Here is a 53,997-nt window from a genome sequence, read left to right on the forward strand (position 1 = left end):
AGGCGACGGCCGACGGTTCTGGCGGGGGAGGTGGGGTGCTGCTGCTTGGGCATGATGCCTCCTCGCATCCATGCGGCTGCCGCTCCACTCATGGTCGGCAGACAGAGGTCGGCGTGCTTCCCGGACCGGGCCGCAGAGGAGCGTGAAGGTCGTTTCGGAAGCGTTTCCGTTGCCGAAAGACTGAGGGGGCCGACCGCGGCTGTCAAGTAACGAAAACGCAACACGCATTTGACATGCCGAAACGATCAGATGGCCGTACAGGCTGACACTCGGGCCGAGCCGCCACCCTGGAAGTCCTTCCGAGAATCTTGGAAGCGTTTCCGAATGTGGGTTAGCCTTCCGGCATGGCGCAGAGCTCCCAGAAGATCAACATGGCGGACGTGGCCCAAGCGGCCGGCGTCTCGATGGCCACCGCCTCCCGCGCGCTCAACAACGAGAGCGGTGTCGCCGAGGCCACGCGGCGGCGGGTGCTCGCGGTCGCCGAGGAGCTCTCCTACGTCGTCTCCCCCGAGGCGTCCCGGCTGGCCGGCGGCGACACCGGCCGGGTCGCGGTGGTCGTACCGCACATCTCGCGCTGGTTCTTCGCGGCGCTGCTGGAGGGGCTGGAGTCGGTGCTGCGCGCCGCCGACCTGGACGTACTGCTCTACCACGTGGACGGCATCGAGGACCGCCACGACTTCTTCCACCGCCTGCCCGCCCGCCGCAAGGTCGACGCGGTCGTCGTCCTGGCCTTCCCGGTAGGCGAGGAAGAGCAGCGGCGCCTTGAGCTGATGGGCGTCACGATCATCGCCGCGGGCGGTCAGCACGCGCCGTATCCGAACGTCTCCATCGACGACGAGACGGCGGGCCGCCAGGCCATGGACCACCTGCTCTTCCTCGGCCACCGCCGGATCGCGATGATCGCTGCGGTCGACCCGGACCAGCCGGACGAGGTGCAGCCCTCGGGCCGCTCGAACGCGTACTACGGCGCTCTGCGCGACGCCGGCATCCCCCTCGACGAACGCCTCGTCGTCACCGTCGACTGGGGCGGCGACCAGGGCGCCGACGCCATGGCCAAACTCCTCAGCCAGCCCGAACCGCCGACCGCCGTCTACGCCCACTCCGACGAGGTCGCCCTCGGCGCCATCCGCACCCTGCGCCGAGCCGGCCTGCGCATCCCCGACGACCTGTCCGTCATCGGCATCGACGACCATCCCGTGGCCGAGCTGACCGATCTGACGACCGTGCGGCAGCCGGTGCGGGAACAGGGTGAACTGGCCGGGCGGATGCTCCTGAGCATCCTGGGCGGCGAGGAGACCGAACACGACGTCGTCGTACCGACGCAGCTTGTGATCCGTGGGAGCACGGCGCCGCCTCGTCAGTAACTGTGAGTGTGCAGTGTCTACGCCCGGACGCCGCCGACGACCTCAGGCCAGCCAGCGACGTACTGAACAGAAAATCACCGTCGGCATGAGACCAGCCTGCCGCGCCTCTACATCGACAGACGGCACGAACGCCTCGTTTTCCTCACGGACACCTCGCGTTTTGCAGGCGGGTCGGCGCGGCTGACGGGTGCTTCGAGCGCCCCCCATACGCGCTCTGCCTCCAGAGTTCGCGCCCACGCCACCATGGGCTTCCGCGTAGTGATCACGGCGACGTCCGCCGACAGGCAGGACCGGGACGCCGCCCGCGAACCGCTACGGCGACTCCCCCGCACACACTCGCAGCTCACCCGCGTCTGGGTCGACACCCCATGACCGCCCGGGTATGTGCGTCCAGCAGCTCAATCAAAGACACGGTGAGCGGCCATCCCCGACGACATCCCTCTCTGTGCTCCTTCCCGTGCCTCCTGGAAGCGCTTGCCCAATGCCCCACACCCGCCTCCCCGCCTCGTGTTCCGGCCCGCTCGCCGAGCTCCAGCTTGCCCCCGACGTCATCCACCCCCACAGCGACGTGATCGAGAACGACACCCACCGCTGGGCTACCGAACAAGCCCTCACAACCCACAACGCGGCCGCGTTCCATCACCCGCGCTTCCCTCGCCTCGCGGCCCGGATGTTTCCCGACGCCCCCGCCGACCGCGTCAGCGCCTACGCCCGCTGGCTGGTCATCCTGTTCGCCCTGGATGACCGCAGCGAACAAAGCCCCCCGGACCCTGGTGCCGTCCACGCCCTCTATCAGGAGATCACGGCCGCGCTCACCGGGCACAACAGAGAGCCGCACGACCCCCTCGCACGGATCGTCCACGATCAGTGGCAGCAGTTGTCAGGCCGTATGTCCCACGCCTGGAAAAGGCGGTTCGTCCGGCACCTGGCCCGCCACGGCCAGGCCCTGGCCTGGGAAGCCGGATTGAGAAACGAGCGCAGAACACCTTCCCTGGCCGCCTTCATGGACCTGCGCCCATGGTCCAACGGCATGTTCATGTGGGACCTGATCGAAACCGTCCACCCACATGAGGTGCCCACCCCCGTCACCCACACCCTCGCCTGGCGCCACCTGACCAACTGTTCCAATCAGATCACCGCCTGGCGCAACGACCTCGTCTCTCTCCCCAAAGAAGCGGCCATCGACAACCACGACAACTACGTCATCGTCCTGGCCCACGCCCTCGACTGCGAGCACGACAAAGCCGCAGCTGTTGTCGAGCAGCAGATCACGCACCGCGTCCAGGAACTCCTCGAGTCCGAACACGCTCTGCGAGAGCAAAGCCGGCATCTGCCTGCTTCCGGCATGCGGGCCCTCACCGAGACCACGAACACGCTCCGCACCTTGGCCGCCGCCCACGCCCGATGGGTCATCGAATCCGGCCGATACGCCGGTGAAGCCGACACGTCGATCATCAGACAGCCCGGCCGCCGGGCCTGAGGACGCGGATGGTCTCGGCGAAGACGGCGGCCACGGCAGCCTGGGATTTCTCGGCGCGTGCCAGGCCCGTTGGGCGAGCCAGCGGTGTGGCAGCCGGTTTCCGATTCAGATTTTCCACCACCATGCGGTGGTGGAATACGGGAGTGACCGTTGGAGAGCGTCGGTGTCTTCGGTGATCTGGATGGTTACCGACCCGCCGGGAAAGTTCTTCGCGTAGCGCGGTGCTTTCGGCGCCCAGGTGAGGTTGCCGCTGATTGATCCACGCAGTGATTCCAGGTACAGGGACATGGCGTGGCCTGCCTGGGCTTCCTCAGCGGCAGACAGTTCCAAAAAGCGCAGCATGACGGTGTCCCGTAGTGCAGTTGCTTCCGAGATTGCCGAGTCCAGGGGCAGGTCACGATGGTGCATGAGTACGTTGATGATGTTCTGGGCGTTTCCCATGGCCCGCTGCTCAAGCGGATAGGAGAGCAGGTCGTTGTCGATCGAGATGACGAGCCCGGTCATCTCGGTGATGGCCCGTACGCGTGGTGTGTCGATGAGTCCGGCAGGCAACGAGTGGCCGGTGACCATTTCCACGGCCGCCATCGCTACGGCAGCTGCACTTCCGGGAAGCCTGTGCAGAAGGTACTCGTTGACGTCCGGCATGCGGTTTTGTTCGGAGGACGCGACCTGGTGGACCACCCCGAACAGCCAGTTCCGCTGCTCTTCGCACCAGCGCCGCATCTGCGTGGGCGTGCCGTAGCTGCTGAATGCGACAGCGCCTGACTTACCGCCTCCAGCAGCGGATCCTGCTGGGGCTCCCTTACCGGGAGCCCCAGTACGTGGGCGATGTGGGATGCCAAGCAAGCGAACTTCGCCGTTTCTCGGCTCGCCTCCCCCTCGTCCGAATGAGCATCAACTGCCCAGAACCAATAGACCCAGTTCGCGAACCACTGCATTCTGTCGGTCAGGCCGCGAGGGATGATGTGGCAGCAGAAGTGCGCAGCCTTTGTATCGATGAGCTCTTGCCTCTGTCTTGCGGAGGGGGCAAGCCCCACAGCGTCGATCCATTCGATCGAAGCCTTTTCAATCGCATGCACTTGAGGGTGCTGGGAAGGATCAAATGGGCAGAAGAAGCCCGGCTGTCTGAAGTTCTCAAGGTTGGCGTTGAGGCTGGCGGGTTTCGATGTGCGGGGCATGCGCCGGCTCCTCTCAAGCCTTGATCAGGTTCAGCGGTGCCACGCACGGCAGATCCCGAGAGCGCCATGAAAGCAGGGGGGCAGGGTCCAGAGAGGAAGCGGAAGCGGACAATGGATGAGCCCTGCGACTCAATCATTGCGCTGGCATTATTCGCTTGACTCTGTGTAATTCCAGATTCGCGGAAGCGGGCCCACCGGGGAAGTAACCGCTGGTGATGAAAATGTGGAGATGTTGACGGATCAACAAGCACCTGCCGGCCCAGGCGGGGCCGCTCCAAGCACCTCCGCCCCGAGTTGTTCGGTCGCCCGCTGAGCCGTCCTTCATGTGCTCCTGCAACGCGCTCTTCCGGCCAACGCTCGCTTTGAGGGCGCGGCCGCTCGCCAGCCACCAAGAGGGGCTTTCCATGCCTTCGAGTCGACGGCGTGCCCATAAGACCGGTAAACCACGGTCAACAACGGTGCGATCCTGCACTCCCGAGCGTCACACCCGAGCACATATGCCCAGGTCAGAAGCTATCCGCCTCCCCAAGCGCCGTCGCCTCCCAAGCTGAGAGCGCGAGTTCGATTCTCGTCACCCGCTCCATAATGAAACCCCCAGGTCAGAGACTCGGGGGTTCTTTGTTGTCTTGTCCAATTTGAGGGTGGCGTGCCCTCGGCGTGCCCTAAGTCGAGGTCAAGTGGCCATTTCAGGGCCGCCCAGGTGTCACTTTGAGCCGCTCCGCCGCCGTGTGCCTCAAGTGGCGAGACGCATTTTGTGTGACCTGCACCAATGCTGCCCATCAGGATAGCGAAGTCGCTTACGCAAAGCGGCAGTTCACAAATGAAGGTATGCGTAGCCCTTCACCAGCGGCTCCCCCGCGCACCGCTTGGCTCCCAGGCCGCGTCGGGGGGACCCACAGCCGTAGCTAGCTGCCACGTACTGGGCCCACGCCGAGGTCGGTGAGCAGGCCCCGGATCCGGTCCTCGATCGCCGGACGATGTCAGCGGACCACAGACAGCTGCGGCCGGTTGTGCGCTCCGCCGCGCTGTTGCCCCTCTCCCTCCTGCGCGGTCACAACGAGCCCGAAGATCAGGTCGTTGAGGTCGGCAGGCCGGAGATGAAGCTCGCGGGCCACGTCCGCAGGCCGCGTCCCCTCACTGCGCAGAGCAGTGAACACCTTGCCCAGCACCTGGGAGGTCTCACGGGCGACGCCGCTCCCTGGTTCCGACTTGCGGTAGCCGAGACGGCCGAGTTCCACGCAGTGGGTTCGGTACTGCCATTCGGTGGTCAGGCCCAGTTCGTGCAGCCGGTGTGCAAGCGCCATGGCGGCGACCTTCCAGCGGCGTTTGGCCTGGAGGATCCAGCTCGTGCTCGCGCCATGCGGTGCGTGGGCCAGGACGTCTGCCCGCGGCATGAGGAATGCGGCTGCGAAGCGGTGCGCTTCCGCCTCGGCCTGTGGGCCGTGCGGCATCTGCTCCTCGCCGTGCAGGACGAGATGTCCGAGTTCGTGAGCGGCGTCGAAGCGCCCACGTTCCGCCGTCTTCTCGGTGCTCAGCAGGACGAACGGGATCCCCCGGTCCCAGAAGGAAAACGCGTCGACTTCAGGACAGTCCCTGGAGAGGGAGAAGACGCGAACGCCGTGCGCCTCCAACAAGTGCACCACGTTCGGGATCGGCGCGTTCCCGAGCCCCCAGCGGGCGCGCACCAGGGAGGCGGCTTCCTCCGCTGGGACGTCCGTGCCGGCCGCCTCCCCGGGATGGGGGATCTGATCCTCGTCGGAGCGCAGGCGGCTGAACGAGGTCAGAGACGGGATGTCGGGGGCAGGCAGGCGGAAGTGCGCGCCCATCCAGTCCTGCAGAGCGCGCGCCAACCGTCCGGAGCTGAGGGCGATGTCCCGTTGGGAGGCGGTCATCTTGCTCAGGGCACGGAAGCTGACCGAGTCGACGGTCAGCTCGGCGACCTCCTCGGCGCTGAAGAAGGAAGGAGGGAACTCCAGCACTGTCGCGATCGCCTCAAGCGACGGAGGGCTTGGAGTGGCCCGTCCGTTCTCGAAGTCGGACAGCCTGCGTGGCGTCAGGCCGGCCATTTGGGCGAGTCGGGTGACGGTCAGCCCTCGGCGCTTGCGCGCCAGGACTAGCCGGGATGCGGTGGTCATGGGAGGAGCCAAGTGGGGAGGTCTGGGCGGGACGGTCAGGGCAGGCGCTCAATCGGGATGTCGATGCCGCCCTGGTCATCGGCATCGTCGACGAACGGAGTGAAGCCCTCGAAGTCGATCCAGGGGAGGATGATCCGCTCGTACCAGCTGCTGATCTTGCCACGGCTTCCCGGGTCGTTCGGAAACGAAAGCTCGGCGTGCAGCCGCGTCCCCTGATCGGTCTTCAAGTGGTGGTAGAGCAGGAACCATGTCGGGATGCCGTTACCGGCTTCCTGCTGCTCGGGCTCCACCTCGGTCTCACCGAAGAGCAGCAGCTGCCGATTGGCCTCCACCCGCTTCATCACCGCATTCCCCTTCGGGTAGCGGGTGGATGGCGTGAGGGCTGCATATCCGGTCTCCGAGCTGCCGCTGGAGGCCGCGATGGCGAAGTCGCCGGAGGGCGCGACGAGCAGTGGAACGTTGCTGGGGCTGGCGCTGGTCCAACCCTCCGGGATGTACGTCTCCCGCAGGAATCGAATCGTCCGGCCCCAGAAGATGTTGCCGGGCAGTGAAACAGGATCCAGCGGCGTGCAGAAGTTGCGCTCCGATTCGGCCCGACGCAGGGCGCCGTCGATCCCCTGGACCGACAGACCCAGTTCGGCGAGCCGGTCACGGACCTGGCGGTCCTCCGCCCCCGTGACCGGGCGAAGGCCACGGGGGCCAGACCGGCATGGGACGCAGCCGGTCACAGCGGCGTCAGTTCCAGATGTTGTAGGTGCCGTAGTCGTTGACCCTGAGGTTGGCCTGCCAGCTGCCCCACTCGTAGTTGCCGTCCCACCAGTACCGCTCCGAGCCGTGTTCGCAGCCGGAGTGGTCGGTGCGGAAGGCGCCGACGAAGGTGCCCTTAGTCCAGCGGCGTTCCACCACCTGGACGGGCTGGGCGTACTGCCCCGGCTTCAGGTTCGTGGAGAAGGTGAACGTGGTGGAGGTGGAGCCGTTGCGGCCGTAGGAGGGAGTGATGCTGGCGAGCACCTGGTTGAGGTACGGGACCGGGTTGCTGACGCTGACGCCGACCGACCACTGCCAGCCCGTCGTCTTCTGGTAGCCCCAGTTGTAGGAGCAGCCGGGTGAGTTCACGGGGCAGCGGAAGGTGGGGCCGCGCCACACCCAGTCCTGGAAGGTGTTGGCGGCCTGGGTCTGGGCCTTGGCCCAGGTGGTGTCGCCCTTGCGGATGTCGTAGCCGTCCGGCTTCCAGCACCAGGTGTCCGCCGAGGCGGCGCCCGGCGAGGCCAGCAGGAGGAGCGGGGCAAGCCCCAGGCTCAGCACCGGCGCCAGCCAGCGGCGACGGTTCTTCTTCTTGTTGTTCACTGCGGGCTCTGCTTCGGGGGGCGTTTGAGCGTGGGGGCGCACTTGAGTGGCTCCTTGCGGGGGATGGGTCAACAGGGAGAGAGGGGTCCGGTGGTGCGAGCGGTGGTCGGCGGTCAGTGCCTGTTGACGACGATCAGGTGGTACTGGTCCGGGGTCGAGCTCCAGTCGCCCCACCAGTCGTCGTTCCTGCTCCATCCCTCGCAGCTCCCGCCGCGGAAGGCCGTCAGGGAGACCCGGTCGCTGTTGGAGAACCACACGCTCGGGTAGTAGCTCGTCTCGTGGGGATCGGCGCCCGTGAGGCACCGATCCCACCGGTGGCCGTTGGGCTCGGTGACACTGATCCGCCAGCTGTGCGCGTCCACGCTGTGGTTGGAGATCGCGACACAGGCGGTAAAGACGGGGGAGTTGCAAGCGGCGTGGGGGGTGGGACGAGGCGGAGGGAAGGTGGCAGCACCGGCCTCAGTGGCGGTCAGGGTCAGCGACCCACCCACCAAGGCGGCGACGGCCAGGGCGCCGGCGATTCTCTTACGGAGTGAACGGGACACGGCCCCGCTCCCTTCTGTCCGGTTGGGTTCAGGCACAACCGAAACTCCGGGACGCGGGGTTGATCAGGGAGTCGAAGCCACCGACTAATCAATCCCGAAAAGCCATCCGCGCACCTAATCAACGGGCTGGTCTGGTCGAACACGGCCTTGATTCGGGTGATCGCGTTGCGGTTGGCGCCTACAGGCAGAGCTTCGCGGCAGCTCGGGGGGTGTCGAGGTCAACGAGCGCCGGGAGCTGTTGCCGCAGCCCGGGGTGACGGCTCGACGCGCAGCGGACCACGTACATGGGGCACGGCGTCGACGTATGCAGTCGCGATGCGGCCGCTCAGTCCGCCTGCGAGCCAAGTCATGCCGAGCCCGAAAGGCGCCTGCTGACCCAGTCGGCTCATCCATCACGGCGCCGTGCCCACAGCGTGCCCTGAAGAGCGGACAACAGCGGTCAACAACGGTGCGAACCTCGCCTCACGAAGCCGCCACCAAGCTACATAAGCGCAGGTCAACAGCAAGGTCGCTGTCCAAGCGCCGTCGCTTCCCAAGCTGAGAGCGCGAGTTCGATTCTCGTCACCCGCTCCATGATTAAGGCCCAGGTCAGAGACCCGGGCTTTTTTGCTGTGTGGGGTGATCAGCGGTCGCGTTTCCAGTACATGCCGTACCCCTCGCACAGGATGCCCAGGGCGAGGGTGTCGGAGATGCCGGCGGTCACGGGTGGGGCCCAGGATGGTGGGCTTCTCGTTGGGCGGCCAGGTGGTCCGCAAGCGCATCGGACCCGATCTCGCTCAGGGCCCACAGGCTGCTGGATCGGCGAGCCCCCTGCCGGAGTGGGTCATCCACAGGGGTGTGGAAGGGCAACACGGGAATGCCCTGCCGCAAGGTCGGCGAGGCGCTCGGAGCGGCCTTGCCGGGTCGGGATCTCGCTGCCGTCCCGCACCCTCCCCGACCAGCCATCAGGCGTTCGCCGCCGCCGGCGTTGGCCGTGCCGTGCTCCGCGGCGAACGGGAAGCGGTCAAGGCGAAAAAAATCTGTGGATCTTCGCGGCAACCTTTGCGGCCTCTGTGACCACTCAGTGTCGTCCGGCCAAGTGGTCCGGTCAGATGCAACGGCTGAAAGAGAGCAAAGGCATGTCCCTGGAACGAGAGCACAGACATGTCCCCGGCCCACCCACGTCATCGATGGCGTCCCGCGTCGGCGGCCACCGTGCCGACGGCGACGCCCGCGGTGGTCGCCCGAAGCATCGTGGCCGTCGGTTGCTCGCGCGTCGGGGTCTCTGGGCGGGTCTCGCCATGGTGGTCGTGGCCGGCTCGGCTGTCGTGGTCAGCCAGGCTTCGGCGCAGCAAACCCTGGATCTGAAGAAGTGGTACGTGCTGGTCAACCGCAACAGCGGCAAGGTGCTGGACGACCGCGCCTCCGCCAAGAACGACGGCGCGGCGGTGGTGCAGTGGAGCCGTCATGGCGGCCCCAACCAGCAGTGGCGGTTCATCGACGCGGGTGACGGGTACTACCGGCTGCAGAACCGGAACTCCGGCAAGGTGCTGGACGACCTCGGCTGGTCGAAGACCGCCGGCTCCGCCATCGTGCAGTGGAAAGACCTGAACGGCACCAACCAGCAGTTCAAACTGGCCAAGTCGCCGAACGGCTACGTGCGTTTGGTCAATCGCTTCAGTGGCATGGCCGTCGATGTCCACAACGCCGCCAAAGCCAACGGGAGCGGTGTCGTCCAGAACCGCGACCGGGGCGGCGCCGATCAGCAGTGGCAACTCGTCCCGGCCGGGAGCGTCGGCAGCTCCGGTACGCCCACCGCGCCGAGCAGCAGCGTTCCCACCAGTCCGGCTCCGAGCAGCTCGCACCCGTCGTCGACGCCGTCGTCCACGCCGTCTCCCGTGGCCGGTGGCGGCAGCTCGACGACACGATTCATGGGCAGCAGCACGGTGCTCATCGGCGGCTCGATGTCCGACGCCTCGGCGGCCGCCGCGCCGTTCGACGTGCGGTACGCCTATGTGCACAGCCAGCCCGCGCCCTCGTCGGACTACTACTCGGCAGCGCGCTGCCACGACGATTGGTCGGGTTGGTGGGGCTGCTGGAACGGCAGCACCACGGCGCCCGGCACTTACGTGACCTGGCGGGACAGCGTGGCGGCCGAGGCGACGTACAAGGGCAGCGCGCGTCCGCAGAAGATGCTCTGGACCTGGTACTCGTTGCGCGACCTCGGGGATGCGGCAGGCGAGGGCGACGGTCCGGGCGAGGTCAAGGCCATCAACCGGCTTGACCTGCTCACCCGGTACCTGAACGACTACCGGTTCTTCCTCCAGAAGATCGGCACGTCGCACGACGCGATCGACCTTGAGCCCGACTTCTGGGGCTACGTCCGGTCGCTCGGCAATCCGCACCAGGTTCCCGCGCAGGTCTCGGGCGCAAATCCGACGGATTGCGGATCGCAGGAGAACAGCGCCGCCGGACTCGCCCGCTGCCTGATCTCGATGACGCACAAGTACGCACCGAACACCGCCGTGGGGCTGCACCTTTCCTGCTTCGACTGGCAGACCAACACACAGGCATGCGTCAAGGACTACGCGAACCTCGGGGCGCAGAACGCCGACTTCCTGGCCACCGATGTGTCGGACCGCGACGCAGGCTGGTACGCACAGCCGGCCCACGGCGGCAGTGACCACTTCTGGACCGACCAGAAGGCCGCCGCCGCGCTGCAGTTCTACAAGACGATGGCCGAGTCCGTGGGCAAGCCGGTGGCCCTGTGGCAGATCCCCGTGGGCAACATGGCGCAGAACAACACGCTCAACCATTACAAGGACGACAAGGTGGACTGGTTCTTCGGGCACATGGACCAGGTGGCGAACGCCCATGTCGCCGGCCTGTTCTTCGGTCCAGGGCAGCAGGAACAAACCTCGGTCGAGACCGACGGCGGAAACCTGATCAACAAGACGATCGCGTACCACAACTCGGGCGGTACAGCACTCAAGTAGACGAAGCTGACGAATGCGCCCCCATCTCTTCGGTGGGGGCGCATTTCGTCATCTTCGTCGGGCTGAGGCCTTCTCCGGTCAGCGCCGGCCATGCCGCCGTCGGTGCGGGCGCCGATCGAGGCAGCCTTGGCGAAGGGGATGATCGTGCTGACGCAGGACCAGGAGCCCACCCATCAGCCCGACAAGCCTCGCCGAGCCTCCGCCTGGTCCCCAAACGATGGGAACCCCAGCCGGCGCACGGCTGGGGTTCCTCGAGGCGGTGAGCAGCGGTCAGCGGGTGGAGGTGCCCACGCCGTAGACCGCTCGTCTACGCGCCGGTGCACCGCACCCGATCGCCATCACCGTGGATCAGGCGGGTCAGCGCTGCAGGGTGAGGACACCCGGCCGCCACGGCAGTCGGTCGTAGGGGCCGGTCGCGGTGGGGGACTTGCCCTGGTAGAGGAACTGCAGGTGGCAGGGGTCGATGGTCATGGTCTGGTCGGGGTTGTCGCGGACCAGGTCACCGTGGCTGATGTCGTTGGTCCAGGTGGCACCGCTGTTGGCCTTGCCCGCGAAGGGGTTGCTCTCGCCGGCGGCCTGCGGGGTCCAGGAACCACTCAGGCTGGAGGCGGTGAACGAGCGGAAGTAGCGCTGCTCGTTCGCACCCCGAGCCTCGACGATCATGAGGTACTGGTTCTGGCCCTGGACCTTGTAGACCTGCGGCGCCTCGAACAGGTTCTTCGTCGAATCGCTCATGACCGTCGTGTACGACGAGCCGAAGTTGCCCGGGAAGTTCCCGATCGGCATGCTCGCCCGGTAGATCTTGCCGTTGTCGCCGGCGAAGAACAGGTACATGTTCTGGCCGTCGGCGATCAGGGTCTGGTCGATCGGGCCGGTGGCGGATTCGGTGCGGGGGATGCTGCCGGTGAACAGCGGCTGCGGCGCGGACCAGCCGCCCGGGTTGGTGGGGTCGCTCGACGTGCGGTAGACGAAGGGCGACGCGCCCCACTGGGACGCCAGCACCCAGATGTTCTTGGGCGCGAAGTAGAACAGTGTGGGCGCCACCGCTTTCTGGCTCATGCCGGTCTGGCCGGCCGACACCATGTCCGCCCAGTTCGTGAAGGGCTTGAACATCATCGAGCCGTACGACGATCCCGACACGCTCGACGCGTAGACCAGGTGCTTGCCGTTGTACGTCACGGTGGTGAAGTCCTTCACCGCGTCCCACCCGTTCGCCGGCTGCGCCAGCGGATCGGTCGAGCTCCACCGGTACGTCGACGGAAGAGCACACGTGGCGCCCGTCCGCGTGGGCGTTGTCGAGGCCGACGTCGACGTCCTGAAGTTCCAGCGCTGGTTGGCGCCGCCGCCGTTGGAGTCCCAGATCTGGACGGGGGTGCCGTTGGCGGTCTTGCCGCCGGGGGTCTCCAGGGCTCGGCCGCTGGCGACGTTGGTCAGGGTGTAGGAGCCGTCGCTGTTCCGGGCGGCCTTCCAGTGCTGGTTGGCGCCGCCGTTGGAGTCCCAGACCTGCGTGTTCGTACCGTTGCCGGTCTGGTTGCCCGGCTCGTCCAGGACCCGGCCGCCGGCGATGTTGGTCAGCGTGAAGGAGCCGTCGCCGTTCTTGGTGGCCCGCCACTGCTGGTTGGCGGCACCGCTGGCGTCCCACACCTGGAGCGGGGTGCCGTTGCCGTTGTATCCCGCGGGCTCGTCGAGAACGCGTCCGGCGGCCGCGTTGGAGAGCGTGTAGACGGTGCCGGAGGTGATGTCCCCGGCCGTCGTACCGCCGCCCGCCGTGCCCCCGCCGCTGCTGCCGCCCAGGGTGGTGAGTACCGCGTCGTAGGCGGGCTTCTTGTTACCACTGTTGTCGAACAGCAGCGGGTTCTCACCGGTGCGCCAGGAGTCGCTGTCGCGGATGCCCCACACCGTGATGCCGGTGCAGCGAGCGACGTTGAGGCAGTCCTGCACGGTGTTGGCGTACGCGGTGGCGGACGCCTGGGCGATGTCGAGTTCGGTGATCTGTACGTCCACGCCGAGCGCGGCGAACTTGGACAGCGTGGTCTGGAAGCCGGCCGGCGGGCCGCCGGCGCCGAAGTGGCTCTGGAAGCCGACGCAGTCGATGGGCACACCGCGGGACTTGAAGTCCTTGACCATCGCGTAGACGCCCTGCGTCTTGGCGTCGGTCCAGTTCTCGATGTTGTAGTCGTTGTAGCAGAGCTTGGCGGAGGGGTCGGCGTTCCGGGCCGTGCGGAAGGCTTCCTCGATGAAGCCGTTGCCCAGCACGTCCTGGAAGACCGAGCTGCGGTGCTGACCGCTGCCGCCGTCGGCGAACGCCTCGTTGACCACGTCCCAGGCGTAGATCTTGCCCTTGTAGTGGGTCATCTCGGTGGTGATGTGGTTGTCCATCACACTGCGCAGGGTGTTGGCGTCGGTGATGGACTTGACCCAGCCGGGCAGTTGGGAGTGCCAGACCAGGGTGTGGCCGCGCATGCGCTGGCCGTGCGCGGCGGCGTGGCCCACGATCGCGTCGGCCGGGCTGAAGTTGAAGTTCCCGCGGGAGGGTTCGACGGTGTCCCACTTCATCTCGTTCTCCGGGGTGATCATGTTGAACTCCCGGTCGAGAATGGTGGAGTACGTCGAGTCGCCGAGCCTGCCCGAGGACACTGCCGTGCCGAAGTAGCGGCCGCTGCCGGTCGCCGCGGCGGCCAGGGTCGGTGTGCGGGCCTCCGGCGTGCGTGCGGCCAGCGCGACCAGCGGTACGGCGGCACCCGCGGCGGCGAGGACCACGGCGGCGGCGAGCACGCGGCGGGTAGCCGGACGGCGGCGATGAGAGCGGTTCTGATCTGACAACGGCATGTCCTTCTGGCACAGCGGGCCTTGATCCGGACCCGGTTACCTGCCAGTTGCCGCCACGCACACAAAGGTTGCCGCGATCGGGGGGAAGAGTTTTCACGGCCGCTGTCACCGTCCGCACCCAGTTCCACGGCGACCCGCCGGCCACCATGGAGGCCACCTACCCCGACGGGACCGACGTCGGCCCGGCCGACTGGACCCCGTACCAGCAGTGCGGGTACTTGTTCTCCCATCGAGCTGTGCGGCAAGGGGACTCGTCCCCTTGCCGCACAGCGGCGTTCACCGGGTCGGGACGAACCCTCCCCGGACCGACGCGGAGCCGCCCGAACCCTGCGCGTCGACGCGGTAGCCGTCGCCCGCGGCACTGCGCACGCCGGTGCCGTTGTTGAACTGGGCGGCAAACTCATAGCTCGCGGCCGGCACGGTCAGGCCCGGCTTGAGGACCCAGCGGTAGACCAGCATGCCGTCGGCCTCCCGGGTGGTGATGGTGAAGTCATCGCTCGGCAGGGTCTGCCAGGTGCCGGTGTTCTTCACCCCGCCGGTCTGCGCGATCCGGATCTCGACCGTGAGCGAGGTGAGGGGCCGGGTCGTCTTGAGGGCGAGGTTGCTCTGCGTCCAGTAGACGGTGCTGCCCGGGTCCAACGAGCCGGCCGACCACAGCGGCCCGTTCTGGCTCTCGCCGGCGGCCGGCGAGGGACTGGTGGCCGGCGGAGTCGGGCGCGCGCTGCCCGGGGTGGTGGCCGGGGCCGGCGCGACGGGGGTGGGGCGGCCCGATGTCGGGTGCGGGGAGCTGACGGTCGGGGACGGGGTGGCAGGCGTGGTCACGGTGGCCGGCGGCGACGAGTGCGCGACGATGGCGGCGACGGCGAGGCCGCCGGTCGCCAGCATGCCGGTGGCGGCGAGCCCGGCGAGCGCGACCCTGGTCCCGGACCTCGCGAACGGCCGCGCGCGGTGACGGACGGCGGGGCCGGCCATGCCGCGTTGCACCCGGGCCAGCATCCGCGCGCGGTCGGGCCGGTGCGCCTCGGCGGCCTCGCGCAGCTGACGGGCGATCTCGTCGTTCACCGGTTCCTCCTCCCTGCCACCAGGTCCCCGGCCGCTCGTGCGCCCAGTATCCTTTCCAGCTCGGCCATTCCCTTCGAGGTCTGGCTCTTCACCGTGCCGACCGATATGCCCAGCGCTGCCGCCGTGTCCTTCTCCGACAGGTCGAAGGCGTGCCGCAGCACCACGCAGGCGCGCTTGCGGTACGGCAGCCGGGCGAGCGCCGCGCGGACGTCCAGTACGGCCGCCGTGTCCGGCCCCTCCACCTTCTCGGGGCTGCGGGACCAGATCAGCGTGATCCGGCGTCGCTCGCGCACCGCGCTGCGGATCCGTCCGCGCGCCAGGTTGGCCACCACACCGCGGGCGTAGGCGAGCGGGTGGTCGGCCTGCCGCAACCGGTCCCAGCGCTGCCACAGGGCGACCAGGGCATCCGCCGCGAGGTCGTCCGCCGCGTCGGTCTCGCCGGTCAGGAGGTGTGCCAGACGGGCGAGTTCGGCATAGTGGCGTTCGAAGAATTCGTGGAACTCCGCGGACGCGTCGTCGAGGAGCATCCCTCCGTCGCCCTCTCCCGGCGATGATGTGCACGTTAGTTGCATGTTTAACAACAGGGGGGCGCAGCCTAACAGTGCCCGGCCCGGGATTCGAACGGCGGTCGTGCTCGGTTGCGGACCGGTGAAGGCTGTCCGGCGGGCTGGTCAATGCCGGGCGAACTGGACGCCCGTCGGCTGCGCGACGTCCGGCTGCACGGCGGTGCCGTCGACGGTCAGCCGCTCCCCGTAGATGTCGGTGATCCTGACACCGCCATGCTGCGTCTGCTGGCGATGAGCGACAGGGACAAGGACGTCAAGATCCTCGTCCTGCGCCATCAGATCACCGTCCTGGACCGCCGACTCGGCAAGAAGAGGGTGCGGTTCCACCCGGGTGATCGGGCATTCATGGCGGCGCCGCTGCGCCAGCTCCCGAAGGACGTGCCGCCCAGGCTGCGGTTGCTGATGCGTCCGGACACGGTGCTGCGGTGGCACCGCGACCTGCTCGCGCGCCGCCACACCGCCGCCTCCCAGCCGCCTCATGGGGCTTATCGGGTCGTGAGTGAGACTCGATGAGTGGCCGCCAGCAGGTGAGCACTCCTGATCAGTCCCGAACCCCCAGACGAACATTTGCGTCCGCGACGGAGCGTCATGCGCGGGATTGAGTGCACGGCCCGCATGTTGCTGACCAGGGAAAACAACATCAGATAGCACCGACGAGCGCACTCGGCAAGGATTCGATCCCACTCCCAAAGCGGGTGTCGAACTCTGTCGAGGCATTGGATGAGGGCAGCGCAGAGGATCTTCGACGCCTCCGCACTGACCCGGCTGCTCTGCTCGGCCGAACGTGGCCGCCCACTGGGCCACCGCTGCCCTCGGACCGCATACGCTGTCACGGGAGTGTGCACACCGTCCCCCTGTGGGTCCGTGCCCAAAGCGTGCCCATAAGACCGGGCAACAACGGTAAACAGCGGCACGAAGCCAGCCCTCCGAAGCCGCTTTGCGGCAACATAACTGCAGGTCAGAAGCAGTACCACCATCCAAGCGCCGTCGCTTCCCAAGCTGAGAGCGCGAGTTCGATTCTCGTCACCCGCTCCAATACGAACCCCCAGGTCATCGACCCGGGGGTTACTTGTTGTCTAGTCCAATTCGGGGATGACTTATGTCAGTGGTCTCGGGGGTCAGGCCACCGCGTTCAACAGGTCGGCCAGCACGTCGGGCCGTTCCAGGGCGATGAAGTGGCCGGTCTTGGGGACCTGCGTGAAGTCGGCGGCCGGCAGCAACTCCTTGTTGGCTTGCCGGTCCGAAGGACGGGACCAGTCCTTCTCGCCGTAGACGAGGTGGACGGGCGCCTTGGCCTCGGGGTAGCGCGAGCGGGCGGCGATGAGGCTGGGCAGGCTCTGGTACACGGCCCGGGCGACGGTCGGGTAGCCGGGGCGGCCGCCCACCTGGAGGAGTTCGTCGAGGTAGTCCTCCCGCAGCGCGGTCTTGTCGACCAGCCCGCCCTGCAGGATCCTGCGGACGACGGGCTTGGGCTCCACCCCGGCGACCACCGTGCCCACCCCCGGAGTGAGGACACCGCCAACCACCACACGGGCGAGAAGACTGGACCGGGCGATACCGCCGCGGAAGTCGTACGCGTTCACCGCGACGACGCGCCGGACCCGCTCGGGCAGGTCGGCCGCGGCGGTCAGGGCGAGCACCGCCCCCATGGACTCCCCGACCAACGTCACGTCGTGGAGGTCGAGTTCGGTCAGGAGCCGCTCGACGCCCGCGCGCATGGCCGGCTCGTCGTACGACGCCCCGGGCACGATCTCGGAGTAGCCCATCCCCGGCAGGTCGAGGGCATACACGGTGTACTGGTCCGCGATCAGCGGGATGAGGGAGCGGAAGTGCTCGGCCTGCGTGCGCACGGTGTGCAGCAGGACCAGGGGGGCGCCGGTGCCCGCCTTGAGGTAACGCAGGGTTCCCGCGCGGCCGTCGCGCCCCGCGCGCGGGGCGATGGTGTGGCTGGTGGTTCCCGGAATGTGGATCGTGGGACGTGACTCGTGGCTGGGCATCTCGCCGACTCCTCGGGTGTAAAGGGGGTTACTTCGCCAGCTGGGCGTACAGGCCGGCCAGTTCGCCGGCCAGGCCGGCCTTGACCTGCCGCGAGATGTCATCGGCGAGCACCTCGTACGCGCCCGTCTCGACGCCGTCGAGGGCGAGTGCGGCGACGTCACGCGGGTCGGACTTGGGTGCCTCGACGTCCGCCGCCAGGTCCGTGTCGACGTAGCCGACGTGAAGTCCGGTGACCGCGATGCCGCGCGGCTGCAGCTCCAGGCGCAGGGAGTTGGTCTGCGACCACAGGGCGGCCTTGGATGCGCTGTAGGAGCCGCCGAGAGCCAGCCAGGAGAGCACGGAGTGCACGTTGAGGAGGTGGCCGCCGCCGTTGCGCTCGATGAGGGGCACGAAGGCGCGGGTGAGAAGCAGCGGACCGTAGAAGTTGGTCTCGAACTCCCGGCGTACGTCGTCGACCGGGGAATCGAGGAATGACGCGCCGACCGAGGCACCGGCGTTGTTGATCAGCACGGTCACGTCTTGCGCCTGCGCGGCGGCGGCCGCCACGGAGGCCGGGTCGGTGACCTCCAGCGCCACCGGTACCGCATCAGGGTGCGTCACCGTGCGCGGGTCGCGGGCCGTGGCGTAGACCTTGCGGGCACCGCGCGCGTACAGCTCCTCCACCAGCGCCTTGCCAATACCCCGGCTGCCGCCGGTGACGAAGACGCCGGCGCCCTTGAGTGCGGTCATGACTGCCTCCACAGAATGAGAAACCGATCGGTTTCCACCAAGGTAAACCGATCGGTTTCCAGGCGCAAGCCCAACAGACTCCCCGGGCCTCACAGACATTCAGCGACCGGGACCAATTCGCGGGACTGAGCCCTGATCACCTGACGATCGATCACCAACGTCCGCAAGGAACTTGATCGGCGGCCCGAAGCGGAGGCTCGCCACTTGGGCTTGCGCGCAGAAACCGATCGGTTTACGGTGATGAAACTGATCGGTTTCTCGCCGTGATGGCGAGCCTGGACCCGCATCCCTAGGAGCACGGATGACTGCCGCGCGCGACGCCGAGGGGCAACCCGCTTATCCCAGGCTTCCGGCGAAGCTGGCGGCCCACCCGTCGGTGCAGGCTGTACTCGCCCAGCGCAGGTCCGGCGGCATCGCGCGTCCGTCGGCGGTGATCGACGCGGAATGGCTGCGCGAGCTCTGCCTCGCTGCCGGCGCGGACGACGCCGCCCCGGTCAGCCTGGATCACCCCGATCTGGCCGGCGAGCGTGAGCACGCGCAGTCCGCGCTGCCCGGCACCCGCACCCTGATCGCGATGGCGGTCCGGATGAACCGCGACAACTGCCGCTCCCCCGCCCGCAGCGTGGCCAACCAGGAGTTCCACCAGACCGACGAACAGGCCAACCACGCCGCCCGCAGCGTCACCCAGGCCCTCCAGGACGCCGGCTACCGCGCCCTCAACCCGTCCGTCGGCTTCCCCCAGGAGATGGACCGCTTCCCCAGCGAGCGGATCTGAGTGGTGGCGCACAAGACGGTCGCGGTGGCCGCCGGGCTCGGCGTGATGGGCCTGCACCGCAACGTCATCCACCCGAAGTTCGGCAGCTTCGTCCTGCTCGTGACCGTCCTGGTGGACGCGGAGGTGAGCGAGTACGGGCAGGCGCTGGACTACACCCCCTGCATCGACTGCAAGTTGTGCGTCGCCGCCTGTCCGGTCGGCGCCATCGCCAAGGACGGCGCCTTCGACGCGCTGGCCTGCACCACGCACAACTACCGCGAGTTCATGAGCGGGTTCACCGACTGGGCGCAGACGGTGGCCGACAGCGAGGACGCCGCCGATTACCGCTCCCGCGTCACTGATTCCGAGAGCGCCTCCATGTGGCAGAGCCTCAGCTCGCCGCCCGGCTACAAGTCCGGCTACTGCCTTGCCGTCTGCCCCGCCGGCGAGGACGTCCTGGGCCCGTACCTGGACGACCGCAAGACGTTCATGGACACCGTGCTGCGCCCGCTCCAGGACAAGAAGGAAACCCTGTACGTCCTGCCGGGCTCCCATGCGCAGGAGTACGCCCGGCGTCGCTTCCCCCACAAGCCTGTCAAGGAAGTCACCGGTGGCTGGCATCCTCCGGCGAAACGTTCCGCGTCCCCCGACCGAGAGACACGTACATCATGAGTGGCATTCCCCCCTTCCGCGCCCTGCGCGCCAAGCCTCTGTGGATCGCGAACGGCGTCATCACGGGCGTACTCGCGCTGCTGTTCGCCGTGTTCTAGGTCGGCGCGAACGCCGATCCGGCCGATCACCTGACCGGGCCGTCGCCGAGCCTCTCCTCCGGAACCCCCTGGAAACCGATCGGTTTTTATTTCGTCCGCTTCGGGTTAACCTCGCGATATGACCACCGAAGTGAAACTGAGCCCCAGGGAGCGGCTGCTGGAGGCGGCGGCCACGCTCACCTACCGAGACGGCGTCAGCATCGGCGTCGAGGCGCTGTGCAAGGCGGCGGGGGTGTCGAAGCGCTCCATGTACCAGCTGTTCGAGAGCAAGGACGAACTCCTGGCAGCAAGCCTCAAGGAGCGCGCCTCCGCATACGTGGCGACTCTCCTGCCTGCGGCGGACGACGGCCGCTCCCCCCGCGAGCGGATCCTGCACGTCTTCGCACAGGTGGAATCACAGGCCGGCGCCCCCGAGTTCCGCGGCTGCCGGTACCTGGCCGTGCAGGTCGAACTCAAGGACCAGAGCCACCCCGCGAGCCGGGTCGCCCATCAGGTCAAGGCGAATCTGACCGCCTTCTTCCGTACCGAGGCCGAGCAGGGCGGGGCGGGCGATCCCGATCTGCTGGCCCGGCAGCTCAGCCTGGTCTTCGACGGAGCCAGCGCCCGCGCGGGAATTCAGGCCGACAACCTGACCGGGCTCATCGCCCCCACGGTGACCACCTTGCTCGACGCGGCAGGCGTGCGCTGATGCGTCGCCCGTCCAGAAAACCCCCTCACCTCCCGGCGCTCGCGGGAAGCCCGATGGCCGTAAGCGTGTTGCCGAGCATGCCGCAGGCGAAGAAGCTTGCGGTCTCGTCGGCATCGGCGCCCAGCGACAGGTGCACGGCTTCCCAGATACTCATCCAGCCGGCCCGGACGACCTCGCCAATCAGGTCATCGCCCTGCGCCTCGGCGGCCGCCACGGCGGCATATCCCTGCATCTGCACCAGGAGCGTTTCGGGGCGCGTCGAGATCAGCTGCGCGTAAGCGTTCGTCATGGCCTGAAGAGCCCGCTCGCCGCCCTCCACCCCGTCGGCCGCCCTCTCGAAAGCCAGGCGGGTGTCCTCCATGCTCCGCACCAGAGCGGCGACGAAGATCGCCTCCTTGTCCGGGAAGAGCCGGAAGAGATACGGCTGCGTGACGCCGACGCGCTTGGCGATCGCCGCGGTGGAGGTGCCGCGGTAGCCCGTGCGCGCGAACTCGGCGATCGCCGCGCGGATGACGCTCTCACGCCTCTCCAGCGCACTGATCCTGCCCATGACGTCATTCTCCCTGCTTGAACTTGCACGCGGAAACCGATCGGTTTACCGTAGAGGAAACCGATCGGTTTCGAGTGAGCGCGGGAGTCCATGATGACGACAGATCAGCCGGTGGCACTCGTGACGGGTGCGTCATCCGGCATCGGGAAGGAAACCGCGCTCGCCCTGGTCGCAGCCGGATTCAACGTGGTCGGCACAAGCCGTGACACCTCACGCGTCACCCCGCTCGACGGCGTGACGTTCCTCGGACTCGACGTCGCCAGTGACACCTCGGTCGCCGCCACGGTCCAGGAGGTGAGCGAGCGGTTCGGGCGGATCGACGTCCTGGTCAACAACGCCGGCGTCGGCTCAATGGGTGCGGCGGAGGAGACCTCCGTCGAGCAGGCCCAGTCCGTCTTCGACACCAACGTCTTCGGGGTCATGCGCATGGTGAACGAGGTCCTGCCGCACATGCGCGCTCAGCGACGCGGGCGCATCATAAACATCTCGTCCGTGCTCGGGTTCCTGCCCCAGCCCTACATGGCCGCCTACGCCGCCTCCAAGCACGCGATCGAGGGCTACACCGAGTCCCTCGACCACGAGATCCGTGACCACGGCGTCCGGGCTCTCATCATCGAACCCGCCTACACCAGGACCGAATTCGAGGCCAACAGCGCGAAGCCCGACACTCCCCTGCACGCGTACGCGAAGCAGCGGCAGACCGTCGACCGTGTCATGGCGGAGGCCGTCAGGGACGGCGACGCTCCCGCTGTCGTCGCCAGGGCGATCGTCGCGGCAGCGACCGACCCGAAGCCGAAGCCGCGCTACACCGCCGGTCCCCTGGCCGGACGCGCACGCGTACTGCGCCGTCTCGCTCCCGCCGGGGTCTTCGACAAGCAGATCCGCAAGATGAACCAGCTGGCCGGCTGACGCGCAGGCGCTGCATGGGCTCTCCGAACAGCCGCCCCACCTCCATCAGACAGACGACACCTCGATGCCAGAGCGCAATCCCATCCTGATCGCCGGTGCCGCCGACGAGATCGGTGGTGTGCGCACTCGCTCCGCCAGGCCGGCGCCGAGGTCTTCGTCGGTGACCTACTCACCATGGCCGACGTGACCGCCGCGCTGAAGGGGGTGCGGCGCATCTACTTCAGCATGAGCCTGTCGCCGTACTACACCGACGCCGTGAGCCTGATGGGCGCGGGGGCGCGGGCCCAGGGCGACATCGAGGTGTTCGTCGACATCTCCGAGTACGAGCAGTCGTTCATGACGTTCGACAAGATGACCGCACCGGAGGAAGAACGGCGCGCGTGGCTCGGCGGACTCATCGCCAACTGGTCGCCGCAGCAACGGGCCCACTGAGTCGCCGAGCAGGTGCTGGACCGGTCCGGCCTCCCGACCGTCAACATCCGCGGAGCCATGTTCGTGGAGAAACCACGCAAGCGCCGTCGCTTCCCAAGCTGAGAGCGCGAGTTCGATTCTCGTCACCCGCTCCAGGCGAAACCCCCGGGTCGACGACCCGGGGGTTTTGTCGTCTGGATCGGTTGGCGGGATGCGCGCCGTTCAGCCAGTCGCTGCTTCGGCGAACTGGTTGGTGTCGAAGAGCTCGTTGATGTGGCCGCCGAGTTCGGACCAGTGGTGGCCGGAGAGTTCGGCGGCGGCGCGGGCGTCGCCGCCGCCGCAGACGGTGATGAGTTCGTCGTGGTGCTCGATGGTGTTGCGGCCGCCGAGCAGGGTGGAGAACTTGCGGTAGAGGATGCGGTGGATCTGCGGGTGGAGCTGGTCGACGATCCGGCTGAGCACGGGGTTGTCCGCGGCCCCGATGGGCACGGCGTGGAAGCGGTCGTCGGCGGCGAGCGCGGCGGTGACGTCGTTGGCGGCGACGGCCCGTTCGAAGTCCCGGTTGGCCTCGCGCATGCGGTGCAGGTCCTGCTCGGTCATGACCGGGACCGCCGTCTCGAGGGCGAGTTGGTCCAGGGAGCGCAGGACGGCGAGGGTCTTTTCGACGTCGCGCCGGTTGAGGGTGGTGATACGGGTGTAAACGCCGGGTTTCGCTTCAACCAGGCCGATGTCGGCGAGCCGGGCGAGCGCCTCGCGCACCGGGGTACGGCTGAGGCCGAGGCGCTCGGCGAGCTCGCCGTCCTTGACCTTCTCACCGGGGACGAGTTCGCCGCGCACGATGGAGTCGCGGAGGCGTTCGAAGACCTCGTCACTGAGGAGACGGCGAGAGACAGGGCGGTCAAGTGACATATTGCGTACAGTACATCGCTCCTCCGTCGCCCTATTCGGTTCTTCCCTTTGCCCTGGCCCGGCGGACCAGCGCCTGGGCCAGGACGAGCGCCGGGTCGACGAGGGGGACCTCCACGGCGTCGGCGGGCAGGCCGAGGGGGATCTCGGTGCAGCCGGCGATCACCGCCTGCGCGCCCTGCCCGGTCAGGCGCCGTGCGGCGCGGGTCAGGAGCGCGGTCGTCCCGTCGTTGCGGGTGCCCGCCTTCACCGCGTGGATGGCGGTCATGACCTCGGCGTCCTGGGCTGCGGCGTCGGGGAGCACCATGCGGATACCGAACCGGTCCAGCCACTCCTGGTAGAGGCCGGCCCGGACGGTGCCGGTCGTGGCCAGCAGGCCCGCCGTGTGGATACGGGGGCTCAGCGTGGCGAGATGCCGGGCGACCTCGCCGATCATGTGGACGATGGGCAGGCCCACATGGTCGGCGATGCGCGGCACGAAAGCGTGCGCGGTGTTGCAGGGGATGGCGATCACGGTGGCGCCCGCCTCGCGCAGGACGCGGCTGCCGTCGAGGAGCCAGGGGGTGGGGTCGGGGCCGTTGCCCAGCAGGGCCTCGGTGCGGTCAGGGATGGTGGGGTCGGACCAGATGACCGTACGAAGGTGGTCCTGGTCGCTGCTGCCGGGGGTGGTCGCGACGAGCTTGGCGTAGAAGTCGGCGGTGGCCGCCGGGCCCATGCCACCGAGGATCCCGATGATCTCGCCGGTGTCCGTGCGGGTGCCGGTGGTCACTGGGCGGGTTCCTTCTCCAGGGACGTGGCCTCGGGCTCAGCCGGGGTGTCAGGGGTGCCGTGCTCGGCTTCGCGCCGCTTCTCGGAGCTGTCGACGACCGCGGCCGCGAGGGAGTTTCCGACGACGTTCACACCGGTGCGGGCCATGTCGACGATGAAGTCGACGCCGAGCAGCAGGGCGATGCCTTCGGCGGGCAGGCCGATGGAGTTGCCGGCGGCGATGAGGACGACGATGGACGCGGAGGCGACGCCGGCCATGCCCTTGGAGAGGATCACCAGCACGCCGACCATGAGGAGCAGGGCGGGCAGGGAGGTGTCGGCGCCGTAGGCGTTGGCCAGGAAGGTCAGGGCAGCCGCCTGGTAGAGGACGGAGCCGTCGGTGTTGAAGGAGTAGCCGAGGGGGACGACGAAGGAGGTCGTGGAGCGGCTGAGGCCGAACTCCTCCAACCTGCCCATCAGCGGGGCCAGTACGGACTCCGAGCTGCGGGTGACGAAGGCGATGCCGGCCAGTCCCGCGATCGACTTCAGCAGCTCGACGTAGCGGATCCGGTAGATCGCGGCGATCAGCGGGAACAGCACGCCCACGACGATGGCCAGCCCCGCGTAGACCACGGCGATGAAGCCGAGCAGGCTGCGCAGGTTGCCGAAACCGTAGTACGCGACGTCGTAGGAGATGAAGCCGAGCACGCCCAGCGGCGCGACCCGGATGACGTAGCCGACGACCTTGAACATCACCGCGGCGACAGACTCCAGGACGGCGGCGAAGGGCTCGGACTTCTCCCCGATCGCGGCCATCGCGACGCCCACGAGCAGGGCGAAGACGATCGCGCCGAGCAGATTGCCCTCGCCGAACGCGGCGAAGATGTTCTTCGGTACGGCGTGCAGGACCAGCTCGTGGAAGTCGATGCCCTGACTCAGGCCGGCCAGGTCCTTGGCGTCGGCCGCGTGGACGGGAGCGCCCTTGCCGATGCCCGTGAGCTTGGCCAGGCCCACCGCGATCAGCAGGATGACGGTGGTGACGAGCTCGAAGTAGAGGATGGCCTTGCCGGCGATACGGCCGACCTTCTTGACCGACTCCATGCGGGCAATGCCCAGCACGATGAGCGGGAAGACCAGGGGCAGGACGACGACCTGCACCAGGTTCAGGAACACGTCGCCGAGGATCTTCATCTGCTCGCCCGCGGACGGGGCGAAGGTTCCGATGAGAGCGCCGAGACCTACGGCGATGACCGACTGGATGCCGATCGGCATCCGCAGACATCGCCGCCAGAGGGTTGGGGAGGCGTTTGTGCCGGTGGGGCGGGGGTGAGCGGTGTCCATGAGACTCCTGCCATATGCAATATATTGCGTTCTGCGTGTTGGCCGGTAACACTGGGGCCGGAGGCGGTGGCCTGTCAAGAGGTGCCGCAAGAACGAGGAGCAGCACATGGCGCAGGCCACACGCATCGAGCACGACCTGATCGGGGACAAGGAGGTCCCCGTCGGCGCCTACTACGGCGTGCACACCGTGCGGGCCGTGGAGAACTTCACGATCACCGGGTCGACCATCGCCCAGTTCCCCGAGCTGATCGCGGCGCTGGCGGCGGTCAAGCAGGCGGCCACGCGAGCCAACCGCGACCTCGGACTGCTCCCCCCGGGCATCGCCGGGGCGATCATCGACGCGTGCGAGGAGATCCGCGCCGGGCGGCTCATCGAGGAGTTCGTCGTCGACCCCGTCCAGGGCGGCGCCGGTACCTCCACGAACATGAACGCCAACGAGGTCATCGCCAACCGGGCCCTGGAGATCCTCGGCCACCCCCGCGGCCACTACGACGTGATCCACCCCCTGGACCACGTCAACCTCGGCCAGAGCACCAACGACGTCTACCCCACCGCCGTACGCCTGGCCCTGGTCGCCTCACTGCGCCGGCTGGGTGACTCCCTGGGGGCGCTGGCCACGGCGTTCACGGAGAAGGCGGCCGAGTTCAGTGACGTACTGAAGATGGGCCGCACCCAGCTCCAGGACGCCGTACCCATGACGCTGGGCCAGGAGTTCAGCACGTACGCCGTCATGATCGAGGAGGACCGCCTGCGTCTCACCGAGGCCGCGGCCCTGCTGCTGGAGTCCAACCTCGGCGGCACCGCGATCGGCACCGGCATCAACGGCCACCCCGACTACGCCGAACTCGCCTGCGCATACCTCGCCGACATCAGCGGCGAAGGCGTCCGCCCCGCGGGCGACTTCATCGAAGCCACCCAGGACTGCGGCGCCTTCGTTCAACTGTCCGGTGTCCTCAAGCGAGTCGCCGTGAAGCTCTCCAAGACCTGCAACGACCTGCGCCTGACCTCCTCCGGCCCGACCGCCGGGCTCGGCGAGATCAACCTGCCGCCGGTACAGGCGGGTTCGTCGATCATGCCCGGCAAGGTCAACCCGGTGATCCCCGAGGTCGTCAACCAGGTCGCCTTCGAGGTCATCGGCAACGACCTGACCGTCACCATGGCCGCCGAGGCCGGACAGCTCCAGCTCAACGCCTTCGAACCCGTCATCGCCTACAGCCTGTTGCGCTCCCTGGCCCACCTCCGCGCCGCCTGCGACACCCTCGCCACCCGCTGCGTCCCCGGCATCACCGCCAACCGCGAACACCTCCACGACAGCGTCCACCGCTCCGTCGGGCTGGTCACCGCACTCACCCCGCACATCGGCTACGCCGCCTCCACCGCCCTCGCCCGCCAGGCCCTGGCCACCGGCCGCCCCGTCAAGGACCTCGCCGCCGAGGCCGGCCTCCTCAGCACCGACCAACTGGACACGATCCTGCGAGCGGAGAACCTCACCGGGCACTCCGCCCGGCCCTCTGCGGCGGCCGCTCCGTGACAAGTCTGGCCGCCGTTCGTCGAAGCCCTGCCCACAGCATGCCCGTAAGAGCGGACAACCACGGTCAACAGCGGTGCGATCCGACCCGCGCGACCACCCCAAGCGCAAGGTATCTGTGCACGTCAGAGCCATACGGCGATCGCGCCCGGCGGCGAGATGGGGACGCGGGCCTGTCACCGGTGCTGTGCGGTGCGCAGCTCGTCGGTGAACGGGGCGAGGGCCTCCTGGGCCGTGGGGACGGGGCCGAACAGCTGCTCCTGGCGACGGGGGTCGGCGACGTAGCGTCCGGGGCGCCCGCGTGCCGGGGGCTGATGGAGGCGGGCCATGGGGCGGATCCGCAGTGCGCCTCGCCGCCACGTGCCGCGTCCGAAGGCAGCCGCGACGGGGTGGGTGACATGGCCGACCTGAAGGTGGTCGCGCCGCATGCGGGACGGTGTGCACTCCAGTCCGCGTGCCTCTTTTCACGTGTGGTGTGGTGTGGCGTACGCGGGCTTGGGGTGCACACCGGGAGTCATGCGGACTCTTCTTGCGGCAGCGCGCGGCTGCCGATTGCCTCGGTGATGGCGTGGGCGATCTGGACGAAGGACTCCGCCTGCTGCTCCGACAGATTCCGGGCGGAGGTCTCCTCCAGGGCCTGCCACAGGGCCGCGATGGGCTCGCGCATCGCCCGGCCCTTGTCGGTGAGATGGACCACCATGACGCGCCGGTCGTGTGCGGCCGGCTCGCGAACGACCAGGCCGGCGTCCTGCATGCGGCGTAGCGCCTTGGAGATGGTGGAGTGGTCCACACCGACGCTTTCGAGCAGCTCGGACTGGGACTGACCGTCCCGGTCCAGGAGCTGCATCAGCAGCAGTTCCTGTCCGGGATGCAGGTCCATCTCGCGCAGCAGGGTGGCGGCGTGGGCGCGGTGGGCGCGGGCGAGTTGGAAGATCGCGTAGCTCATCGGTCCTGCGCCGGCCGTCGTGGGGATGCGGGGTCCGGGGGTGGGCATGGTTCGGTTCCTCAGACGGTGTGGTTGGGGTAGTCGGTGTAGCCGGCCGCTCCGCCGCCGTAGAAGGTCGGCGGGTCGGGGGTGTTCAGCGGCGCGCCGGCGCGGAGCCGCTCGACCAGGTCGGGGTTGGCGAGCGCGAGGGCGCCGACGGAGACCAGGTCGGCCGTGCCGCCCGCGATGTCCTTGGCGCGGGCGGGCAGGTCGGTGCCGCCCCGGTTGAGGATCAGCGTGGTCGGCCACAGCGCGCGCAGGGTGCCCAGCAGCTCCTCGTCGCCGGTGTGCATCACGTGGAGGTAGGCGAGGCCGACCGGGTCGAGGGCGCGCAGGAGCGCCGGATACAGCTCGGCGGTGTCGGACTCGGCGATGTCGTTGTAGGGGTTGCCGGGGGAGATACGCAGGCCGGTGCGCTCGGCGCCGATCTCGTCGGCCACCGCGGCGGCGACCTCGACGGCGAAGCGGATACGGTCCTCGATCGAGCCGCCGTAGCCGTCGGTGCGCTGGTTGGTGTTGTCGGACAGGAACTGGTGCACCAGGTAGCCGTTGGCGCCGTGGATCTCCACGCCGTCGGCGCCTGCCGCGACGGCGGCCGCTGCGGCACGGCGGAAGTCCTCGACGGTCGCCGCGACCTCCTGTGTGGACAGAGCACGAGGCGTCGGCATCTCTTGGGGCCCGGACGCGGTGAACATCACGCCCTGCGGCCGGATCGCGGAGGGGGCGACCGGCCGACGCCCGTGGGGGGTGTTGTCGGGGTGGGCGATGCGTCCGGTGTGCATCAGCTGGATGACGATCCGACCGTCGGCCGCATGCACGGCGTCGGTGACCTTGCGCCAGCCGGCGATCTGCTCGTCGTTGTGGATGCCGGGGGTCAGGAGGTAGCCCTGGCCGTCGGCGGAAGGCTGGGTTCCCTCGGTGATGACGAGCGCGTGCGAGGCCCGCTGGGCGTAGTACTCGGCGTTCAGCTCGGTCGGTACGCCTTCAGGTGTGGAGCGGTCACGGGTCATGGGGGCCATGACCAGGCGGTGCGGCAGAGACATGCCGCCAAGGGTGGTCGGCGTCCACAGGGAATCCAGCATGAGGCGGTCCTTCGGTAGGGCTGTGACCGGCCGGTCACCGAAAACGCAGCAGGTGGTCGTGCGGAGGCGGTGGGCGGGTGTGCTCAGTCGACGGTCAGGACGAGCTTGCCCCGCACGTGCCCGGCGTCGCTGACCTGCTGGGCCGTGGCCGCCTGGCCGAGCGGGTAGGCGGTGACGGTGGTGACGACCTTGCCCGCCGCGGCGTCCTGGGCCAGGGCGGCCAGGCGGGCGGTCGAGCGCTCCTGGGACCCCTGGGAGAAGGTGATGCCCAGCTGCCGTGCACCGAAGTCGGCGATGGTGACGATGCGCTCGGTGCCGCCCCGCAGGGTGATGGAGTCCTCCAGGGCGCCCTTCCCGGCCAGATCGAACACCGCGTCAACGCCGTCGGGGGCCAGCGCCTGCACCCGCTCGACCAGGCGCTCGCCGTACACGGTCGCGGTGGCGCCGAGCGAGGTGAGGTAGTCCTGGTTGGAGGGGCCCGCGGTGGCAATCACGCGCGCTCCGCGGGCCGTGGCGAGCTGGACCGCCAGGGTGCCCACCGCTCCGGAGGCGCCGTGCATCAGCACGGTCTCCCCGGCGGCCACCCCCAGCAAGTTCAGGACCCGCTCGGCCGTCTCGCCGGCCACCGGCAGCGCGACCGCGTGCTGCCAGTCGAGGCCGGCGGGCTTGGGGGCCACGGTGGTGGCCAGCGCGTACTGGGCGTACGAGCCGGTGTCCGACCAGCCCAGCACCTCATCGCCGACGTGGACGTCGCTCACGCCCTCACCCAGGGCGTCCACCACGCCGGCGAGCTCGCCACCGGGGACGGCGGGGAGGGTCGTCGGGCGGACGGTCTCCAGCATCCCGGAGCGGATCTTGCCGTCCAGCGCGTTCAGCCCGGCGGCCTTCACGCGGACCCGGACCTGGCCGGGGCCGGGCTGCGGGACCTCGATGTCCGCCTCGTGCAGCACGTCCGGGCCGCCGAACTGGTCGAAAACGATTGCTTTCATGATGACTCCATTCGCTTCGGCCACCAAAAGCGTGGCTGGCCACATAATCAAGGTAACAGCAATCATGTGGCTAGCCAAGTAATGGCGGACAGGGGCGAAGGCAGCCACCTCGCCTCGCTTCGGGGTGCGCCGACCACTTGCATGGCCGACCACGTGTGGGGTCGGTGTGGACCGAGCCGCCCCGCCCTGCCGGCGCCGGCACCGAACCCGTCCGGGCACGTCCGCCTCCGGTCGCCCGCGCGGCGCCCGGCTGATCGCCCTGCTCCGGTAGCCCAACCCGTCGTCTATCGCCTACGATATAAAAGATGGCTGCGATGATATCAAGGGAGATGGCCGATGAGTCGAACCGTGATCGACCTCGATGATCAACTGCTCGCGGAGGTGGCCAAGGCCCTCGGTACCAGCACCAAGAAGGAGACGGTGAACACCGCGCTCCGCGAGGTGCTGGAGAACCGGCGGCGGGCCCTGGCGCTCACCCGCCTGCGGGCGTCGGCGGAAGAGGGCGCCTTCGACCTCGACCTCTTTGAGAACAAGGGGAACTACCGCCGGTGAACGCCGCGCAATACCTCATCGACACCAGTGCGCTCGCCCGACTGCTGCGCGGCGACGCCGAGCAGTACGGATGGGACCAGGCGGCAGCCGCCGGGCTCATCGCCACCTGCCCCATCACCGAGCTGGAGTTCTTCTACAGCGCGCGTTCCCCTGCCGACCGCGCACAAGGCATCGAAGACATGCGCCTGGTCTTCGGCTGGGTGCCGGTCGACGACCGCGCCTACGACCGCGCCTGGCGGGTCCAGGAGGTTCTCACCCAGCGCGGACAGCACCGCAGCGCCGGGGCCGTCGATCTGGTGGTGGCCGCCACGGCCGAGTTGCAGGGGCTCACTCTGCTGCACCGCGACCGGGACTTCGAGTGCATCGCCGCCGTCACCGGCCAGGCACTCCAGTGGTACGGCCCTGAAGCAGGCAAGTGAGCCAGGTGCAGGCAGGCCGCTTCGCCGGATGGCTCTCCACTCGCGAAGCGCTCCCCGAGCCGGACATGCGAGACAGCCGAGCCGCGAGCGGAGCCCGTTCACTCAGGCGCTCGGCCCGCCGCGCTTCGGAGCCGTGCCCACAGCGTGCCCGTAAGAACGGACAACCACGGTCAACAGCGGCGCGAACCAGTTCTCGCGAGGCGGCCGCTACGCCACATAAGTGCAGGTCAACGATCACATGACCTTCCAAGCACCGTCGCTTCCCAAGCTGAGAGCGCGAGTTCGACTCTCGTCACCCGCTCCATTTGAAACCCCAGGTCAGTGGCCTGGGGTTGTTGCTTCACTGCAGCTCCGTCGGCGCCTTTGTCGCCGCCACGCAGTCGAAAGATTGGGCACGCGGTGGGTACGCTCGCGTGCCTCCCGGTCACCGGGATCGGCATCGGCGATGCGCCGCAGCGGATCGGCTCTGCGCTCTGCCGATCCGCCGGGGCCTCGGAGTCACGGGGGGGGACCCTTGTGGGGCCCGGCCACGATCCGAGTTCAGCGGAGCAACCATGTCAGCACCGTTGTCATCAGGAACACGGCGACCGCCGCAAGCCAGACCACAAGCCGTGTCGGCCCCGAAGGTCTGGGCGCCCGGTCGTCTTCCCCCCGTGACAGCAGTGCATCCGCGAACGCCTGCGCGGTTTGCGGTCGTTCCTCGGGTTCTACGGACAGCGCTGCACGAAGAAGTGTTGCGATGCCGTCCGGAACCCCGAGCTCTCTGGGAATCGTCGGCAACGATGACGTCGATGTCCGCTGCGGCACAAGGACTGCGCGACCGCCCGTACCGAACGGCTTGTGCCCGGTCAACAGCTCGAACGCGACGACACCGAGGGCGTACACGTCGGCTCGACCGTCGAACCCGCCGGTCTGGAAGGCCTGTTCGGGTGCCATGTACGCGGGAGTGCCGGTGGTCACGGTCAGCCCCGACGCGTCAGCCAGTTGCTTCGCGCTGCCGAGGTCCGCGACAAGTACGGCAATGGGTGTGCGGTCGGCGTGGAGGAGGAGGTTCGACGGCTTGATGTCGCGGTGGATGACGCCTGCTTCATGGAGCACCTGAACGGCGTACCCGGCCTCGGCCGCCAACTGGAGGGCCTCCGCAGGCCGACAGTGCCCTATCTTCTCGGCCAGAGTGCCGCCCCGGACGTAGTCCATGACGAAGTACGGTCGGTCGTCCTGGACACCGACGTCGTGAACACGCACGACACGTGGGCTGGAGATCCTGCGGAGCAGCCTCGCCTCCGCCAGAAAGCGTTGTCGCACATCGGCGTTCGAAGCCCAGTTGTCGGCCAGCACCTTGACCGCGACATCGGTGTCGAGCTCGGGGTCGTATGCCTTCCAGACAGTGGCGAACGAACCGGCTCCCAGCCTGTCCTCAAGGAGATAACGACCTAGCTTCTGCATGCGGCAACATTTTCCCTGAGGCGATGCGGCGGATACGGCGGATACGGTGGATGGGGCTGGGAACTACTGTGCGACCCTGTGGGGTCCAGGTCGGACGATATCGGGGGACAGCAGGGTGTTCGAAAAGGATGAGCTGACGCAGCTCGTGACGTCTGCCCAGGCCGGTGACCGGGCGTCCCTGGACCGCCTCCTCGTCAGGCTTCGGCCCACGGTCATGCGCCGCTGCTCCAGGTTTCTTCCGCACCACGCCGACGCCGAAGAGGCCGCGCAGGATGCCCTGTTGTCCATCAGCACACATCTGCACGAGTACACCGGGCGAGGCTCGTTCCTCGGTTGGGTGACCGTGATCTCGTCGAACGCCGCCAGGGCCACGTATCGCTCGATGCGCCGGCGCGCGGAGGACAGTCATGCGGTCGTTCCCGACGGGATCGACCCTCGGACGACGAGCGTCATCGCGGGGACCCGCCTGGACCTGATGGAATCGCTCGCCGCACTGGAGGAGCGGCACCCGGCCCTGGTGGAGTCCTTCGTGCTCCGTGATCTCGGCGATCTGACCTATCTTCAGGTCGCCGAGATCACCGACGCTCCGCTGGGCACGGTCAAGGACCGCATCCATCAGGCTCGCCGCTTCATGCGCGACCGTCTCGGCGGTGGCTTCTGAGACGCCCCGGCTCTCCGCTTCCGAACGGCATCAGCTCGACCGGTGGCCGGGGGGTGCTGCCGTGCGGGGTCGGACGATCGTCGTCATCCTGGCGGTAGCCGCCGGACTCGGTCTGCTGACCGGCCGGTTCGTCCTGCCTCCGCCCTCTGCTCCGGCTACCCCGAAGGTAACGCCAGGCGCCGCGGCCTCCTCGTCGGGTAACAGCTCTCCCATGCCGAAACCCGCGAGCGGCCCCATGACGAACCGGCACTTGTTGACAGCGGCCGAGTTCAGGAAGGTCGGCCTCTCCAAACCCATCTACGTGCGGGATCGCGTCGGAGACGGCAACTACGCCAACGCGGTCTGCACCGGCGAGAAGACCCTCGGCGAGACCCTGGGATCGTACGGCGCGCACTTCCGCGGGTTGGCGACGAGCAAGGACACAGGCAACGACGACCCCACCACGGCGGCGAACAGCGAAAATCAGGTCGCACGCGAAGTCGCCGACGACGCCGGAAGCCGGGCACTGGCCCAGAACTTCGCCGAACGGCTGCTGTTGGAGGAAGTGCCGTGCCAGAGCGAACCGGCCACCCACTGGATCTACGGGCCGACGCACACGATCGACGTCGCTGCGGACATCACCGCGAGTTGGATGGGCGTGTACGACGGCGACCAGAACACCAAAGGGACCGCACCACGAGGCAAGGAGCCCTGTGGAGGCATCGCCGTACTCCGCAACGGCTCTCACTACGGGGTCCTGGAGGTGCATGCCTGCCTGGACACGGCCGCGATGACGCGGATCGTCCGTGCGGCCGTGACAAGGCTCTGAGACCACTCCCACCTTCCCGACTGATGTGATGTGGATCACATCAAACTCGGCAGGCCGCCGTCCAACATTCCCCGCGCCTCCGGCATCTCCCAGGTGTGCGACGACGCCAAACGCGTCGCGACCAGACAGGGGATGAGATGAACGACAACCAGGCAGCCGACAGGAAGTTCCCGCTTCGCCGTCGTACCGCAGGAGCAGCCGCCGCCGTCGGGGCCGCGCTGCTCGCGGTCGGGATCGGCGCGCTTCCCGCCGCCGGCGCGGACACGAGCGCTGCGAGCCGGTCGGCAACCGCGCTCACCGCCGCTGCTGCTGCCGCGCCCGGCCTCGGATCCGCCGCCCTGATGCAGAGTGACGACTTCTTCCAGCAGGGTCTGACCCCGGTCGGCGCGACCGTGAACCTGACCGGGAAGCAAGCTCTTTCGGCGTGCTCCGGCGAGGAGACGATGCGAGCACTGACCAAGGGGAAGGCCGCCGCCTATGCCGACGTGACCTGGGCCTTCGACACCAACCGCACCTCGCTGACCGAATCCGTCGCGGACGGTTCCACCGACACGTCGGCGGCCTCGTACGAGAAGCAGCTCAACAAGATGGTGCGCAGCTGCCAGGACGAGCCGCAAGGTCACTGGTACTACGGCAAGGGACACGCGCTCACCGTCAAGGCCGGCAACGGCAGTTGGTACCCGGCCTTCAACGGCGCCGGCAAGGTCGCCGGCGGCATCGCGGTGATCCGTAGTGGCCACAGGTTCGGCATCGTCGAACTCTCCGGCCAGCCCAGCGACGACCCCGGCTACATGGAAGGCATCACTGCCGGTGCCGTCAACCGACTGGCCCACTGACTGATCTCGCTGCGCCACGGCATGCCTCCTCGCGAAAAGGTGCTCTTCGGGGTGCTCGGACGTGAGGCGGCGGGTCTCTGCCACAAGTGAACAGACTCCTGACGGCAGCCGAGCAGCACCATGGGCGGGTGCTTCGGCAATGGCTTCTGCCGACCGATGCTCGCGCCCGGCCCTGGTGCCCCTCTGTCGGCGCGCACGGGCTCGCTGCTGTCTCTGGAGGCGGGCGGCGTGCCCATAGCGTGCCCTTCAGTGCGGACAACCACGGTCAGCAGCGGTGTCACCGGGTCCTCTCGTTCGATTCTCGTCACCCGCTCCATGCGCCCCCAGGTCATAAACCGCGACGGCTCAGAGGGCCTGCCGAACCGTAAGTTTCGGATGGTCGATGTCGGGGAGCCAGTCACGCTGCGGCGTGTAGTCCAGCCAGCGTCGGCTACGGCCGGCCTCGGTGAAGCCTCGTAGCAAGGTGTCGAGCAAGGGATGGCGGGAGGACTCGCGCCAGGCCAGCGACCACGCATACAGCGGTGTCGGCTCGACGAGCGGTATGCAGCGCAGGCGCGTGTGGTCCGGCAGCGGCGCGTCGGCGGGGAAGAGGGTGAAGCCGTCGGGTTCGGTGCGGAGGTGCTGCACAAGGTGGTCCAGGCCCAGATTGGGGCCATCGTGCCGCCGAGTGATCCGGAATTCGTCGGCGAAGCGGCCCAGGAAGTCCAGCCGACTCAGTTCGGCCGGGCACCACAACACGCTGCCGCGCAGGTCGGCCGGGCGCAGTGCGTGGGCGCCGGCCAGCGGGTGAGAGGGGCTGACCACCGCATCGACGGGTTCCAGCCGCACCAGCCGCTGAGTGAGTCCTGCGTCCCGGCCGTCGGGCAGTGGGTGCACCCGGCCGAATCCCAGGTCCGTGTCTCCGCGCAGCAACGCCCCCGCGACTGACGACCAGTCACGTCCTGGGCTCGGCTCCCACCGCACCGGGCCGAGTTCCTGAACCGCGTCGGCAACAGTGCGCATCGGCGCGTACAGATGCCCCCATGTGTCGATCCGTACGACCGGACCGGCGCCCGTCACCGCCGCGATCGCGCGCTCGCCCGCCACCAGCGCCTCACGCGCGGCCGGCAGGAACCGCTCCCCCGCCTCGCTCAGCCGGGTGCCGCCCTGGCGCTCGAACAACCGCACCGCCAGCAGCTTCTCCAGCCGCGCGATGCGCTTGGACAGCGCCTGCTGGCTGGTGTTCAGCTCGGCGGCGGCCCGCCCGAAGTGCAGCGTCCGGGCGGTCGCGACAAAAGCCCGGACCAGCGCGAGGTCGAGGTCCATGCTGCTGACCATATGCGACAACCCCAAGTTGTCGGCCAGGCAGCTTCGTTGTTGGCAGAGCCGCCCCTCCACACGGTCGGATGGTCCCAGAAGACACCACCGCGGACCACCGAGGAGATGACCACGATGAAGGCCTTCATGCCGACCGGAGATCCCGCCGAGCCGGTCGTGCTCGCCGATGTCCCAGAGCCGACACCACGCCCCAACGAGGCTCTGGTGAAGGTCGAAGCGTTCTCGGTCAACCGGGGTGAGACGTTCAAGCTGGAGAAGCCCGCCTCCGGCGATCGCCCGGGCAAGGACATCGCGGGGCTGGTGGTGCAGTCGGCCGCCGACGGCAGCGGACCGTCCGGGGTCACCCGGGTCGTCGGCCACCCCATGGAAGGAGGCTGGGCGGAGTACGTGGCTGTGCCGACCGACGCGCTCGCCGAGCTGGCGGACAACGTCTCCGTGCTTCAGGGCGCGGCGCTGCCGCTGGCCGGGCTCACCGCGCTGCGGCTGCTGCGCGCTGCCGGACCGGTGCTGGGACGGCGGATCCTGCTGACCGGTGCCTCCGGAGGCGTGGGCCACTTCGTCACGGAACTCGCGGCCGCCGCCGGGGCTCAGGTCACCGCTGTGACCAGGAACGTCGATCGCGGCGCCCGGCTCACCGAACTCGGCGCCACCGAGATCGTCCAGAACGTCACCGCTGCCCAGGGCCCTTACGACATCGTGCTGGAGTCGACCGGCGGACAGACCCTCTCCCTCGCGCTCGCGCGGCTCGCCAGGCGCGGCACGCTGATCTGGTTCGGTCAGGCCAGCCGCACACCGGCGACGCTCGACTTCTTCGACTTCTTCGCCGGACCCGAATCGGCTGTCGTCCGCCATTTCCACTACCTCGACGCGGACAGCCGCCTCGACGACGACCTGACGGCGCTCGTCCGGCTGACCGCCGAAGGCCGCCTGCACCCCGAGATCGGCCGTGTCACGGACTGGGCCGACACCGCGACCACCCTCACCGACCTGCGCGACCGCCGCATCCGGGGCAAGGCCGTCCTCACCCTGTCCTGATCCACACCCGGACGACCGGACGCAAGAAGAACCGAAGGAGCACACCCATGACCACCAGCGACCCCAGGGCCGTCGTCATCCGCTACGTCGAGGCCGTCCGCGACGGCGACGCCGACGTCATCCACGACAGCTTCTCCGAAGACGCGACCTGGCACTACCCGGGCGACCTGCCCATCTCCAAGGTGTGGCACGGCCGCGACGAGATCATCAACGAGTTCCTCGGCAGCATGGGACCGGTCCTGGTCCCCGGCACCATGGAGATCGAACTGGTCAGCACGATCGCCGAGAGCGACCGCGTGGTGGCCGAATGGACCTCCAAGGCCACGACCGTGTACGGCGGCACCTACGACAATCGCTGCATCGGCATCTATACGATCCGCGACGGCAAGATCGCCTCCGTGATCGAATACGCCGACACCAGGCACGTGGCCGCAGCCCTCTTCCCGGGTGCCGACGCCCACCGTCCCGCCGACACCGAGTGAGCCGCCCGGCCGGCACCGCCGACGTCCGTGTCTCGTGTGCTCCGCGGTCGGCCGGGCAGATGAAGGGCCCTGAGTACTTGCCGGTCGGGGCCTTCGTCGTAGCGCTGCAGGGAGACCGGCACGACTGCCGAAGTGTCCGGTGAAGCGGGCGAAGTGACGACCGGCCGTGATCAGGTGGCAGGTCAGGTCCAGGAGTTCCCGTGTCGCCGGGCTCCCGGTGATGGTGCTGACCGCGCCGTAGGCCACCGCGCGGGTGTCGGCAGCCGGCGCGGACTTCACCCCAGTGCGGACTTCACCAAGGAGGCCGCGGCCTTCATGCCCGCCTCGTTCGGGTGGTAGGTGGTCCGGCCCGAGGCCGGCTTGTACTTCTCCACCCACGGGTCGGCCGCGCAGGCGTCGTGGCCGTGGCTGGCGGTGGCGAAGCGGACCAGGGTCGCCCCGGTGCGGTTCGCCGTGTCGATGTAGGCCTGCGCGAGGCGGGTGGCGACGGTGCGCTCGAATATCCGCTGGTCGGCGGTGAGCGGCACGCCGGTGCAGCCGCCGGTGTCGGGCAGGAGGGTGGAGTAGCTGACCAGGAGGATGCGTGCCTGTGGGGCCCTGGCCTTGACGGCGTTCACCACGTTCTCGATCTTCTGGCCCACCGAGCCGAGGGTGGTGTTGATCGCGGCCTGGTCCACGGTGCCGCAGTTCGTGCCGCCGCTGTTCTGGCAGGAGTACGTGACCATGCTGCCCAGGTAGTTGACGTCGTTGCCGCCGATGGTGATCGTGACCAGGTCGGTGCCGCTGTTCACGGCGTTGATCTGCGGCGGCTGCGAACCCTGGTTGGTGGTGAGGATGTTCGCCGTCGTGGCGCCGCTGCAGGTGACGTCCGTCAGATTCGCCCCGGTGTCGCGGGCCACGATGCTCGCGTAGTTGGTGCCCGACCGCGCGCACGCCGCCGCCCCGCTGCTCGACTGCAGCGGCGGGATGCTCGGGCCCGCGGCGAACGAGCTGCCCATCGCGACGTAGTCGAGACCGGCCGCCGTGGTCGAGGCGGTCAGGGCCAGTTGGGCCTTCGACTGCCGGCCGGCGCCGTCCGCTGTGGCGCTGCCGCCACAGGCCGTGAGGGTGAGGGCACCGACGACCAGGGCCGCACAGGCCATCAGGGCGTTTCGTCGGCGTGTGTCCGTTGCCACAAGCTGCTCCTGTCTTCCTTCATGGTTCATGGGGTGTGGTCCGCTCCGGTGCTGTCAGAGGAGAGCACGCAGTGCCGCGTGTGGCCCGCTGTGACGCGTGCGCAACTCACCTCCGTACGTGGGGAGTTCAGACCGCGTGGCCGCGGCGGAGGACCCCCGCCTCCTCCGCCAGACGGCCCGTGCTGCCCATGACGATGACCTGGAAGGCCGCGCCGAAGTAGGCGGTTACGAAGCGGGAGATCCTGCGGGAGCTGCTGTGCATGGTGGGTTGCCTGCCTTCCGGGTCCGTGAGGTGCTGTTCGTCGAACGGGCGCTCAGGTGTCACCAGTTGGTGGCGTCGCTCATCGACTGCTGCCAGTAGGTGACCTTGAGCGAGTCGTCGATGTAGGCGCCCTTGGCAGGCAGCGACGGGTGAGCGCCCTTGCCGACGTTCCCGCTCATGGAACGGCCGTAGAAGTAGACGGTCAGGGACTTCGCGGTGCGGCCGTCCTTGCCGCTGCCGTCGGTGGCGGACAGGCTGACGGCCGCGTATCCGGACTGGCCCGGCTCGAGCGTGACGACTGCCTGCGGCTGCGAGTCCTCGATGACCGGAGGCTCGGACTGGGCGTCGGTGAACTGGACGCTCGGGTAGCCGTAGAGGAAGCAGGCCCTGCTGCCGGTGTTGGTCACCGTGAGCAGCATGTGGTTCACGGGGCGGTTCAGCGGGGCCGCCACCGTCTTGGTGTTGGACCCCTCACAGGTGACCGGCTTGCCTGACGAGCCGGGCGCCTTCGACGCGGGGGCGCCGGCGGCGGGCTTCGAACCGGCGGTGGTGGACCCGCCGGTGGACTTGCCGCCGGAGGAGCCGGTCGAACCCGTGGAGCCGGTCGAACCCGTGGAGTTGGAGTCCGCGCCCGAGGAGGCCGCACCGGACGAGGAGCTCGTGGAGGTGGTCGCCGCTGCGCCCTCGTCGTGGGAGCCCGTTCCGTCGTTGCAGGCGGTCAGGGAGAGCGCGGCGAGAACGGCGGTCACGGCGGCGGCTGCGAGACGGGTGCGGGAGGTACGGAGATCGGACATGTTGCTGTGCCCCTTCGGTGTTCGGGTGGCGGTGGTGATCGGATGACCGAAGCTTGCGAGGTGATCCGTCCCAACCGCCACGCCCGGCGGGGAGTTGGGGACGCTGGAACGCCGAAATGCACTCTGACCAGGGAGAACACGGTCGCCCTGGAACGGGCGAATGGGATGCGGGGACTGCGGGGGAACGGCTGTCAGGGGTTCCAGAAGACGCTGGTGAAGGCGCGGTCAAAGCGTCGCGCGGCCAGGTCCTCGCGCTGAATGACCCAGTGGACGGTGGCGCTCTCCCAGCCTTGTACGTCCATGCCTGCCACCCAGTCGGCCAGGAGCACCCAGTCCGAGACGTCACCCGAAACCGGTCCGTCCCCCCGGCCCGCTTCCGCGGCTTTCACGGCCCTGTACACGGCATGGTCGACCGGGTCGGTGTCGATGGCCTCCTCATCGGCGTAGCCCCCGATCTGCAGCGGCCCCTCGGGGGCGATGTCCGCACGGGTGCCCTCCCAGACCGCGACGAGTTCCTCGCAGCGGGGATGCTCGGGATGCGGCCCGCCCCACGGCATGCCGGGCTGTACGACCGACTTGTGGTGGGGCAGCGACACAGTGGCCGTCGCCCGCAGCGGACCCTGCGGGAACTCCGCGAACATCGCCTCGTAGTCATCCCAGTCGGAGGAGTTCCAGGCGTGCTTGTCCCGTTCGACCACGGCCGAGCCGACGGGGACGTACACCACGCTGCCCATGGTCTCGTCGTCGTCGGCGGTCTCGGGGAAGGCGAAGAGCAGCAGCCTGCCGTCGGGAGGCAGGGGCAGGTCCGTCGCGTCGGCGGGCAGGGCCGCGAGGTCGATGGAGGCGACGAAGGGGTGGGCGGGGTCCGGGGTTTCGGCCGGAAGCAGGAGCGGACCACCGAACCGGCCCACGACCGGCCCGTCCCCGCCCCGTGTCAGCGTCAGGCAGGGGCGGGCGGTGGCCAACCATCGCTCTACGTCGTCGGCCGGTATGCCCTGCGCAATCGCCTTGTCACGGAAGGGACTTAACCGGTTCCACAGCTCAGGAGTCATGGGCAAAACCGTAAGGGGAGGCACTGACACAGCCACTTCGAAGCCGCGGCGCGCCGCCGAGGAGCCGCCTGATTCCCTGTCCTGGCGAACCCGGCGCTGATCCAGACGACAAGGCCGAGGCGGATCAGACCTGGCCGCCCGCGGCGGTGATCATGAGCGGTTCCGCGGCCTCCTCCGTCGTGTCCGGCGGCACGACCAGCAGGTCCCAGCGCCCCTGGCCGGGGGCGAGCAGGACGACGGTGTACGGGGCGGATCCCACCAGGGTCCTGCGCAGTCGTACGACCTGGTTGGAGACGAGCATCCGGCCGGGCATCGCGGACCATGTCGCCCCGCTGACCGTGACGCCGGCGATGTGGCCCCATGCACGCGGCAGTCCGGCGAGCAGTTGCGGAAGTTCGGCGAGCAGGTCGTACGAACGCGGCCACCATGCGCCGTCGATGGCTCGGGGCAGGTTCCCGCGGGGGGCCAGGCGGAGGCGCAGGGTGGGCTGGGAGGGAAGCGGGGGTTGCAGTGCGGTGGTCATGATGGCTCCTGCCAACTGCCTTGCACGGGTGAGTGTTTGACGTCAGGCGCGACGGGTCGACCTGACCGCGGTCGACGCCGTACCGAAAGCCGGTGGGGTCGGCGAGGTGGGGCCGGATGACATGGAACGGCGGGGGCTCCTTGACCTCGGTGAAGGCCGCTGGGACGAGGTGCGGCCGGGGTCACTGGCTGCCCCTGATGGATGGGTGGCGCGCTGGAGGCGACCGGTCGGGCGGGCACGGCGCACCCTCGTGCTCCCCAAGGTACTCTCGCGCAGACGGAAGCGTCGGGGGCCCTGAACGGAGCCTCGGACAGGATGCGCCGAGGTCGGCACCGCGTTGACACCCGACGTCGCCGGACGTTGACTGGCAGCACGGCGCGGGGCAGGACGCAGGCCGTGAAGGGCAGGACCGCCCGGATTCGAGGAACCCGGCAGCAGGCCGTCGCGAAGGCCGAGGGCGTCTTCGGGCGGCGACCCCCATCGCAACGGGAACGGTGCACACGACGATGTACGACCAGACACGCGCCCGGCAACCCTCCGACCAGCCCCCGGGCCTCGCCGGGCGCCGCGCCCCGGGCCCGGAACCACTGCTTTCGCCCGACGAACGGGACAAGATCGTCCGGCACCTCGGACATGCCGTCAACACCTTCGCGGACACCCCGGGCCAGGCCCTGGAGGAGGCCGAGAGCGCCTTCGACGAAGCCACCGACGCGCTGGTGAACGCCCTCACGGAGCGGCGGCGCCTCCTGCGCGCAAGCTGGCAGGACCAGGACCCCGAGACGCAGTCCGCCGAACTCCGGTTGGCGCTGCGGGAGTACCGGGAGATCACCGGGCGGCTGCTGCGCGCATAGGCGGCCACAGGTCCGGCGCACACGCCTTCCGACGGCCGCCGCCGATCGTCCGATCCTCGACGGCGGCCGCCCGGGGCTCCCCGCGCGGCCGATTCCCCCCGGCCTCGGCGCGCGTACGGGAGCCATGTGCCCCACATCGAACCGTGCGACGGCAAGCGGGAGATCACCGCCGCCGGTCTCGCGACGAGGGGAAGCAGGACAGAGCAAGCGCAGGAGCCGACCGGGCGGGCAACGAGAGCCGACTGCTCTGCAAGGGCTGCGAATCGGTCCTTGCCCGGGGATCGGGGGCACAGGCAGCCGACGGGCTGCCGAACGGTGTGCGTTCCGAACGAAATCCCGTGCACGGCATCCTGCGCACGGCGGAATACCGCAAGCCTAGGCGGGATCACCCCGGGTGAGAACCCGTTACGACCTTTGAGAATCCCTCGGACGGCCCGCCTGTCGACGCACCGGGGCGGAGTAGCGTGGAGCGAACCGGGAGTTTCCCGTACGCCGGCCCCCGTCGGCGTCGTTCTCGGCGCACGACGACACCGGTCCGTCGCCCGGCGGCCCGGAGACAGGGACCGCGACATGAACGCGCCCACCGGTCAACGCGCCTCGCCCGACCGGAAGCACCCTTCCCGGAAGCACCCCTCCTCACTTCGCCCCGCCCGGCTCACCCTGCGTCCGCCGACCTTCCCGCCCGGCCCCGTGAACGGCGCCTGGTGGCCCCGTTCCGACGACCTGCCGGCCGAGCTGCCCGCTCTCATCGAGGCGTTCGACACGTCGTGGGGGCGTGTGACGCGCATGGCCGCACACCGCAGCGCCTGGCCGCAGGCACCCTGCGACCTGCCCGTCGACGGGCACACGGTGCGGGCCGCGTGGTACACGTCCGGGTTCGACCCGCACGTGATCCGGCTCTTCTCCTACGGCGTCGGACGCCGGGACCTGCTGATCGTCCCGCCCGGGACCGGGACGGCCACGGCCGAGCGGCTGATGACGGCCGCGGCCGACCCCGCGCTCCACCTCACGGCGAGCGCGCTCCTGGAGGACACGGGAGGAAGCCCCCCGGCAGCAGACACGTGACCACCACGCTGCGGCGCCGAGCCACCCCGACGAGACGACGGGTGGCTCACCTGCTTCCGGTTGACGATCACCCGCGCGGGGCATCTGGAGGGGGCAGGCCCGGCCGGGCAGGACATGCCGCGGCCCGGCGAGCGGCCACGGCCACGGCGGTCGGTGGCCCAGGAGGGGAAGTGATCCGCCATGCGTGCGCATCGGCGTACCCATCGGCGTTCCGTACGAGTCGAGTACCTCCTGCCCGACGAGGCCGAATCGGCCGGCAGGGCACGGAAGTTGACCTCGCAGTTCCTCGCCCGGCCCGGCCGCCGGACGGCAGGGCTCGACGCCGAGCACATCGGCGACGCGACACTCATCGTCTCCGAGCTGGTCACCAACGCCACGCGGCACGGCGGCACCTGCCGCCTGCGTCTGCACGTGTCCGACACACGGTTGACCGTCGAGGTCTACGACGACAGCCCCGGTCGGCCCCGCGTGCGAGCGCTGACGACCTGGGGCGAGAGCGGGCGGGGCCTCGCCATGGTGCGGTGCCTGGCACAGCGCTTCGACATCGATCCGGTCAGCGGGGGCGGCAAGAGAGTGCGCGCGGTCCTGGCCCTGTGACGGGCCTGGGGCGTCGCTCCGCGGCCTGCCGCTCCTCGGCCAGGCGTAGCCTGGAGGTACCGAGGGCTTTCGCGCAGCGCGACCAGTGGTGCCGTTCCCGGCGAGTGACGAAACGGGCAGCCGTCCTCGGCTCCCGGGACGGGACCGCACGATGGAACCCCGCACAACGCCGGCCGGGGGCGCGTCCGGGGACGACGCGCACACGTACCGCATGCCCCTGCCCCGCCTGGCCCTCACCCCGGGCGTCGGCCACGGCCCGCTGGACGGAGCCTGGTGGCCGCGCTGCGACGCGCTGGAACTGGAACTGCCCTCGCTCGTGGCCTTGTTGGAGCCGGGACGGGGCACGACCGTACGAGTCACTGTGGACGCCGCCCAATGGCCCGACGCACCGCACACGGTCATGGCACCCGGCCGAGTGATCGCCGTGGAGCCGGCCGGATCCGCAGGCGAGGCACACGTCATCACCCTGGACTGCGACACCGTGGGACGCCGGGTGCTCCTGGTCGTCCCGCCCGCGGAGCCCGCCGGCACGGCCGCCCGGCTGCTGGCAGCCGCCGCCGACCCCGCCCTCCACCTCACCGCGAGCGCGCTTCTGGCGACCGGCACGCCGGTGTGTCCTTCGTCTCGCAACCCTCCACGGGCCTGTTCAGGCAGGTCACGGCAGTGCGGTCGACAATGAAATTCGCCCGGGATACGGGGAATATTCCCCCACCCATCGACGGAGCGGAATTATGCGCCACACATGGCCGAGTACGCCGTGCTACTGTCGAACCAGGTTGCAGTTGTGGTTGCCAAAAGGTTCATTTTCCGACGGGCTGATCATCACGGCGACACGGAGTCCGCACAAGGCGGACTCCGAGCACCGTTTCCGAAGGAGAAATGACATGGCTACCGGCACTGTGAAGTGGTTCAACGCCGAAAAGGGCTTCGGCTTCATCGAGCAGGACGGCGGCGGCGCCGACGTCTTCGCCCACTACTCGAACATCGCCACGCAGGGCTTCCGTGAGCTGCAGGAAGGTCAGAAGGTGTCGTTCGACATCGCTCAGGGCCAGAAGGGCCCGACCGCCGAGAACATCGTTCCGGCCTGACACCGGCACTGACGCATACTTCACAGCTGGGGCCCGCACCTTGGGGTGCGGGCCCCAGCTCGCTGCATTTTCAGGGTGATTTTCCCCTGCCGTATTCGGCTCGCTCTCGCGATTCTCTGCGCCATTTGTTCTGCTGCGGGAATTCCTTGATACGCGCCCGCATCAAGGAAGATTCCGCATGAACCGAGCACACATTTCACGCACTACCCGCACTACCCGCGCCGAGTTCGCGCAGCCGAGGACGATCGAACCGGCACTGCCCGCCGTCGGGTCGTTCGCCGATCTCGCCATGCCGGCGCCGCTCCTGGCCGCGCTCGGCCACGAAGGTGTGACCGTTCCGTTCCCGATCCAGGCGGCCACCCTGCCGAACTCCCTGGCCGGCCGTGACGTACTCGGTCGTGGCCGCACGGGTTCCGGCAAGACCCTCGCCTTCGGCCTCCCGGTGCTGGCCCGAACGGCGGGCCGACGCGCCGAACCGCGGCAGCCACTTGCCCTCGTCCTGGTACCCACCCGCGAGCTCGCCCAGCAGGTCACCGATGCGCTCACCCCGTACGCCCGCGCGGTGCGACTGCGGCTGTCCACCGTGGTCGGCGGGATGTCGATCGGCAGGCAGGCGCATGCGCTGCGGGCCGGGGCCGAGGTCGTCGTCGCGACACCCGGGCGGCTCAAGGACCTCATCGACCGGGGCGACTGCCGGCTGGGCGACGTCGCCGTCACCGTCCTGGACGAGGCGGACCAGATGACCGACATGGGGTTCATGCCCCAGGTCACCGCACTGCTCGACCATGTGCGACCCGGCGGCCAGCGGATGCTCTTCTCCGCCACCCTGGACCGCAACGTCGACCGGCTGGTCCGCCGCTACCTGACCGACCCGGTGGTCCACTCCGTCGACCCGTCGGCGGGTGCCGTCACCACGATGGAGCACCACGTCCTCCATGTGCAGGAGGCGGACAAGCACCGCACGACCACCGAAATAGCCGCGCGGGACGACCGGGTGATCATGTTCCTGGACACCAAGCACGCAGTGGACCGGCTGACCGAGCACCTGCTCGCCAGCGGCGTTCGTGCCGCCGCCCTGCACGGCGGCAGGTCCCAGCCGCAGCGCACCCGGACCCTCGCGCAGTTCAAGGACGGGCAGGTGACGGTGCTGGTGGCGACCAACGTCGCGGCGCGCGGCATCCACGTCGACGACCTCGATCTGGTCGTCAACGTGGACCCGCCCGGCGACCACAAGGACTACCTGCACCGTGGCGGCCGTACGGCCCGCGCCGGCGCGTCCGGCAGCGTCGTCACCCTGGTGACCCCCCGCCAACGCCGCGGCATGGCCCGGCTGATGGCCTCGGCCGGCATCACCCCGACGATCACCCCGGTGCGTTCGGGCGAGGCCGCGCTGCGCCGCATCACGGGCGCCAAGGCCCCGTCCGGTGTCCCGGTCGTCATCACCGCGCCGGCCGCGGAGCCGTCCCGCCGAGCCACGGCCGGTGGGTCGGCTTCGGCCCGGAGCCGCCGGGGACGCACCGCTCGGGGCCGGTCCGCGGGAAAACGCCACGCCGCGTGAGGTGTCGGCGGTCCGCCGGCGGCCTGTCCCGGAGCCATCGCAACCAGAAACGTCCACCCGTACCGCAGGAGGCAGCCGTGACACCGGTTCAGACGCATCGAGGCCCGGCCGCACCCGGCCTCGCCACCAGGGCCGGCCACCTGGACACGACCGAGCTGCGGGTCCGTGACGACATGACCGTCGAGGTGGCCCTGTCCGTCATGGCGGGCGCCGGGGTGGAGCACCTGCTCCTGTGCGACGGGGACGACGAGCGCACCGGCTCGGTCACCCGGGACGAACTCGTCGTGCACCGCGACAGCTCCGCCTACACGGACCGCGTCCGCCTGCGGGACGTCCTCGGCGCACGGTGCCCGGTCGCCGGCCCTTCCTCCTTCTCCCGGTGACTTCCCCTTGTGGCTTCCCCCTGTGAGGCATCATGCGCTGTGTCATCGCCCGATACCCGTTCGAACTGACCAGGGACGGAGTGCTGGCCTCGATGGCGGGTGTCAGACCCGAGCTGGTGACAGGTGACTCCGTGACCATCGGCCGCCGCCGCTGTCCCGTGATGCAGGTCGGTGCGGTCATCACCCTGCAGGACCGCCGCGACTTCAACGGCGGCGAGGTGACGGATGCAGATCTCCCGCACCCGGGGCGCGACCTCGGCGTAGCGGTTGCTGGGCAGCTCATCCTCCGTGAATGTCCGTACGTCACCCGGGAAATGGCCGCAGAAGGTGACCCTTCCCGCGGACCGCCGACGGCACGAAATCCTGCCGCGGCGGGCGCAGAATGTCCGCCTCCCTCAGCGGAGCACCAGCAGCCGGCGGGAAGCGAAACGCGAAGTTCCGCGGGCCTCGGCGGGCAGGCAGCGCCAGCCCCAGGCCAGCAGTGCCCGGTACGCCTCCACGTCACCGCGTTCGACCAGGGTGACACCGAGCGCGCCGGCGTGGTCGCCGAGCAGCCGCTTCTGCAGGCGCCGGGCGAGATTCCACTCGCGGCTCTGATCCTGGGTGCGCACCCGGCGCTCGACGAGGATGTCGGCGATCACGAAGAGCCTGCCGAGGGCGGCGACGCGGAACAGGTTCTCCGGAAGATACCCGTCGAGGTCCTGCCACCAGGGCCCGGCGCCGCGCACAGGGAAGCCGTAGGCACAGGCGGTGAGGGCCGTGGCGCCCGAGGGGCCGACGGCCTCCGCCACGAGCAGCTCGAACCCCGGCCGCCGCACATGGTCCGCGAGCCGTCGCCGGAAGGCGGCGCACCGGTCCTGGTCCGACGGGTCCCAGATCCCCGGCTCGCCCGGCTCGCACGACGAGGTGTGCGCGTACAACTCGCCGAGCTCCCACATCCGGTCGTCGACCTGGCGCCGGGTCAGCGGCCGGACGAACTCACCCTCCTTGGGCGACGCCCCCTGCCGGCGCCGCTGCGGCCGTGACTCCTCGGGAAGGGTCCGGTGTCGGCCGGGTGACCCGGGACGGGTGGTCGCAGGGCTGCCCGGCAGGTGCACGGTCACGGGACGAACCTCGCTCCGGAACCGGACAAAGTCCGGCTCGGCATCGTCGTTCGCCGAGAACGGCACAGGCGCCTGGGCCGGCACACGAGGAGCCCTCGGTGCCTTCGAGCCTACGCCCACCGCCGCGGCGGACAGGGGACTCACCCCGATGCGGTCGGGAAACCACCAGGTATGCGCTTCGTCGGAGAACTGTGCAACGGTGCAGCGCACCTCGCAGGTCACCTGCCATATTGCCCCGCAAGCGCCGCCGCACGGTACTGATCGCGCGCCTCGGCGAGCTGACGACCACGGGCTTGAGCCCATCGGGCGGGATGCCCCGACACAGGTGCCACGCAGGCCGGTTCGGTGTGTCACGGCCGTTCCTGACATTCCCTCATCTCATCCGGCCCGCTATTGCACAGCTGTGACGGTGAGCGCACAGCTCCGTCACGCCCCGTGGGAAGACTCCTCTCATCGCGAGGGGCAGCAGGCCGAGCGGACCCGTTCGGGTCCCGGGGACGGCGGGCGGCTCCCGCGAGACTCTCGTCGCAGCGTCATTCACATCCCTGGGGGAACCTCGATGTCCGCTCGTAACCGTCGGAGCACCGCAGCCGTCGTCACCGCGGGTGCCACCGCACTGCTCACCCTGTGCGGCGCGGCCGCCACGGCGATGGCCGCGCCGTCCTCCGGCGGCGACGCCAAGGGCAGCGCCGCGATGGTCGCCGCAGCCGCGTCCGCCCACACGCTCACCGTGCCCAGGGGACTCACCATCAGCGACGGCACCCGGCACGTCGTCGTCAACGGCAGGTCGATCGACTTCGGCACCATCGTCCGCGACCTGGCCTGGAACCCCGGCGGCACCAAGGCCGCCTTCATCGACGGCTACGGCAACCTGGACGTCTCCAACCCCGACGGCAGTCACCGGGTGACCGTCGCCGCCAACCCGGGCGGGCAGACCTGGTCCCACCCCACCTGGCAGGTCACCGCGGCCGACAGGGCGAACGGCATCCCGGCGAAGAACAACCTCATCTTCACCGCCAAGATCCACGGCAGCACCGTTCTGGAAGGCGTCAAGGCCACCAGCGTCCACGGCAAGCCGGCCCGGATCAGCCTGAACGGTGAGCCGGACAGCGGCAACCTCCCGCAGACCGGCAACGCCTGGCCCAACGTCGGCGGGACGTACGGCACCTCCGTCTACGAGAACACCCGCACCGGCGAGGTCTACATCCGTGACGACTACCTGCGTCAGCAGGGCGGTGCGCTGACCAAGGGTTCCGAGCCCGCGCTCTCGCCCGATGTGGAGGAGGTCGTCTTCGTGCGTTCCGTCCACGGGCACGACCATCTCTTCGTGGACGAGTTCGGCAACGGCAGCAACGTCGTCAAGGACATCACCCCCGGCACCACCACCGACTACACCGAGCCCACCTGGTCGCCCGACGGCAAGACCATCGCCTTCCGCGCTCCCACCGGGACGTACACCATGACCAAGACCGCCCACGGCTTCGGCAGGCCGGTCAAGGTCACCCAGCACACCGGCCTGCCGGCCTACCGCGGCTGACCGCCGCCCAACCGGCCGGCCGAGCGGGCGAGTTCGGCCCGTAGCTCCTCCAGGTGCTGGTCGGCCGTGTCATGCGGCAGGTACTCGACCACATCGAGAAAGCGGAACAGGACCTGGGCCGAGGTGACGGCGAACTCGTAGTCGCCGAACCCCACCACGGCACCCAGCTCCCCACGAACGGCGCCCCGGACGACATGCGCGGTCATGTCGTCCGGGCTTTCGGCTGTCAGCCCCCGCCGCGCGTTGGGGCGAGCCAGATACGGGCAGACCATCGAGGCGTAGAGCATGCACGCGCGGTGCCCCGGAGCCTCCAGTGTCGCCGCCATGTTGCGGTACGGCCGCCCGGCGGCAAGCGCCGCACGGATCGCGGAACTCTCCGCGGCGCCGACCACCCGCCACACCGGACCCTTCGGCATCAGGGTGTTGCAGACGGAACACAGCCGCTGCCGCGCGCACTCGGCGCTGCGCCCGTAGTCGGTGAGCGCGAACTGGGGCTCGTCGCCCTCCCACGGGGTGATGGCGGGTACGGGATAGCCACGGCTGTCACGAGGTCTGGCCTCGACGGTCGCCGGCATGGGTACGGAATCGAATCGCACACCTCATGTTCAACCACATGCCCGACCCACCGCGACGGTTGTCAGGCATGCACCGGATCTGACGACGCGTCAGACAGGCGGGGCACCATACCAGGCCCACTCGTGCGGCAGTGAGCGCCGTGTCCTGCATTACAAAAACCGCCCAAGTTGCCCAGATCACAGCGCAAATGTCCATTTGGCGTCCATGCTCTACGCGGAAACAGGAGCCCGAAGTGGAGCGCATTGCCGCCGACTTGGATGCGCCGTGCCGAAGTGACCCATGACACAGCGTTCGTGACGTTCTGCCTCTCTCCCGGTAGAAGCCCGTAGAAACCAGCAGAAACCCACAGAAAGGTGCCAATCATGGCCGCATACCTGTGCCCGCCTGCCGTGATACACGGTGAGCACACCGTGCAGACCAGCCAGATCGTGGAAGAGGTGCGCGGTCGGCACCCGGACGCGGCGTGGGCGCCGCGGATCGACGGCATCGCGGCCAGTACGGGCATCGAAGCCCGCGGCTGGATGCTGCCGCTGGAGGCCGCCGTCGCGCCCGGCAGCGGGAGCGGCCTGCCGGCTGCCGGCATCGGGCCGGCCCGGGAGGCGCTGGCCGGCGACGGGTTCACCGCACAGGACGTGGATCGCGTGATCGCCGCCCTTGAGGCGATACCCGCGCCGCAGACCGTACAGGAGCGCACCGCGCCGGCCTGGGCGGCCGTGCAGTCCTGCGGGGAGCGCGCCGCGCGCGGGGCACTGCAGATCGCCGGGCTGGACGCGGCGGACGTCGACTGCTTGATCACCAGTCACTCCACGACCCCCGCGCTGCCGGGCCTGGACGTCTCCCTGGCCAACAAGCTCCCGCTCCGCGGTGACGTGATGCTGCTGCCGGCCACGCAGTGGGCCTGCATCGCCGGGACCCGCTCCCTGGCGCTGGCGGCGGATCTCGTGGCCGCGGACCCCGACCGGGTGGTCCTGGTCGTGATCGCGGAGGCACTGAGCACGACGTACCAGCCCGCGGACGACACTCTGGAGTCCTTGATCGTCCGGCTGTTGTTCGCGGACACCGCCGTCGCCGCCGTGGTCACGGGCCGCCCCAGGCCCGAGTCGGTGCTGCGGCTGGACGCCGCCTGGAACCACACTCTGCCCGGCACCCAGGACCTGCACCGCCTGGAGACCCGGGAGGACGGCACCCACTTCGTGATGGACCGGCGCGGGCCGCGCGCCGTGCAGGAGACGGTCACCGCGATGTGGGAGTGGCTGCGCCTGCGCTACCAGGACGACCCCGACTCCTGGCACCCCGACGTCCTGCTCGCGCACCCCGGCGGGACGCGCGTGCTGGAGTACATGGAGCAGACGATGCCCGACGGATGGCCGTCGGGGCTGCTGGAGTACAGCCGGGACAGCTACACCAGCGGCAACCGAGGGGGCGCCGCCGTGTTCGACATCATGCGCAGGGCCTACGACGCCGGGCAGGAACCGGGCAGTCGTGCCGTCCTGTACGCGGCGGCCCCGGGCCTCACGGCCACCGCCCTGGAAGGCGAGTGGCTCTAGGGCCTGTCCTCGTCACCTCTCGACCGACGCCCAGACCACCTTGCCGGTGTCCGTCCACCGCACCCCCCACCGGGTGGTGAGGCGATGCACGACGTGCAGGCCACGGCCGCCGTCGTCGAGGAGCCCGCCCCGGCCCAGCCGCGGCCTGCCGTTGCCGGTGTCGCCCACCTCGCACAGCAGCCCGTGACCGGTCCTGATCAGCCGTACCGTGATGGGTCCTTCGGCGAAGCGGACCGCGTTGGCGACCAGTTCGTCGACCACCAGCAGCACTCTGTCCTGGGTGTGGTCTCTGATACGCCATTGCCTCAGCAGCGCGGAGACCAGCGTGCGGGCCCGGGCGGCCGCGTCGCCGCGGGCGGGCAGCCGCCAGGTCGCGGTGTCCCCCTTGCGGTAGCCGATCATGCGCGCGAGCAGCAGGGTCACGTCGTCGCGCCGGCGCACCGGGGCCAGCGCCGAGACCACGCGCCGCGCGGCCTGCGGCAGGGCGTCCCAGGGGTGCACCGTGGACACGGCATCCGTCAGCCTGTCGATGCCCTCGTCGATCGACAGGGCGCGATCCTCCACCAGGCCGTCGGTGTAGAGGGCGAGCAGCGAGCCCGGGGGTGCGGTGAACGCGTGCACCTCGAACGGCTCCCGCAGCGCGAACTCGGCCCCGAGCCCGGGGTGGGGTCGTACGGCGATCGGACCGGCGGGCCCGTCCGGGGGCACCAGGACCGGGGGGAGGTGGCCGGCGCTGGACAGCGTCACGCGGTGGCCGACCGGGTCGTAGACGGCGATGCAGCAGGTCGACCCGAGGGCGCTGTAACCGGCCGCCAGCCCGGACTCCGCGTCGTCCAGCAGCGCCACGGTCTCGTCCAGGTGCTCCAGCACCTCGTCGGGCGCCAGCCCCGCGGACAGCAGCGCGCGGGCCTCCATGCTCAGCTGTCCCATGGTCGCCGCGGCTCCCAGGCCGTGCCCGACGACGTCACCGACCACCAGCGCGGTACGGCCGTCCGGCAGCGGAAAGCTGTTCACCCAGTCACCGCCGACGCCCGCGCTGTCCGGGGTGGCGGGCTGGTAGACGCTGGCGGTCTCGATGGTGTCGCCGCCGGACCGGGGCAGCAGGCGGCGCTGCAACGCCAGGACCTGTGTGTGCTCGCGCTGGTGCTGACGGGCCAGGTCGACGTGGTGAGAGGTTCTGGCCACCAGTTCCTGCAGGTCGAACAGCTCGCTGTCGTGGAAGGGGCGGTCCGCCCGCCGCCAGACCTCCGCCACACCGAGGACGACGGGCGGCGCGCCGTCCAGGACCAGCGGGATGCACGCCACGCCCGCCGCCTGGTCACCAGGCACCAGGGCACGCACCAGCCGCGGACTGCCGAGGACCCGCTCGATCGCTGCCCGGTCGGGTATGACGATGGCCTGCGCGGCATCGTCACGCCGTATCGCCTGTGCCAGCAGGCGACTCGCATCGCCGGGAAGATCGTCACCCGGAGTCACATAGCCGTCGGGCCACGCCCGGTCCGGCACCAGGGCCGCCCGCCGCAGATGGATGCGCCCCTGCGGCTGCTCGGTGAGCATCTCGCCCGTCCACACGGCGAAGTCGAGGTCGACGGCGGTCACGTCTCCCCAGGCCAGCAGGGACTCCGCCAGCGACTGCGCGGTCTCGCCGATGTCCAGCGAGGTGCCGATCGCGGTCTCGGCGGCGTACAGGTGCAGCCTTCTGGCCATGGCGATCAGCGAGACGGTCAGGCCCTCCTGAGGCGCCGCTGCGGCCAGCACGCTCATCGAGACCACCAGCTCCGACCCGTCGCCGCGTCGCAGGCGCTGGACCCGGGCCACATGCGGCTCACCGGTCTCCAGTACCTGCCGCAATCGCCGCGTGACCGTCGGTACGTCCCAGGGCGGCAGCAGATCGACGAAAGGGCTCCCGGTCACGGCCTCCACCCCCGCGAAGACGGGCGCGTCCAGATTGCTGCGGGTGATTCTCAGATCCCGGTCCAGGTTGACCGCGCCGAGGATCTGATCCTGACGGCCGGGTGCCGGATCGGCCGGTACGGGTCGGCCGACAGCACCGCCGCGTGGGATGTACCGCCCCAAAGCGCCGCTGACCATGTCGAACGGCGACCCTGACGAGGGGGAGGGGGTGGAGTCCATGCGGCTCTCTCAGCTCGCTCGCCAACCCCGGCACAGCGCCGGGGCCGTACCAGAACCCGGGCGACAGGGCCCCGAGATTCCTGACCGCACACCTCATTCAATAACAACCGGGGCTGCTTCGCCTACGGCGGCGGATCGCAGGGTGAGCGCGGGTCCGTCGTGGCGTCTCCGCTGCGGGGGGCGTCGCCTCCTGCTCGATCTTGTCGGCCCAGCCGCCGAAGTGGGTCGGCAGGTCGCCGATCTTCGCCAGCAGCGCATCGGGGTCGGTGGGCAGTGCCTGAAGCTCACAGAACGTGGTGACGTTCGGGTCGGGGCTCAGCTTCATGCCG

57 protein-coding genes and 2 pseudogenes (2 of these 59 cut by a window edge) are annotated in these 53,997 nt (G+C 69.3%); 28 read left to right on the forward strand and 31 right to left on the reverse strand.

The genetic code is table 11. The features are described from left to right. Positions 1 to 53: the 5' portion of an ABC transporter substrate-binding protein gene (locus P2Q00_RS36515; RefSeq protein ID WP_275778313.1), read on the reverse strand. The gene continues 1,336 nt to the left of window position 1, outside the view; only the first 53 of its 1,389 coding nucleotides appear in the window; the start codon lies at positions 51 to 53; the stop codon falls past the left edge of the window. A gap of 291 nt (positions 54 to 344) precedes the next feature. Between P2Q00_RS36515 and P2Q00_RS36520 the strand changes: the two genes are divergently transcribed. After that, entirely contained in the window at positions 345 to 1,364 is a 1,020-nt protein-coding gene (locus P2Q00_RS36520; protein ID WP_275778315.1) for a LacI family DNA-binding transcriptional regulator, read from the forward strand. Positions 1,365 to 1,845: 481 nt separating this feature from the next. After that, positions 1,846 to 2,844 (forward strand): terpene synthase family protein, encoded by a 999-nt coding sequence (locus tag P2Q00_RS36525; RefSeq protein WP_275778317.1) that lies wholly within the window; start codon positions 1,846 to 1,848, stop codon positions 2,842 to 2,844. A gap of 105 nt (positions 2,845 to 2,949) precedes the next feature. Here the strand turns inward: P2Q00_RS36525 and P2Q00_RS36530 are convergent, their stop codons facing one another. The 5 genes from P2Q00_RS36530 to P2Q00_RS36550 form a co-directional block, all read right to left on the reverse strand. Continuing rightward, a complete protein-coding gene (locus P2Q00_RS36530; protein WP_275778318.1) occupies positions 2,950 to 3,690 on the reverse strand; it encodes a terpene synthase family protein in 741 nt (246 codons plus the stop codon). A 1,312-nt stretch (positions 3,691 to 5,002) separates the two neighbouring features. Next, complete coding sequence (locus tag P2Q00_RS36535) at positions 5,003 to 6,157, reverse strand: helix-turn-helix domain-containing protein (RefSeq protein ID WP_275778319.1); 1,155 nt, start codon at positions 6,155 to 6,157, stop codon at positions 5,003 to 5,005. 35 nt (positions 6,158 to 6,192) lie between these two features. Beyond that, complete coding sequence (locus P2Q00_RS36540; RefSeq protein ID WP_275778320.1) at positions 6,193 to 6,885, reverse strand: hypothetical protein; 693 nt, start codon at positions 6,883 to 6,885, stop codon at positions 6,193 to 6,195. Positions 6,886 to 6,892: 7 nt separating this feature from the next. Next, positions 6,893 to 7,504, reverse strand: a complete 612-nt coding sequence (locus tag P2Q00_RS36545; RefSeq protein WP_275778321.1) for a hypothetical protein — start codon at positions 7,502 to 7,504, stop codon at positions 6,893 to 6,895. A gap of 113 nt (positions 7,505 to 7,617) precedes the next feature. Next, positions 7,618 to 8,049 (reverse strand): hypothetical protein, encoded by a 432-nt coding sequence (locus tag P2Q00_RS36550; protein ID WP_275778322.1) that lies wholly within the window; start codon positions 8,047 to 8,049, stop codon positions 7,618 to 7,620. A gap of 1,169 nt (positions 8,050 to 9,218) precedes the next feature. On the opposite strand from P2Q00_RS36550, the gene P2Q00_RS36555 reads away from it, so the two are divergent. Next, a complete protein-coding gene (locus P2Q00_RS36555) occupies positions 9,219 to 11,024 on the forward strand; it encodes an RICIN domain-containing protein (RefSeq protein ID WP_275778323.1) in 1,806 nt (601 codons plus the stop codon). A 357-nt stretch (positions 11,025 to 11,381) separates the two neighbouring features. Here the strand turns inward: P2Q00_RS36555 and P2Q00_RS36560 are convergent, their stop codons facing one another. Then, entirely contained in the window at positions 11,382 to 13,853 is a 2,472-nt protein-coding gene (locus P2Q00_RS36560) for a non-reducing end alpha-L-arabinofuranosidase family hydrolase (RefSeq protein ID WP_275778325.1), read from the reverse strand. A 68-nt stretch (positions 13,854 to 13,921) separates the two neighbouring features. Between P2Q00_RS36560 and P2Q00_RS36565 the strand changes: the two genes are divergently transcribed. After that, positions 13,922 to 14,239: a hypothetical protein gene (locus P2Q00_RS36565; RefSeq protein ID WP_275778326.1), complete on the forward strand. Its 318-nt coding sequence runs from the start codon at positions 13,922 to 13,924 to the stop codon at positions 14,237 to 14,239. Here the strand turns inward: P2Q00_RS36565 and P2Q00_RS36570 are convergent. Next, positions 14,130 to 14,915, reverse strand: coding sequence for a hypothetical protein (locus P2Q00_RS36570; RefSeq protein WP_275778328.1), 786 nt, complete (start codon positions 14,913 to 14,915; stop codon positions 14,130 to 14,132). The genes P2Q00_RS36565 and P2Q00_RS36570 overlap by 110 nt on opposite strands. Further along, a complete protein-coding gene (locus P2Q00_RS36575; protein WP_275778330.1) occupies positions 14,912 to 15,442 on the reverse strand; it encodes a SigE family RNA polymerase sigma factor in 531 nt (176 codons plus the stop codon). Before P2Q00_RS36575 ends, P2Q00_RS36570 begins: the two co-directional genes overlap by 4 nt. Positions 15,443 to 15,589: 147 nt before the next feature. Here P2Q00_RS36575 and P2Q00_RS36580 point away from each other — a divergent pair, with 147 nt between their 5' ends. Beyond that, the gene (locus P2Q00_RS36580) at positions 15,590 to 15,994 is read left to right on the forward strand and encodes a hypothetical protein (protein WP_425579554.1); all 405 of its coding nucleotides are present in this window, start codon (positions 15,590 to 15,592) and stop codon (positions 15,992 to 15,994) included. 605 nt (positions 15,995 to 16,599) lie between these two features. Here P2Q00_RS36580 and P2Q00_RS36585 read toward each other — a convergent pair. Together P2Q00_RS36585 and P2Q00_RS36590 are read right to left on the reverse strand one after the other, a co-directional pair. Beyond that, a complete protein-coding gene (locus P2Q00_RS36585; protein ID WP_275778334.1) occupies positions 16,600 to 17,478 on the reverse strand; it encodes an alpha/beta fold hydrolase in 879 nt (292 codons plus the stop codon). 28 nt (positions 17,479 to 17,506) lie between these two features. Continuing rightward, entirely contained in the window at positions 17,507 to 18,208 is a 702-nt protein-coding gene (locus tag P2Q00_RS36590; RefSeq protein ID WP_275778335.1) for an SDR family oxidoreductase, read from the reverse strand. Positions 18,209 to 18,509: 301 nt separating this feature from the next. Here P2Q00_RS36590 and P2Q00_RS36595 point away from each other — a divergent pair, with 301 nt between their 5' ends. The 3 genes from P2Q00_RS36595 (at position 18,510) to P2Q00_RS36605 (ending at position 20,420) form a co-directional block, all read left to right on the forward strand. Continuing rightward, the gene (locus P2Q00_RS36595; protein WP_275778337.1) at positions 18,510 to 18,983 is read left to right on the forward strand and encodes a hypothetical protein; all 474 of its coding nucleotides are present in this window, start codon (positions 18,510 to 18,512) and stop codon (positions 18,981 to 18,983) included. 3 nt (positions 18,984 to 18,986) lie between these two features. Continuing rightward, entirely contained in the window at positions 18,987 to 19,634 is a 648-nt protein-coding gene (locus P2Q00_RS36600; RefSeq protein ID WP_275778340.1) for a 4Fe-4S binding protein, read from the forward strand. Between the two features lie 216 nt (positions 19,635 to 19,850). Beyond that, positions 19,851 to 20,420 carry a TetR/AcrR family transcriptional regulator gene (locus P2Q00_RS36605; RefSeq protein WP_275778341.1) on the forward strand — a complete coding sequence of 190 codons (570 nt, stop codon included), beginning with the start codon at positions 19,851 to 19,853 and terminating at the stop codon, positions 20,418 to 20,420. A gap of 25 nt (positions 20,421 to 20,445) precedes the next feature. Here P2Q00_RS36605 and P2Q00_RS36610 read toward each other — a convergent pair whose 3' ends face one another. Further along, complete coding sequence (locus P2Q00_RS36610) at positions 20,446 to 20,970, reverse strand: TetR/AcrR family transcriptional regulator (protein ID WP_275778343.1); 525 nt, start codon at positions 20,968 to 20,970, stop codon at positions 20,446 to 20,448. A 93-nt stretch (positions 20,971 to 21,063) separates the two neighbouring features. Here P2Q00_RS36610 and P2Q00_RS36615 point away from each other — a divergent pair, with 93 nt between their 5' ends. Further along, on the forward strand, positions 21,064 to 21,879 hold the full coding sequence (locus P2Q00_RS36615; protein WP_275778547.1) for an oxidoreductase: 816 nt from the start codon (positions 21,064 to 21,066) through the stop codon (positions 21,877 to 21,879). 174 nt (positions 21,880 to 22,053) lie between these two features. Beyond that, positions 22,054 to 22,311: a Rossmann-fold NAD(P)-binding domain-containing protein gene (locus tag P2Q00_RS36620; protein ID WP_275778345.1), complete on the forward strand. Its 258-nt coding sequence runs from the start codon at positions 22,054 to 22,056 to the stop codon at positions 22,309 to 22,311. A 201-nt stretch (positions 22,312 to 22,512) separates the two neighbouring features. On the opposite strand, the gene P2Q00_RS36625 is transcribed toward P2Q00_RS36620, so the two are convergent. From P2Q00_RS36625 to P2Q00_RS36635, 3 genes are read right to left on the reverse strand one after another with little or no spacing between them, the layout of a single operon-like run. After that, entirely contained in the window at positions 22,513 to 23,199 is a 687-nt protein-coding gene (locus P2Q00_RS36625) for a GntR family transcriptional regulator (protein ID WP_275778347.1), read from the reverse strand. Positions 23,200 to 23,230: 31 nt separating this feature from the next. Continuing rightward, the gene (gene cuyB / locus P2Q00_RS36630; protein ID WP_275778348.1) at positions 23,231 to 23,965 is read right to left on the reverse strand and encodes a cysteate racemase; all 735 of its coding nucleotides are present in this window, start codon (positions 23,963 to 23,965) and stop codon (positions 23,231 to 23,233) included. Beyond that, on the reverse strand, positions 23,962 to 25,284 hold the full coding sequence (locus P2Q00_RS36635) for a dicarboxylate/amino acid:cation symporter (RefSeq protein WP_275778350.1): 1,323 nt from the start codon (positions 25,282 to 25,284) through the stop codon (positions 23,962 to 23,964). The genes cuyB and P2Q00_RS36635 overlap by 4 nt, the downstream gene beginning before the upstream one ends. Positions 25,285 to 25,390: 106 nt before the next feature. Between P2Q00_RS36635 and P2Q00_RS36640 the strand changes: the two genes are divergently transcribed. Further along, entirely contained in the window at positions 25,391 to 26,815 is a 1,425-nt protein-coding gene (locus P2Q00_RS36640; protein ID WP_275778352.1) for an aspartate ammonia-lyase, read from the forward strand. 173 nt (positions 26,816 to 26,988) lie between these two features. Here the strand turns inward: P2Q00_RS36640 and P2Q00_RS36645 are convergent, their stop codons facing one another. The 4 genes from P2Q00_RS36645 to P2Q00_RS36660 form a co-directional block, all read right to left on the reverse strand. Next, the gene (locus P2Q00_RS36645; protein WP_275778354.1) at positions 26,989 to 27,240 is read right to left on the reverse strand and encodes a hypothetical protein; all 252 of its coding nucleotides are present in this window, start codon (positions 27,238 to 27,240) and stop codon (positions 26,989 to 26,991) included. An 86-nt stretch (positions 27,241 to 27,326) separates the two neighbouring features. Continuing rightward, complete coding sequence (locus P2Q00_RS36650) at positions 27,327 to 27,806, reverse strand: MarR family winged helix-turn-helix transcriptional regulator (protein WP_275778356.1); 480 nt, start codon at positions 27,804 to 27,806, stop codon at positions 27,327 to 27,329. A gap of 11 nt (positions 27,807 to 27,817) precedes the next feature. Then, positions 27,818 to 28,879, reverse strand: coding sequence for an alkene reductase (locus tag P2Q00_RS36655; RefSeq protein WP_275778358.1), 1,062 nt, complete (start codon positions 28,877 to 28,879; stop codon positions 27,818 to 27,820). A gap of 83 nt (positions 28,880 to 28,962) precedes the next feature. After that, positions 28,963 to 29,868, reverse strand: a complete 906-nt coding sequence (locus P2Q00_RS36660) for an NADP-dependent oxidoreductase (RefSeq protein ID WP_275778360.1) — start codon at positions 29,866 to 29,868, stop codon at positions 28,963 to 28,965. A gap of 336 nt (positions 29,869 to 30,204) precedes the next feature. On the opposite strand from P2Q00_RS36660, the gene P2Q00_RS36665 reads away from it, so the two are divergent. Both P2Q00_RS36665 and P2Q00_RS36670 read left to right on the forward strand, forming a co-directional pair. Next, entirely contained in the window at positions 30,205 to 30,420 is a 216-nt protein-coding gene (locus P2Q00_RS36665) for a type II toxin-antitoxin system VapB family antitoxin (RefSeq protein ID WP_275778361.1), read from the forward strand. Next, positions 30,417 to 30,839, forward strand: coding sequence for a PIN domain nuclease (locus tag P2Q00_RS36670; RefSeq protein WP_275778362.1), 423 nt, complete (start codon positions 30,417 to 30,419; stop codon positions 30,837 to 30,839). Before P2Q00_RS36665 ends, P2Q00_RS36670 begins: the two co-directional genes overlap by 4 nt. Before the next feature lie 540 nt (positions 30,840 to 31,379). On the opposite strand, the gene P2Q00_RS36675 is transcribed toward P2Q00_RS36670, so the two are convergent. Further along, on the reverse strand, positions 31,380 to 32,285 hold the full coding sequence (locus P2Q00_RS36675; RefSeq protein ID WP_275778363.1) for a serine/threonine-protein kinase: 906 nt from the start codon (positions 32,283 to 32,285) through the stop codon (positions 31,380 to 31,382). Between the two features lie 145 nt (positions 32,286 to 32,430). On the opposite strand from P2Q00_RS36675, the gene P2Q00_RS36680 reads away from it, so the two are divergent. The 3 genes from P2Q00_RS36680 (at position 32,431) to P2Q00_RS36690 (ending at position 34,590) form a co-directional block, all read left to right on the forward strand. Continuing rightward, positions 32,431 to 32,946 carry an RNA polymerase sigma factor gene (locus P2Q00_RS36680; RefSeq protein WP_275778364.1) on the forward strand — a complete coding sequence of 172 codons (516 nt, stop codon included), beginning with the start codon at positions 32,431 to 32,433 and terminating at the stop codon, positions 32,944 to 32,946. A 211-nt stretch (positions 32,947 to 33,157) separates the two neighbouring features. Then, the gene (locus tag P2Q00_RS36685) at positions 33,158 to 33,754 is read left to right on the forward strand and encodes a hypothetical protein (protein WP_275778366.1); all 597 of its coding nucleotides are present in this window, start codon (positions 33,158 to 33,160) and stop codon (positions 33,752 to 33,754) included. Positions 33,755 to 33,891: 137 nt separating this feature from the next. Next, on the forward strand, positions 33,892 to 34,590 hold the full coding sequence (locus P2Q00_RS36690) for a hypothetical protein (RefSeq protein ID WP_275778368.1): 699 nt from the start codon (positions 33,892 to 33,894) through the stop codon (positions 34,588 to 34,590). Between the two features lie 345 nt (positions 34,591 to 34,935). Here the strand turns inward: P2Q00_RS36690 and P2Q00_RS36695 are convergent, their stop codons facing one another. Further along, entirely contained in the window at positions 34,936 to 35,895 is a 960-nt protein-coding gene (locus tag P2Q00_RS36695; RefSeq protein WP_275778370.1) for a LysR family transcriptional regulator, read from the reverse strand. A 126-nt stretch (positions 35,896 to 36,021) separates the two neighbouring features. On the opposite strand from P2Q00_RS36695, the gene P2Q00_RS36700 reads away from it, so the two are divergent. Continuing rightward, entirely contained in the window at positions 36,022 to 36,942 is a 921-nt protein-coding gene (locus P2Q00_RS36700) for a zinc-binding dehydrogenase (RefSeq protein WP_275778548.1), read from the forward strand. A 47-nt stretch (positions 36,943 to 36,989) separates the two neighbouring features. After that, on the forward strand, positions 36,990 to 37,424 hold the full coding sequence (locus P2Q00_RS36705; protein ID WP_275778371.1) for a nuclear transport factor 2 family protein: 435 nt from the start codon (positions 36,990 to 36,992) through the stop codon (positions 37,422 to 37,424). Between the two features lie 275 nt (positions 37,425 to 37,699). On the opposite strand, the gene P2Q00_RS36710 is transcribed toward P2Q00_RS36705, so the two are convergent. The 5 genes from P2Q00_RS36710 to P2Q00_RS36730 form a co-directional block, all read right to left on the reverse strand. Beyond that, positions 37,700 to 38,599: an SGNH/GDSL hydrolase family protein gene (locus P2Q00_RS36710; protein ID WP_275778373.1), complete on the reverse strand. Its 900-nt coding sequence runs from the start codon at positions 38,597 to 38,599 to the stop codon at positions 37,700 to 37,702. A gap of 127 nt (positions 38,600 to 38,726) precedes the next feature. Further along, complete coding sequence (locus tag P2Q00_RS36715) at positions 38,727 to 38,861, reverse strand: hypothetical protein (RefSeq protein ID WP_275778374.1); 135 nt, start codon at positions 38,859 to 38,861, stop codon at positions 38,727 to 38,729. 59 nt (positions 38,862 to 38,920) lie between these two features. Next, positions 38,921 to 39,655 carry a DUF4232 domain-containing protein gene (locus P2Q00_RS36720; protein ID WP_275778376.1) on the reverse strand — a complete coding sequence of 245 codons (735 nt, stop codon included), beginning with the start codon at positions 39,653 to 39,655 and terminating at the stop codon, positions 38,921 to 38,923. A gap of 191 nt (positions 39,656 to 39,846) precedes the next feature. Then, positions 39,847 to 40,707, reverse strand: coding sequence for a DUF1963 domain-containing protein (locus P2Q00_RS36725; protein WP_275778377.1), 861 nt, complete (start codon positions 40,705 to 40,707; stop codon positions 39,847 to 39,849). 124 nt (positions 40,708 to 40,831) lie between these two features. Continuing rightward, positions 40,832 to 41,230, reverse strand: a complete 399-nt coding sequence (locus P2Q00_RS36730; protein WP_275778378.1) for a DUF5994 family protein — start codon at positions 41,228 to 41,230, stop codon at positions 40,832 to 40,834. A 506-nt stretch (positions 41,231 to 41,736) separates the two neighbouring features. Between P2Q00_RS36730 and P2Q00_RS36735 the strand changes: the two genes are divergently transcribed. The 8 genes and pseudogenes from P2Q00_RS36735 to P2Q00_RS36770 all read left to right on the forward strand — a co-directional run. Further along, entirely contained in the window at positions 41,737 to 42,081 is a 345-nt protein-coding gene (locus tag P2Q00_RS36735; protein ID WP_275778380.1) for a hypothetical protein, read from the forward strand. 570 nt (positions 42,082 to 42,651) lie between these two features. Beyond that, the gene (locus P2Q00_RS36740) at positions 42,652 to 43,146 is read left to right on the forward strand and encodes a DUF5994 family protein (protein WP_275778382.1); all 495 of its coding nucleotides are present in this window, start codon (positions 42,652 to 42,654) and stop codon (positions 43,144 to 43,146) included. A gap of 180 nt (positions 43,147 to 43,326) precedes the next feature. Continuing rightward, complete coding sequence (locus tag P2Q00_RS36745) at positions 43,327 to 43,743, forward strand: ATP-binding protein (protein ID WP_275778384.1); 417 nt, start codon at positions 43,327 to 43,329, stop codon at positions 43,741 to 43,743. A 151-nt stretch (positions 43,744 to 43,894) separates the two neighbouring features. Continuing rightward, positions 43,895 to 44,422 carry a DUF5994 family protein gene (locus P2Q00_RS36750; protein ID WP_275778386.1) on the forward strand — a complete coding sequence of 176 codons (528 nt, stop codon included), beginning with the start codon at positions 43,895 to 43,897 and terminating at the stop codon, positions 44,420 to 44,422. Positions 44,423 to 44,627: 205 nt separating this feature from the next. Next, positions 44,628 to 44,831, forward strand: a complete 204-nt coding sequence (locus P2Q00_RS36755) for a cold-shock protein (protein WP_189725621.1) — start codon at positions 44,628 to 44,630, stop codon at positions 44,829 to 44,831. 178 nt (positions 44,832 to 45,009) lie between these two features. Beyond that, positions 45,010 to 46,389 (forward strand): DEAD/DEAH box helicase, encoded by a 1,380-nt coding sequence (locus P2Q00_RS36760; protein ID WP_275778389.1) that lies wholly within the window; start codon positions 45,010 to 45,012, stop codon positions 46,387 to 46,389. Positions 46,390 to 46,466: 77 nt separating this feature from the next. Further along, on the forward strand, positions 46,467 to 46,772 hold the full coding sequence (locus P2Q00_RS36765; protein WP_425579553.1) for a CBS domain-containing protein: 306 nt from the start codon (positions 46,467 to 46,469) through the stop codon (positions 46,770 to 46,772). Positions 46,773 to 46,804: 32 nt separating this feature from the next. Beyond that, positions 46,805 to 47,002: pseudogene (locus P2Q00_RS36770) on the forward strand (SCO5918 family protein); the annotation flags it as partial. Positions 47,003 to 47,167: 165 nt separating this feature from the next. On the opposite strand, the gene P2Q00_RS36775 reads toward P2Q00_RS36770, so the two are convergent. Continuing rightward, positions 47,168 to 47,875: a hypothetical protein gene (locus P2Q00_RS36775; protein ID WP_275778561.1), complete on the reverse strand. Its 708-nt coding sequence runs from the start codon at positions 47,873 to 47,875 to the stop codon at positions 47,168 to 47,170. 559 nt (positions 47,876 to 48,434) lie between these two features. Here P2Q00_RS36775 and P2Q00_RS36780 point away from each other — a divergent pair. Then, positions 48,435 to 49,412, forward strand: coding sequence for a TolB family protein (locus P2Q00_RS36780; RefSeq protein ID WP_275778391.1), 978 nt, complete (start codon positions 48,435 to 48,437; stop codon positions 49,410 to 49,412). Here P2Q00_RS36780 and P2Q00_RS36785 read toward each other — a convergent pair. Further along, on the reverse strand, positions 49,400 to 49,987 hold the full coding sequence (locus tag P2Q00_RS36785) for a hypothetical protein (protein ID WP_275778393.1): 588 nt from the start codon (positions 49,985 to 49,987) through the stop codon (positions 49,400 to 49,402). The two genes, P2Q00_RS36780 and P2Q00_RS36785, sit on opposite strands and share 13 nt — an antisense overlap. 363 nt (positions 49,988 to 50,350) lie before the next feature. Between P2Q00_RS36785 and P2Q00_RS36790 the strand changes: the two genes are divergently transcribed. Further along, positions 50,351 to 51,535, forward strand: a complete 1,185-nt coding sequence (locus tag P2Q00_RS36790; RefSeq protein ID WP_275778395.1) for a beta-ketoacyl-[acyl-carrier-protein] synthase family protein — start codon at positions 50,351 to 50,353, stop codon at positions 51,533 to 51,535. Positions 51,536 to 51,547: 12 nt separating this feature from the next. On the opposite strand, the gene P2Q00_RS36795 is transcribed toward P2Q00_RS36790, so the two are convergent. The 3 genes and pseudogenes from P2Q00_RS36795 to P2Q00_RS36805 form a co-directional block, all read right to left on the reverse strand. Continuing rightward, positions 51,548 to 53,668 carry an ATP-binding SpoIIE family protein phosphatase gene (locus P2Q00_RS36795; RefSeq protein WP_275778397.1) on the reverse strand — a complete coding sequence of 707 codons (2,121 nt, stop codon included), beginning with the start codon at positions 53,666 to 53,668 and terminating at the stop codon, positions 51,548 to 51,550. 97 nt (positions 53,669 to 53,765) lie between these two features. After that, positions 53,766 to 53,993, reverse strand: a complete 228-nt coding sequence (locus P2Q00_RS36800; protein ID WP_275778399.1) for a hypothetical protein — start codon at positions 53,991 to 53,993, stop codon at positions 53,766 to 53,768. Further along, a pseudogene (locus P2Q00_RS36805) lies at positions 53,986 to 53,997 on the reverse strand (RNA polymerase sigma factor); its annotated part runs 186 nt beyond the window's last position; the annotation flags it as partial. The pseudogene P2Q00_RS36805 and the gene P2Q00_RS36800, both read right to left, overlap by 8 nt.

Source organism: Streptomyces coacervatus, from assembly GCF_029223485.1.
Lineage (GTDB): Bacteria > Actinomycetota > Actinomycetes > Streptomycetales > Streptomycetaceae > Streptomyces > Streptomyces coacervatus.

Excerpts from the sequence above, each read along its gene's own strand:
- P2Q00_RS36645 (WP_275778354.1), bottom strand. The coding sequence starts at position 27,240 with ATGCGGCGCGACCACCTTCAGGTCGGCCATGTCACCCACCCCGTCGCG.
- P2Q00_RS36740 (WP_275778382.1), top strand. The coding sequence starts at position 42,652 with ATGAACGCGCCCACCGGTCAACGCGCCTCGCCCGACCGGAAGCACCCT.
- P2Q00_RS36590 (WP_275778335.1), bottom strand. The coding sequence starts at position 18,208 with ATGACCGCACTCAAGGGCGCCGGCGTCTTCGTCACCGGCGGCAGCCGG.
- P2Q00_RS36720 (WP_275778376.1), bottom strand. The coding sequence starts at position 39,655 with ATGTCCGATCTCCGTACCTCCCGCACCCGTCTCGCAGCCGCCGCCGTG.
- P2Q00_RS36640 (WP_275778352.1), top strand. The coding sequence starts at position 25,391 with ATGGCGCAGGCCACACGCATCGAGCACGACCTGATCGGGGACAAGGAG.
- P2Q00_RS36555 (WP_275778323.1), top strand. The coding sequence starts at position 9,219 with ATGGCGTCCCGCGTCGGCGGCCACCGTGCCGACGGCGACGCCCGCGGT.
- P2Q00_RS36605 (WP_275778341.1), top strand. The coding sequence starts at position 19,851 with ATGACCACCGAAGTGAAACTGAGCCCCAGGGAGCGGCTGCTGGAGGCG.
- P2Q00_RS36760 (WP_275778389.1), top strand. The coding sequence starts at position 45,010 with ATGAACCGAGCACACATTTCACGCACTACCCGCACTACCCGCGCCGAG.
- P2Q00_RS36695 (WP_275778370.1), bottom strand. The coding sequence starts at position 35,895 with ATGGACCTCGACCTCGCGCTGGTCCGGGCTTTTGTCGCGACCGCCCGG.
- P2Q00_RS36750 (WP_275778386.1), top strand. The coding sequence starts at position 43,895 with ATGGAACCCCGCACAACGCCGGCCGGGGGCGCGTCCGGGGACGACGCG.
- P2Q00_RS36790 (WP_275778395.1), top strand. The coding sequence starts at position 50,351 with ATGGCCGCATACCTGTGCCCGCCTGCCGTGATACACGGTGAGCACACC.
- P2Q00_RS36755 (WP_189725621.1), top strand. The coding sequence starts at position 44,628 with ATGGCTACCGGCACTGTGAAGTGGTTCAACGCCGAAAAGGGCTTCGGC.
- P2Q00_RS36595 (WP_275778337.1), top strand. The coding sequence starts at position 18,510 with ATGACTGCCGCGCGCGACGCCGAGGGGCAACCCGCTTATCCCAGGCTT.
- P2Q00_RS36675 (WP_275778363.1), bottom strand. The coding sequence starts at position 32,285 with ATGCAGAAGCTAGGTCGTTATCTCCTTGAGGACAGGCTGGGAGCCGGT.
- P2Q00_RS36610 (WP_275778343.1), bottom strand. The coding sequence starts at position 20,970 with ATGGGCAGGATCAGTGCGCTGGAGAGGCGTGAGAGCGTCATCCGCGCG.
- P2Q00_RS36575 (WP_275778330.1), bottom strand. The coding sequence starts at position 15,442 with ATGCTCCTCGACGACGCGTCCGCGGAGTTCCACGAATTCTTCGAACGC.
- P2Q00_RS36650 (WP_275778356.1), bottom strand. The coding sequence starts at position 27,806 with ATGCCCACCCCCGGACCCCGCATCCCCACGACGGCCGGCGCAGGACCG.
- P2Q00_RS36525 (WP_275778317.1), top strand. The coding sequence starts at position 1,846 with ATGCCCCACACCCGCCTCCCCGCCTCGTGTTCCGGCCCGCTCGCCGAG.
- P2Q00_RS36585 (WP_275778334.1), bottom strand. The coding sequence starts at position 17,478 with ATGCCCAGCCACGAGTCACGTCCCACGATCCACATTCCGGGAACCACC.
- P2Q00_RS36520 (WP_275778315.1), top strand. The coding sequence starts at position 345 with ATGGCGCAGAGCTCCCAGAAGATCAACATGGCGGACGTGGCCCAAGCG.
- P2Q00_RS36795 (WP_275778397.1), bottom strand. The coding sequence starts at position 53,668 with ATGGACTCCACCCCCTCCCCCTCGTCAGGGTCGCCGTTCGACATGGTC.
- P2Q00_RS36785 (WP_275778393.1), bottom strand. The coding sequence starts at position 49,987 with ATGCCGGCGACCGTCGAGGCCAGACCTCGTGACAGCCGTGGCTATCCC.
- P2Q00_RS36535 (WP_275778319.1), bottom strand. The coding sequence starts at position 6,157 with ATGACCACCGCATCCCGGCTAGTCCTGGCGCGCAAGCGCCGAGGGCTG.
- P2Q00_RS36655 (WP_275778358.1), bottom strand. The coding sequence starts at position 28,879 with ATGCTGGATTCCCTGTGGACGCCGACCACCCTTGGCGGCATGTCTCTG.
- P2Q00_RS36700 (WP_275778548.1), top strand. The coding sequence starts at position 36,022 with ATGAAGGCCTTCATGCCGACCGGAGATCCCGCCGAGCCGGTCGTGCTC.
- P2Q00_RS36725 (WP_275778377.1), bottom strand. The coding sequence starts at position 40,707 with ATGACTCCTGAGCTGTGGAACCGGTTAAGTCCCTTCCGTGACAAGGCG.
- P2Q00_RS36745 (WP_275778384.1), top strand. The coding sequence starts at position 43,327 with ATGCGTGCGCATCGGCGTACCCATCGGCGTTCCGTACGAGTCGAGTAC.
- P2Q00_RS36660 (WP_275778360.1), bottom strand. The coding sequence starts at position 29,868 with ATGAAAGCAATCGTTTTCGACCAGTTCGGCGGCCCGGACGTGCTGCAC.
- P2Q00_RS36580 (WP_425579554.1), top strand. The coding sequence starts at position 15,590 with ATGCCGGGCGAACTGGACGCCCGTCGGCTGCGCGACGTCCGGCTGCAC.
- P2Q00_RS36615 (WP_275778547.1), top strand. The coding sequence starts at position 21,064 with ATGACGACAGATCAGCCGGTGGCACTCGTGACGGGTGCGTCATCCGGC.
- P2Q00_RS36780 (WP_275778391.1), top strand. The coding sequence starts at position 48,435 with ATGTCCGCTCGTAACCGTCGGAGCACCGCAGCCGTCGTCACCGCGGGT.
- P2Q00_RS36635 (WP_275778350.1), bottom strand. The coding sequence starts at position 25,284 with ATGGACACCGCTCACCCCCGCCCCACCGGCACAAACGCCTCCCCAACC.
- P2Q00_RS36690 (WP_275778368.1), top strand. The coding sequence starts at position 33,892 with ATGAACGACAACCAGGCAGCCGACAGGAAGTTCCCGCTTCGCCGTCGT.
- P2Q00_RS36665 (WP_275778361.1), top strand. The coding sequence starts at position 30,205 with ATGAGTCGAACCGTGATCGACCTCGATGATCAACTGCTCGCGGAGGTG.
- P2Q00_RS36620 (WP_275778345.1), top strand. The coding sequence starts at position 22,054 with ATGGCCGACGTGACCGCCGCGCTGAAGGGGGTGCGGCGCATCTACTTC.
- P2Q00_RS36625 (WP_275778347.1), bottom strand. The coding sequence starts at position 23,199 with ATGTCACTTGACCGCCCTGTCTCTCGCCGTCTCCTCAGTGACGAGGTC.
- P2Q00_RS36705 (WP_275778371.1), top strand. The coding sequence starts at position 36,990 with ATGACCACCAGCGACCCCAGGGCCGTCGTCATCCGCTACGTCGAGGCC.
- P2Q00_RS36735 (WP_275778380.1), top strand. The coding sequence starts at position 41,737 with ATGTACGACCAGACACGCGCCCGGCAACCCTCCGACCAGCCCCCGGGC.
- P2Q00_RS36560 (WP_275778325.1), bottom strand. The coding sequence starts at position 13,853 with ATGCCGTTGTCAGATCAGAACCGCTCTCATCGCCGCCGTCCGGCTACC.
- P2Q00_RS36685 (WP_275778366.1), top strand. The coding sequence starts at position 33,158 with ATGCCGAAACCCGCGAGCGGCCCCATGACGAACCGGCACTTGTTGACA.
- P2Q00_RS36715 (WP_275778374.1), bottom strand. The coding sequence starts at position 38,861 with ATGCACAGCAGCTCCCGCAGGATCTCCCGCTTCGTAACCGCCTACTTC.
- P2Q00_RS36730 (WP_275778378.1), bottom strand. The coding sequence starts at position 41,230 with ATGACCACCGCACTGCAACCCCCGCTTCCCTCCCAGCCCACCCTGCGC.
- P2Q00_RS36800 (WP_275778399.1), bottom strand. The coding sequence starts at position 53,993 with ATGAAGCTGAGCCCCGACCCGAACGTCACCACGTTCTGTGAGCTTCAG.